The organism is Streptomyces sp. NPDC030296 (assembly GCF_055572815.1).
The window spans coordinates 1-55,378 of sequence record NZ_JBVICQ010000017.1; the positions used below are offsets into that span (position 1 = coordinate 1).

The window sequence follows — 55,378 nt, forward strand, 5'->3', positions numbered from 1 at the left end:
TGCACGCGCCGATCAGACGCGCACAGCCAAGCCGAGGCAAGCGGTGTCAAGCATCAGGTGAAGCCGCAGTGTCAACCATCAGCCGAGACAGGACAAGGGGCTGTGATGCGCCACAAGGGCGCGTCGTACTTCTCCGGACGGCTGTTGATCAGCAGTTGGCGCAGGTCCTCGCGTAGGGAGCCGTTGAAGTTCAGTGCCTCGGTGATGCGGCGGAACGTCGTGTGGGTGACTCCGCGGCTTCGGGCCTCGGCCTCGAACTGATCGAGTTGCGTCAGTGCAGCCTTGGGGTCGAGCTTCGCCGGGGGCTGGTCCTTGAGCCACGTGGCCTTGTTGCGCTCGTAGTCGATCTCTGAGTATCCGCAGATCTCGCGGCTGTGTGCCTCTACCTCGTCCAAGGTGGCTGTCGTCGTGATGGCGCGGGCCAGTTGGTTGCGGCTGAGTGCTTCGTCCAGGTCGACCTCATGGACGGTCGGCCCTTCGTCGGTGAGAGGCACGGGAAGGCCGGCGTCCCGCATCTCGCACGTGCCGCGTACTCCTCGGGCTGTCGCCGCGAGCATCCCCGTTGCCTCGGACGGGTGCCACTCCAGGACCGAGCTGATTGGCTCCACGTCTTTGGCCGTGAAGGTGTGAACGATCGGACCGAGCATGCCGCGCAGGTCATCAAGAGGTAGCTCGCCGTCCAGGCCGGGGCCTGTCACCAAGAGACGGATCGGCGCGTTCACTTGGCAGCATGCGGCGAGCGTGACGGCGTCTGCAAGCGGGCTCTTGAGCGTCGGCTCATCGCCTCGGGCGAGGATGTCTCCGCCGACGTCCAGGAGATCGATCGACTCTGGTGAGAAGTGGGTCACCAGTTCTGCGAGTTGGCGGGTGATGCCCTCGACTCCGTGGTGTGGGTCGATCAGGGCGAAGGTGTGCGGGAGCTCTGCCGCGAGGCGAGGGAGGGTGGAGCCTGCTGGAGCGATCGGGCGGGCGTTGGCCGGCACTGCCCGGACTGCTGGGGTGAGGTGCTGGAGGCCGGTGAAATTGTCCGGTCCTCGGGGTCCCGGTACCGGGTCGATCAACAGGCGGTCCCACGCGTACGTGAGGATCACCGCCGGGTCCTCGTCGCCGTAGAGGGCGGTGTGGAGCATTCCGGCGGCGACTGCGTCGCCCCCTCCTCCTGCTGCGACGATCAACCGCTTCATGCGGTTCAGCCTACGGGGTCGGGGGAGCTGACCGAGCGAGCCGTAGCCGCGTACATCGCCAAGTACGCCACCAAAGGCGCGGAGACGGCGACCGGCACCCTCGACCGGCCGATCCGCTTCCTCGCCGAGCTGGCAGGCGCCCGGATCACCGACCACGCCCGCCGCATGATCCGAACCGCCTGGAACCTCGGCGCCCGCCCCGAGCTGGCCGACCTCCGCCTACGGGCCTGGGCCCACATGCTCGGCTTTCGCGGCCACTTCTCCACCAAGTCCCGCCGCTACTCCACCACCCTCGGCGCCCTCCGCGACGCCCGCGCCGCGTGGCGCCGCGCACAAGCTGCCCCGCCTGCACCCCAGGACGGCGAAACCACGCTCGTGCTCGCTCACTGGGTCTTCGCCGGAACGGGTCTCAGCGCGGGCGAGACCTGGCTTGCAGCATCCCTCGAACCCGCCCCCGGAACGGAAGGAGAGCCGACCACATGAACGACCGCTACCTGTCCGTCGACCAGGTCGCCGAGCTGCTGGGCACGACCGCGCGCTTCCCCCGGCGGCTGATCGAGGAGCGGCGCATCCGGTACGTCAAGGTCGGTCGCCACGTCCGGAACCCCGAGAGTGCCCTTCACGAGTACTTGGCCGCTCGGACCGTGGAGCCGATCCGGCTCCGCCGCGCTGGACTGCGGAGGGCTGCCTGATGGCCAACAAGAAGGGCAGACGACGCCGTTTCGGGGCCGTGCGTCAGTACCGGTCCGGGAAGTGGACGGCGTCGTATCTCGCGCCTGACGGCCAGCGGGTCCGTGCACCGGAGACCTTCGAGACCAAGAAGGACGCGGAGATCTGGCTCTCGCAGGTTGAGGCCGACCTCAGCCGTGGCGACTGGCGCTCTCCCGACGCGGGCGCCGTTAACTTCCGTGAGTACGCCGAGAAGTGGGTCGAGGAGCGGGAGTTGGCCGTTCGTACCGTGGACCTCTACCAACACCTGCTTCGGCTCCACGTCCTCCCGGCCTTCGGCGCGCTCGACCTGGACGAGATCACCGCTCCTCGCGTCCGCGAGTGGCGCGCTGAGCGGCTGCGGTCCACGAGTGCCAAGACAACCGTTGCCAAGGCGTACAGGCTGCTCAAAGGCATCATGGAGACGGCCGTTGATGACGACCTGATCAGCCGCAATCCGTGCCGGATCAAGGGCGCGGGGAAGGAGTCGGCGGCTGAGCGTCGCATCGCCACCGTCGCCCAGGTCGACGCGCTTGCCGACGCGATCGGCATCCGTTGGCGCCTCATGGTCTACCTGGGCGCGTACGGACCGATGCGGCCCGAGGAACTGGCCGGCCTTCGGCGCCGAGACGTCGACCTCGACAACCTAGTGATCCGCGTCCGTGTCGCCGAGCCCGAGCGCACCAACGGCAAGCGCGCTCCCGGTGCCACCAAGTCCGATGCGGGTGCTCGTCTCGTCGTCCTTCCGGCCTTCCTGGAGAAGGACGTGAAGCGTCATCTCGCCTGGTACGCGGAGAAGGGGCCTGACGGCCTCGTCTTCGTCGGCGAGAAGGGGGCGGCCTTCCGTCGTACGTCCTTCGGGCGGAAATGGCGTCGTGCTCGAGCGTCAGCGGGTCTGCCGGACGGCTTCCGCTTCTACGACCTTCGTCACACCGGACACACGCTGTCGACGCGTTCCGGCGCGACGCTGAAAGACACCATGGTCCGGGCCGGGCAGTCCTCCGCGAAGTTGCGCTGATCTATCAGCACTCCGACGACGAGCGGCAGCGCGAGCTGGCGGCTGGGCTCGACGAGGTGGTGCGCGCCGAGCGTGCGAAGAGCCACAAGGACAACTCCGCGCACCACAAGGAGGAGGCCACCGGAAGCTAGCCGAGAGCTAATGGTGCGGTTGTGGTGCGCCACCCGCTCACCGGTCTAGACAACAAAGAACCCCCGGGTCTCTGACCTGGGGGTTTCGCATGGAGCGGGTGACGAGAATCGAACTCGCGCTCTCAGCTTGGGAAGCTGATGTTCTACCATTAAACTACACCCGCGTAAGACGCCGGTCGGTGCCGGTGTCGGAACGCTTCGTTACTTTACCTCATGTCGGGCCCCGCGTGTTGATGCCGTGGGGCCCGGGCCTGTTTCAGGGGTGGGGACGGGGGCTGCGGGGCGCGGGAGTTGGGGCGTACGGTGAGGGTGCGGAAGAGGGTCCGTGGGGGCCTCCGGTGGATCGGAGTGCCGCCTGGAGGGGCGTCCCAATGATCCCGTAATGTGGCTTTCGTCGTCAGGTCGGCGTGAGGCCGGCCATCAGACGCGGCTCTTGGGGAAGGGACTCTTGGACTTGATGGAGCGCACCGTCGTCCGTTGTGCCGATGGGCACGTGTTCAGCACCGCTTCGTTCCCGATGCAGCAGGCCGAGCGACTCGGCCCCGGCCGGCTCATCCGTTGCCCTCGCTGCGCCCGGCTGCGCAGCGTCGTGCCGGTCGCCTTGGAGAAGCGGTGAGCGAGAAGCAGTAAGCCGCAGCCGTAGTGCTGTGGTGGCGTCGTGCGGCGTAGGCGTGCGGGGCCGGTATCGGTAGGCGTGAGACGCGCGGTTCCCCGCCCGAATGCGGAGGGTCCGCGCGTCTTGCGTATCCTCGGGGCGTGCTTCTCTCAGACAAGGACATCCGGGCCGAGATCGACGCGGGACGGGTGCGGATCGATCCGTACGACGAATCCATGGTGCAGCCGTCGAGCATCGACGTGCGGCTCGATCGCTTCTTCCGGGTGTTCGAGAATCACCGGTACCCCCACATCGACCCCTCCATCGAGCAGGCGGATCTCACCCGGCTCGTGGAGCCCGAGGGGGACGAGCCGTTCATCCTGCACCCCGGGGAGTTCGTCCTCGCCAGCACCTACGAGGTCATCACGTTGCCCGATGATCTCGCCTCCCGTCTGGAAGGCAAGAGCTCGCTCGGGCGGCTCGGGCTCGTCACGCACTCCACCGCCGGGTTCATCGACCCCGGGTTCTCCGGTCACGTGACGCTGGAGCTGTCGAATCTGGCGACGCTCCCGATCAAGCTGTGGCCCGGTATGAAGATCGGGCAGCTGTGCATGTTCCGGCTCAGCTCGCCGGCCCAGTTCCCGTACGGCAGCGAGCGGTACGGGTCGCGGTACCAGGGGCAGCGGGGGCCGACCGCCTCCCGGTCCTTCCTCAACTTCCACCGGACGCAGGTGTGAGCATGTCCCAGGCCCGGGAGAACCTCACCTACGAGGCGTTCGGCGTCGCCGTGCGCGAACTCGCGCAGACCATCGCCGACGACGGGTACGAGCCCGACATCGTCCTCTCCATCGCCCGCGGCGGTGTCTTCGTCGCCGGAGGGCTGGCCTACGCCCTCGGCTGCAAGAACATCCACCTGGTCAACGTGGAGTTCTACACCGGCGTCGGCACCACCCTCGAGATGCCCGTCATGCTCGCGCCCGTGCCCAACGCGATCGACTTCTCCGACAAGAAGGTCCTGATCACGGACGACGTCGCCGACACGGGCAAGACGCTCAAGCTCGTCCACGACTTCTGCCTCGACGCCGTCGCCGAGGTCAGGTCCGCCGTGATCTATGAGAAGTCCCACTCCCTCGTGAAGTGCGAGTACGTGTGGAAGCGGACGGACGAGTGGATCAACTTTCCCTGGAGTGTTCTGCCCGTGGTGCGTAAGTCGGGGGAGCCTGTCACTCCGTCCACGGAAGCGATCTGACTCGGTTCGTCGCGACCGGGTCCTGGATGTCCAGCGATCTTGAGCACCGTCGTGGAGAAAGTCACCGTGGGTTCACTCCCACACCCACCGCCAGGCAAAACGGCCCCTGACCAGGCACTTGGTCAGTGGGTGCCGGGGTTGCTGTCTTCGTTGCTGTACAGCAGGATCCGACGATGTCCCGATCAGTAGGCGCACACACTGCCGACCCCTGCCCTCGGTGCCTCGTCGAAGCGGTCCGTCCGGGCCGGCCGATGACTGTGGGGGGATGCGATGTGGTCGGCTATCTCTGCGATCACTGTTCGCATGCGTGGGCTCGGCCTGTGGAGGATGACCTGGACGTCCACGACATCGTCAGGGTGGACCTCCCCGACGGCACGCTCTACGGCGACGTCCGGCAGGTGGAAGACGACCGCGTCCAGGTCCGTGGTCCGGGCGGTGAATGGCTGCTGTGGGTCGAGCGCTGGAGAGTCATCGTCTACTGAGGGGACTCGGGAGCACCGGCTTTGCCCGCGTCGGCCGCGCACCGAGGCATCGCCGCGGGGATGGGCGTGATGTCCAACTGTGAGAACGGCGTCAGCCGGCGGATGTGGCCCGCCATTCGGCGGTGATGCAGCCCTCTTCCATGTGCCACCACTCCTTGGCCACGCCGTGCTTGAGGAGCCGCTGCACTTTGGTGAGATCGGCGGTGGGTGGGACGTCCAGGGCGACCATGCCGAACCGCTCCATGCCCTCGCCGCAGACGCCGAGTTCGTGGAAGGCGTTGAGCACGCTCTGCCGTGCGGCTTCGGAGCCGTCGTCACGGAGCACGATGAGGCGGATGGTGCAGTTCTCGGAACGCCGTACCACCTCGCCGACCCATCGCACGCCCTCCTCGTCGGGCTCGGTGGCCACGACGTCCCCGCACGCTATGCCTCGAACGAACCACGGGATGTTGTCGAGCCGCGCGGTGCCGTCGCCCTGGTCGACGGCCCACAGGCTCTCCACCGATGCCGGGGGCCAGTCGTCCTCGATCTCGAGCAGAAAGTGCACCTTCACGTACGGGCCTTCGGGGTTCGTCATGAAGCCCAGGATGCACACTCCTGCCGCGGGCTGCCGCAGCCGGGGGAACGGGGCATGTCTTCGACCAGAGCAAGTTGGGACGACCGCCCCCGAGGCTTACCTGCTGAGCGGTACAGGTGCCTGGTGCCAGGCCATTTCATCTCCCGGTGGTCCCCGGTGGTCCCCGGTGGTCCCGGGCGTCGGGTCCGCCACGATCGCGGCGGACCCGACGCCTTTGCCGTCTCAGGCCTTACCGCCGGCTCGGACCCCACCAGCCCGCCGGCACCGCGGGCGTCACTTCACCACGATGTCGTCCCCGGACGACGTCGACGGCCCGGTGGTGGTGTTCCCGTAGTACACCCAGCGCCACGTTCCCGTCTTGGAGGCCTTCACGGTCGTGCTGAGACCACCTGAGCCGTTCGCGTACACCTTCTTCACCGTGGTGTAGGAGCCGGTTCCGGCAGGCTTGAACTGCAGGCTCACCAGGCGGCCTCCGTAGGAGGCGTACTTCCTGGTCTCCCAGTTGGCCCGCGTGAGCTTCCCGGTCACGGTGATGGTCCTGTCCTTGGCCACGGGTTCGGGCGAGGCGTTCACGGACAGGCGGGAGTCGCGCTTGACGCGGACCGTCAGATCCTTGTCGTCGGTGTCACCACCGCCGCCCTGGAAGGACACCTCGGCCCCGACCTTCCAGACGCCGGCCTCGCTGTTGCGCATGTCCCACACGCTCGGGTCGAAGTACATCGTCTCCTTGAAGTCGCAGACGCCCGAGCTCACCTTGATGCAGTCGCTCGTCTCGACTGCGTGCCACAGCCGATCACCCGAACGACCCCGGTACAGGAACACCGCCGGCCACTTCCACTTGCGAGTGGTCGCCATCCGGAAGGAGGCGGGCACCGCGACCTCCTTCGACACCCCGATCACGATCGGCTTGCCGCCGTTCACCTGGACACGGGTGAAGGAGACCCCACCCTCGGCCGCCCCGGCCGGCGCCGCAGCCACGGCCGTGAACACGGCCGCCGCACCACCGGCTACGACGACTCTCCAGGCCTGCTTCCCCACCTGATCCCCAATCTCCTTACGGAAAGGCACCGAAGGCTCATCCTTCCAGCGCCTTACAGACGGCCGGCATCCGCACGGGGTTGTACACCCGCGCATCACAATGGGGCATCCGACGATCCCCGCCTGGCGCGAGGCGAGAGGCCGGTACGGTGCCCCGGATCCTGGCGGTCGCCACCGGCGCAGCTCCTGCGCGTGAACCCTTCTGGCCGCTTCGGACAACAGGGGGTGGAATGCACTCCACTCCTACTGCACGAAGAAGCGAGGGCCTCGTGGGGGACCCACCCACCGACGACGCGCTGGTCATCCAGGAATCCCTGGAGCAGCCGGAGATGTTCGCCAGGCTTTACGACAGACACGCCGCCGAGATCCACCGGTATGTGATGCGCCGGCTGGGCGACAGTCACGCCGACGACATCACGGCACAGACCTTCCTCATCGCCTTCCGCAACCGCGCCCGCTACGACGTCGCGCGCGCCAGTGCCCGGCCGTGGCTCTACGGCATCGCCAGCAACCTCATCGGCAGCCACCGCCGCGCCGAAGTGCGGGCGCTGCGGGCGCTGGCCCGTACCGGCGTCGACCCGGTGGCCGAGTCCTGGTCGGAACGGGCCGACGAGCGGGTGACGGCCGAGGCCTCGCAGCAGGCGCTGGCCGGGGCGATCGCGGCCCTGCCCGGGAAGGACCGGCATGTGCTGCTGCTGGTCGCCTGGGCGGACTTCACCTACCAGGAGTGTGCCGACGCCCTCGGGGTGCCGGTCGGCACGGTCCGCTCCCGGCTGAACCGGGCGCGGCGCAAGATGCGTGCGGCGCTCGGCGCCGACCCCACCCTCGTAAGCGACCCCAACGGGGCGGTAACCCATGGATGACATGACCAAGACGCACGAGTTGCGCGCCGATGCGCCTACGCCGGACCGGGTGAGGCTGGCTCCCGGCCGCCAGAAGCTGCTGCGAGCAGCGCAGCAGGGCTCTGCCCGCAGGGTGCGGCTGGACTGGCGCGTGACGGCTGCGGGGGGCGCCGCGACGGTGGTCACCATCGCGGTGCTGGTGACCATGCTGGTCGGTGGCGGTGGACCCGAGCGCGGCGTGCAGCCTGCCGGCCCGAACCTGACGTCCGCGACGGCACTCCTGGATCAGGCGGCGGAAGTGGTGTCGCGGCAGCCGGATCCGCGTCCGCGCGACGGCCAGTGGGTCTACCTGAAGACCGCGCAGTGCCAGAACGGAGCGTCGGACGCGGCGCCCGACGCCAAGCCCGAGGTGAGCGAGGAGTGGGTCCAGTACGACAGCCCCGTGAGGGAGGACGACGAGGACGGCGACACCGAGCCCTCGCAGCGGCGGCTGTATCGCCTGCTCGCCTCGTTGCCGGACGACCCCGCCGAGATCCGGAAGCGGGCGGCGGACATGTTCCCCATGGGCGAGGACACCGGCTTGACGCGTGAGCAGGCCGAGACCTTCGCGCTCCTGGCGACCCTCGACGAGGCCTATCCCGTGCATCCGCAGGGGATGGCCAAGCTGTACCGGGCCCTGGCCGCGGACCCCGCGATCGAGGTGGTCCCGCACCTGGTGAAGGACCCCCTGGGGCATGACGCCATCGCCCTGTACCCGGACCTCGGCGGCGAGGCCGCTCAGCGCCGGGAGTACCTCCTCGACCCCGACACCTTCCAGTACCGGGGGAACCAGTCGGTCGCGGTGCGCGACTACGACGAGACGTATGAGGACGGCTCGTCGGCCGGGCGCTCGCACAAGAAGGGCGAGGTCACATTCTGCGAGATGAAGATGACCCAGTCCCTCGTCGACCGGGACGGCGAGAAGCCCTGAACCGACCGGGCGCGCCATGATCAAGCCCGGCCGGCGTCGACAACGCTCGTGATGTGGGTGAGGGGCTCCCGGTCGGTCGACCGGGAGCCCCTCACTCGTGTGCGCTCGAAGCGGGATGCCTCTGTCTAGAACGTGCCCAGCTTGATCAGGGACAGGATCGCGATCAGTTGGATCGCCGACGCTCCCAGGGCCTTCGGCCAGGGGAGGTCGTGGGACTTGGAGACCATCAGGGTCAGCAGGGCGCCCGCGGCGACCCAGGTGATCCAGCCCAGGATCTGGACGAACGGCGCGTCGCCGCCCGCGAACATCGCCACGACCAGGCGGGGCGCGTCCGTGAGCGCCATGATCAGCATGGAGAGGCCGACCGTCGGCTGCCACGCGCCGTCGCCGCCCAGCTGGCGGGCCAGGGTGTGGGTGACCACGCCCAGGATGAACGTGCTCAGCACCATCGTCACCGCGGTGACCAGGACGATCGGCACGGCGTTCGACAGCGTCGCGTTGATCGCGTCCTCGCGGGCCGTGTCGAAGCCGAAGACGGCGAGCAGGCCGTAGAGGAACATCACGATGAGGGCCGGGCCCCACACCGCGTAGTCGCGCATCACCAGGAACGTCTGGTTCGGGCTGGTGACGATGCCCTTCAGGAGGTCCTTCCACGCCAGGCGCGGGCCGACCGGGGCCGCGGGGGCGTTCCCGGCGCGGTAGGTGCCGCCCTGCTGGTACGGGTCCTCGCCGACGGCGAACATCTGGGTGTGGCCCGGGTTGTTGGCCGCGTACGGGTCCGCGCCGGCGCCGCCGTGGCCGCCGTCGCCGAAGTACTCCGGCTCGCCGTGGTTCCCCTGGCCCTGGTGGCCCTGGGGGCCGTAGTTGCCCGGGCGGCCGCCGTGCGTCTGCGGCCAGCCCTGGCTGCCGCCCCGGCCTCCGCCGTACGGCGGGCCCGGTGGCGTCTGGGGATAGCCGTACGACGGGCCGCCGGCCTGCGGGGCCTGCTGTCCGTGCGGGGGGTGTTGCGGTCGCGTCTGAGGAGCGCCGTTGTCCCGGCCGCGTCCGATCCTGAATCCAGCCACGTCATCGAACGTACCTGGTCCCGGCGAGCGGCGTGCCGGACCGGGGGGCACCGGCCCGGCTTTGCGGCCGAGCTGTGACATCCCCTAAGGGATCGTCAGGTACTCGGGTCGGAGATTTCGTTCCGGGATCCTCCGGGAGTACTCAGGGTGTCGTGAGGGGGGCGTCGGCTCCTGCCGGGCCGGCTCAGTGGCTGCTCATGTACCTGCCGTACCGCAGGGCCGTCGTCGGGGACGGGAGGCCCAGGTCGGACGGGGTGAGGGCGTACGAGCCCTTCGCGGAGGCCCTTGGGAGGAGCCAGACGCCGCCGGAGCCGCCGTTCTCCCCGGGGGCGCCGATCGCCGTGTCGGGGACGCCGTCCTTGTCGTAGTCGCCGGTCGCGACGGCCGCGCCGAACGCGTCGCCGGTCTCGGCCGCGCCGGGGACGCGGGGGCTGTCCTGGTGGTACGCGACGGACGTGGCCTCGCCGGACGGGTCGACGATGCCGCTGCTGTGGCTCAGCAGCAGGGTCGCCGCGCCGGCGCGGACGCGGCTGCCGATGGCCTCGCCGGGGGCACCGGCGACCAGGTCGTCGCGGCCGTCGCGGTTCCAGTCCAGCACGGCGAGGGACGCCCCGAAACGGTCGCCGGTCTCGGCGACGCCGTACACGCCGACCGTGTCCTGGTTGAGGGTCTGGGTGCGGAAGCCGAACGAGCCCGGGTGGCCGTAGAGGATGTGGATGCCGCCGCCCTTGGCGTACGACTCCGGGCCGCACGGGTCGTCGATGTTCTCGTCGGCGATCTCGCGGCACTCGCCGAGGGCCAGGTCGTCCAGGCCGTCGCCGTCGAAGTCGCCGGTGGCGAGGGCGGAGGCCGCGCCGTTGCTCGCGTTCCAGAAGTTGTCCATGCGGCGCTCTGCCGGGTCCCACGTCCACAGCCGTACGTGCGACTGGGTGTAGGGGGCGTTGATCGTGTGGAACGCGAGGGCCAGGTCGTCCGTGCCGTCGGCGTCGAAGTCGCCCGTGGCGAGGAGGGGGGCGCGGCCGCCCATGGGCGTGGCGAGGACGGTGGTGGTGACCAGGTCCTCGCCGCCGTCGACCACGGCCCGCAGGACGACCTTGTCACGGCCGCCGACCACGATGTCCCGGCCGCCGTCGCCGGTCACGTCGGCCGCGGCGACCGACCAGCCGTACGCCGCGTTCGCGGACGGGCCGACCAGGGCGTTCGAGCCGGGGCGCGAGCTGCCCTTGCCGCCGCCCACGACGACGACCACGCCCGCGTCCGTGGTGCCGTTCACGTCCTCGCCCGGGGCGCCGACGATCAGCTCGGCCGTGCCGTCGCCGCTGAGGTCCTCCAGCGCCACGGCGGCGCCGAAACGGTCGCCCTTCTCCGGGGTGCCGGGGACCTCGGCGGTGGCCTGACTGATGCGGATGCCGCCGTGACGGCCGACGCCCTTCGCGCCGCCCCACAGGACGTGGACGTAGCCGGCCTTGGCCTTGCCGTTCACGGTCGCGTCGGGGACGCCGACGGCGAGGTCCGCGTAGCCGTCGGCGTTGAAGTCGCTGGTGACGGGGGAGGGCTGGGGGGCGGCGAGCGCGTGGGGGGCCGCGCAGAGCGTGAGTGCCGTCGTGGCCGAGCAGGCCGCCGCGGCGGCGGCCAGGGCGTACGTCCGTCTGTGCACGAGGGGCTCCAGGTGGGTGGCCGGATATCGGCGGTGATGCGGGTTCACCTGTTTGACACCTGGAGGTGGGGTTGGGTTGTGCGGGTGCGCTCCGCTTGGGGGGCCGGGCGCCTGGTGGGTGGGGGGTCACTGTGCGTGGGCGGGCGCGGGGGGCGTCGTGGTTGCTCGCGCGGTTCCCCGCGCCCCTGAAGGGGGCCTGCGGCCCCCTTCACCCCCCAGAGCCTCCCGGCCGCCCTCTACCTCAGGACCAGAACTCCGCTTCCTTTTCCAGGTCCTCCTGGCACTCGTCGATGTCGGTGATCTTGTCTCCGACGATGCGGAAGACCAGGCAGCCGTTCTGTTCGATGCGCTTGTCGCCGCGCTCGGCGGTGTAGCGGTGCACGGAGACGGCGTGGCCCCGGCCGTCCACGCACACGTGGCTCAGGTCGACGCTGAACGTTCCACCGGTCTCCTCGTAGAGCCGCTGGTAGAGCTGGATCATCGAGTCCTGGCCCTTGTAGTCGCCCGAGAGCATGTGGCTGCCGGGGACGTGATGCGTACAGTCCGCCGCCATCAGCCCTCGGAGGGTGTCCATGTCACCCCGTGTGAAGGCGTCGTAGCCCTTGCGGACGAGCGCTGCGTTGGGGTGTTCAGCCATGAGGTATCGCCGGCTTTCCGTATGCGTGTTATGTCCTCATTGTCCCGATAAGGGAATTATCCGCGTCGGCGTGGGTCTCCGCGAGTGCGCCCGCGAGTGGTCCTCCGCCCCCGCCCCGCGACCGTGCGGCGCCGGGTCACTGCGGAATGCCGGGGATCGCGACGTCCCGGTAGCCGTCGCCGTTGAAGTCGTCCGCGTACCGCACGGGAGCGGCGGCGGCCGGCGCCGCCGGGAGCGCCGTCAGCAGGCCGGTGGTGAGGGCTGCCGCGAGGAGGGGGCGGGTACGGGTGCGCATGGGGCTCCCGGGGGAAGGGGAGAAGGCCCGCACCCTTACCGGATGCGGGCCCAACTCGTGTATGCGGTACGTCAGTTGGCCGCGTTGGCGCCGAACACCGGCTGCCCGGCGGTGGAGACTCCGACCGCGGACGGGGCGAGGGAGCGGGCACCGGACGTGGTGATCTTGCTGCCGTTGGACGGCAGGTAGAGCAGCGAGCCGTTGTAGTCGTTCTCGCCGTACGAGCCGACGGTGAGGTCCGCCTTGCCGTCACCGGTGACATCGGTGAGCTTGACCTCGCCGCCGAGCAGGTCGTCCGTCTCGTCCGTGCCGGGGACACCGGCCGTGGACTGAGCGAAGTACTGGTAGCCGGAGCTGGTGTTCACACCGGAGGGCGACCCGTACAGCACGGTCACCGCACCGGCGTTGACGACACCGCCGAGGTTCTCGCCGGGCGAGCTGACGACCAGGTCGGTCCTGCCGTCGCCGTTGATGTCGCCGAGGGAGAGCTCGCTGCCGAAGTAGTCGCCGCGCTCGGAGGAACCGGGGACGTTGCCGCTGTCCTGCGTCACCGCGACCGTGGTGGCCGGGCCGTCCGCGGAGCCGAACAGGATGTGGATCTTGCCGCCGGTGGACGAACCGGGCACGCTGGGCTCGCTGCCGTCCTTCGACGGGTCCCAGTCCTGGCCGGTGACGATGTCGCCGTAGCCGTCACCGTTGATGTCGCCGATGCCGGTGATGATGCCGCGCTTCAGCTCACGCACACCGCCCTCCGCGCCCAGGCCCTGGGAGGAACCGGGCACGTACCAGTTGGTGTTGTACTGCCAGGAGCTGTCGGTCTCGAAGCCGTCGACCACGAGGTCCGTGCGCTTGTCGCCGTTGGCGTCGCCGGCGGTGAGCATGATGGCGCCAGCGCCCTTGCCGGAGACGATGTCCAGCTTGACGGCGTACTGGTCGCCGAACGAACCGGACTTGGTGATGCCGTCACCGACGACGAACACCTCGTTGGAGGTGCTGCCGATCGCCAGGTCCTCGGTGCCGTCGCCGTCGAAGTCACCCGAGGCGAGCGACCGGCCCCACTGGTCGTGCGACGAGGGGGCGAGGTCCTTGATGGTGGTGGCTCCGGACAGACCCGAGGCGGAACCCCACACGATGAGGACGGTGCCGCCGTCGGTGTCGCCGTCGACGTCCTCCATGGGCGCGGACACGGCGAGGTCGTCGTAGCCGTCGCCGTTGTAGTCGCCGTACGCGCTGGACCAGCTGAACCAGTCGCCGGTCTCCGCCTGGCCGGGTACACCCGAGGTGTTCTGGCTGATCGTCGTGCGCTTCGTCGAGCTGATACCGCTCGCCGAGCCGTACAGGGCGACGACCTGCCCCGCGTCGGCCTTGCCGCCGACCGTGGCGCCGCCGGCCGAGTACGCCACATCGCCGTATCCGTCGTTGTTGAAGTCCGCCACCGGGTGGTGGACCGAGTCGGCCGCCGTGGCCGTCGCGGCCGAGAACGTGAGCAGACCGCCCGTCAGCGCGGCCGCGGAGGCCGTCGCGAGGGCGAGTCGCAGATGCTTGTGCATGCGGGAATCTCCTGCTGCATGCGGGACGCCTGGCAGACGTCCGCAGTCAATGGGGTGCCCTTCCTGTCCGTGTTCGCCCGTAGTTCGTCCGGGGTTCACGGGGAAGTCGGCGAACAGGAGACCGCCCAAGGTGCGGGAGGGTTGTACGGGAGTTCGAGAAATTTTTGTGGAGGGTGGAACCGGTGGGGCGCCAGGGGCCTCTTACCTCCTCGCGCCCCGCACGGCTCACCTGCCGAGCACCGCCCCGTACCCGGCCGCTCCCGTCAGTCCGAGCTTCGCCGGTGTCAGGGACACCGCGGGCAGACGGGAGGCGTCGCCCGCCGACGGGCGGTACCAGAGGGCGCCCGTGGGGGCGTTCTCGCCGGGCGCGCCGATCACATGGTCGTCGTGGTTCGCCGTGTCGAAGTCGGCCGCCGCCACCGCCGCCCCGAACAGGTCGCCCTCCTCGGCCGTGCCCGGCACCCCGGCGGAGCTCTGCGTGAAGGCCGGACCGGTGAACACCCGGTCGCCGCCCGCCTCCAGCTCCCAGTACGCGCCCGCGCGGGCCGCCGACCCCACCGCCTCGTGGCTCGCGCCCACCAGCAGGGAGTCGGGCCCGCTCCCGTCGAGGTCGACGACGGCCAGCGCGGCCCCGAAGTTGTCCTCGGACTCCGCCGTGCCGCCCACACCGGTCGAGGACTGGGTGGTGCAGGTGACCTGGCCGCCGAGCGTGGTGCCCGGCGCCCCGTACACCGTGGCGAGGGCGCCGCCGAGCCGGTCCGCGCAGTACGCGCCCCCCGCCTCGGGGTCGGGCTGCACCTCGCCGATCGCCAGGTCCGTCCGGCCGTCGCCGTCGAAGTCGCCGGCGGCGAGCGCGGAGCCGAAGTCGGCGGCCTGCCAGCGCGTCGTCCAGCCGTCGGGTGCCAGGGAACGGACGCGGGTGCCCGAGATCTCCAGGCCCTTGTAGGTGACGGCCAGGTCGTCCCTGCCGTCGCCGTCGAAGTCCGCGGTGGTCAGCGCGCGGGCGTCACCGAAGTCGTAGCCCTCGACGAGTGTCGTGGGCGCGGCGGCGGTGAGCGGCCCCGGTCGCAGGACCGTGGCGCCGCCCTCCTCGCCGCTCACGGCGAGAACGAGGTCCCGGTCGCCGTCCCCGTCGTAGTCCCCGGCGGTGACCAGCCGGCCGAGTCGCTGCCCGGGGCCTCCCTTGGCCACCGTCAGCCCCGTCCTGAGCCCTCTCGCCGAGCCCCACAGCACATACGCGGCGCCCTCGTGCCCGGAGGCGCCGACCTGCTCGCCGGGCGCGGTCACCACGAGGTCGGTGTAGCCGTCCGCGTCGAAGTCCGAGGCCCGCACGGCGTACCCGAACTGGTCACCGGCCTCCGCCGTGCCCGGGATGCCGCCGCTCGTCTGGTCGATCCTGGTGCTCCGGCCGCCGAGGCCGTCCGCGGAGCCCCACAGCACGTGCACGAAGCCGGCCTTGGCGTGCCCGCCGGCGGTGCCCGCGGGCACGCCCACCGCGAGGTCGGCGTAGCCGTCGCCGTCGAAGTCGCTGCGTACGGATCCCGCGGCGGTCGCCGGGGGCGCGACGAGCATCCCGAGGCCGAGGCCGGCGACGGTGACGAGGACGGCGGTGGGGAGGGCGGAGGGAAGGGCGGCGGTGAGGGCTCTTCGTCCGCCGAGCGGCCGGGGGCCGCGGCGCTGGGGGGTGGTGGACACGAGGGCTCCAACTGGTCGGGGGGCGGCGGGAGTAGCGGCGTCGGGTCGGAGGGAGGGGCAAGCCTCGTCATCAGGGTCGCACCCAGGTGGCGGGACCCACCGGCCCGACGGCACCGATCCTGCAACCGGCGCGAGCCGAACGACAGACCCCGGGGCCCTACTTGAGGCATCCCCGCGGCGTCACGGCGACACAGCACCCCCTGGGCCGGACACGACCTACCGGAGGAGGGTGCCGAAGGCGGGGTACGCCGTGCCGCCCAGGCCGAAGTCGAGGGCGTTGAAGGACGCGGCGTAGGACGTGGTGAGGCCGGAGGCCGTCCCGCGCAGGACCCAGACCGCGCCCGTGTCCCGTGCCGTGCCGATGTCCTCGCCGGTCGCGCCGATCGCCAGGTCGGCGCGGCCGTTGCCGTTGACGTCCTTGAGCCGGACGGCGGAGCCGAACGCGTCGTCGGTCTCGGCCGCGCCGGGCACGCCGGGGGTGGCCTGGTGCCAGGACGTGCCCCGGCCAAGGCCGCTCGCGGACCCCTTCAGCAGGACCACGTCACCCACCCCCTTCACCCCGTCGACGGTCTCGCCGGGCGCGCCGACGGCCACGTCCGCGTAGCCGTCGCCGGTGACGTCGCCCGCGGCGAGGGAGCCGCCGAAACCGTCACCCGGCTCGTCGGCACCCGGGACGCCGGTGCCGGCCTGGCTGTACGACCGCGAGGGCCACCCGTCGACGCCGAGCCCGCGGTCGTTGCCCGGCCACACGGTGATCCGTCCGCCGGTACCGGCCCCCGGCTCGCCGAGGACGAGGTCGCTGTAGCCGTTCCCGTCGACGTCACCGGCGGCGACCCGCGGCTCGGTGATCACGTCGGACACGGCGCCCTGGTGGAGGGGACGGTAGGAGGAGCCGATGTCGCCGGCGCCGCCCCGCAGGTAGCCCGCGAAGCCGTGGCCGGAGGCGTCGGTGCCGTGCAGGACGTAGTCGCTGCCCGAGCCGCCAGAGAAGTGCCCGCCGAGGACGCCGTCGAGGCGGACGCCGACGGGCAGGAAGTCGACCTCCGGGGCGATGGCGGGCTTGTCCGGCACGCCGTCGGCGTACCACCAGAAGCGGTTCTCGGAGACCACCACCAGGTTCCCGGAGTCGTCGCCGTCGAGGTCGACGAAGGAGGCGCCCTCACCGAAGCGGACGTCCTCGGCGGTGGGGGCATTGAGGACCATGCCGCCGGTGCGGAAGCCCCGGGCGCCGCCCCAGAGGACGGTGAGGGAGCCGTCCGGCCTGCCGTCGACCTTCTCGCCGGGCGCGCCGACGATGAGGTCCGCGTAGCCGTCGTGGTTCACGTCCCCGCCGGTCACGTTCTCGCCGAACTCGTCCTCGGGCTCCAGGGCGCCGGGCACGCCCGGCGAGTTCTGCGTGAGGGTCACCGACCTCGCGGAGCCGGTGCCGACACCGGAGGAGGACCCGAACGTGACGGTCACGGCGTTGGCCTTCGGGGTGCCGATGACGAGGTCCCGGTACCCGTCGCCGTTGAAGTCGTCCTTCGCCCCCGGCGCGGCGACCGCGCTCCCGGCCATCGGCAGGGCGAGCCCCGCCACCGCGAGCGCTCCCGCACAGGCGGCCACGACGAGCTTCCTTGCAACCACGGGTGACCTCCGGGAGGACGACGTAGGGCGGTTCGTGGGTGTGACTCGTCGGTGTGACACGCGGGGCGTACGAAGGGTTGTGCGCGGGTGGCCGGGAAGTGAACCGAACGTTCGACGCGCGCCGTGCGTCCAGGGAGCGAAGCGACTGTTCCTCAATGCTGAGCGGGAGGAGGCCTGTTGCCAGAACTCGTGCGCTGCCAGCCCAGCGGGAGGACGACACCCCCGTCAGCGCCCGCTTACGCGCGGCCCATCCCTCGGCGTCGTGGTCCACCCCCACCGCGCACGGCAGAACACGCTTGTGCGCAGTCAACCCTCAGCACTTCACAGCCCCTGACGAAGGAGACGTGACCATGCTCGTCGCCCGTGCGCGGACCGCCCTGGCCGCCGTCGTACTGACCCCCCTCGCCGTCGGCTGCGCCGCGTTGGGCGGTGGCGGGGAGTCCTCGGCGTCCTGTGCGTTCGTGGTGGACTACCGCGACAGCCAGTACGTCGACGTGGGCCGCGTCGAGTACGAACTCGGGTCGAAGGTGGGCACCGCCCGGCAGGCGATCTGCGAGGACCAGGGCGGCGGCGAGGAGGACGCCGCCGACGCCGTGGCCGCGGAGGACCGGACCGTCTACACGGCGTACGCCGTCAAGGGCGTCGACCCCGCCGACGCGATCGCCGTCCGGGAGTCACCGGGCGGCGAGTTGTACGTCATGGTGGACCCGAGGGAGGACGAGTCCCTCCCGGACGCGGAGGACCGGATCTTCGGCCGGGACGACGCGGCGGGCGAGGGGGACGGCGGCGCGACCGGTGAAGGGGAAGGGGGCGGCGAGGGCGGGGACGGCGGCCCGTCCGGGCCGAGCGCGGCGAAATGCGTGTTCGTCGTGGAGCACGCCGGGGAGGGCTATATCAATCGCGGCGAGGCGGACTTCGAGCTGGGGGAGAGGCTGGGCACGGCCCGTACCACGTACTGCGACGACACCCCCGGTGACGTCGACCCGACCCCCGAGCCCGAGGTCTACGAGGCGTACGCGGTCAAGGGGCTGGACCCGGCCGACGCCATCGCGGTCCGCCTCTCGGGGGACGACGAGCCGCTGTTCATGACGAGCCTGGACGACGACCTGCCGCAGGAGGTCCTGGACCGCCTGAAGGAGTAGTGAGCGCTGCTTCCGGAGCCGGTCGGCGGAAGGGCGTGACCCCCGGCGGCCGGGGGCCGGTTGTCGGTGCCCTCTGCGAGGGTGGGCGCATGGGCGAGCTGGTGGAGCGGGTCGGGGACGACGACGAGGTGATCGGGGTCGTCGACCGGGAGGAGGCGATCCGCCGGGGCTGGCCGCACCGGGTGGCGACGGTCGTGTGCCGTGACCCCGCCGGCCGGTATCTGGTCCACCGCCGCCCCGACGACATGTCTCGTTTCCCCGGCCGGCTCAACTGGCTGCTCGGCGGTGCCACCGAGGTCGGCGAGTCGTACGAGGAGGCCGCCGCGCGGGAGCTGTGGGAGGAGTTGGGGGTCGTGGGGCGTCCGCGGTTCCTGCTGAAGTTCCGGTGCGCGGGGGCGATCAGCCCGTACTGGCTGGGTCTGCACGAGCTGGTCGTCACGGGCCCGCTGCGGCCGGACCCCGCCGAGATCGCCTCGTACCGCTGGGTGGGTGAGGCGGAGCTGGCCGGGCTGGTACGGGATGCGGCGTTCGTGCCGGACGCCCGCGAGGCGTTCCAGCGGTACCGCGTGTCACGCGCTGAAGGGCGATGCCCCCGTGCTCGGGGGGAGCACGGGGGCATCGGGGGTGTCGCGGGGCCGGAGGGCCGGCCGGTCACTTGACCGGCTGGGGCTCCGGCTCGTTCTCCGTCTCGGCCGCGCCCGCGGGGGGCTCGTCCTCGTCGGTGACCGGGGTCTTGACGGACTCCAGCAGCAGCTGGGCCACGTCGACGACCTGGATGGACTCCTTGGCCTTGCCGTCGTTCTTCTTGCCGTTGACCGAGTCGGTCAGCATGACGAGGCAGAACGGGCAGGCGGTGGAGACGATGTCCGGGTTGAGGGAGAGGGCCTCGTCGACGCGCTCGTTGTTGATGCGCTTGCCGATCCGCTCCTCCATCCACATCCGGGCGCCACCGGCGCCACAGCAGAAGCCGCGCTCCTTGTGGCGGTGCATCTCCTCGTTCCGCAGACCCGGGACGCCCGCGATGATCTCGCGCGGCGGCGTGTAGATCTTGTTGTGGCGGCCCAGGTAGCACGGGTCGTGGTACGTGATGATGCCCTCGACCGGCGTGACCGGGATCAGCTTGCCCTCGTCCACCAGGTGCTGGAGCAGCTGGGTGTGGTGGATGACCTCGTAGTCGCCGCCGAGCTGCGGGTACTCGTTGCCGAGGGTGTTGAGGCAGTGCGGGCAGGTGGCGACGATCTTCTTCGCCGCCTTGGGCTTCTTCGACTCGGGCGTGATGTTGCCCTCGTCGTCCATCTCCTCGCCGAACGCCATGTTCAGCGCGGCGACGTTCTCCATGCCGAGCTCCTGGAAGAGGGGCTCGTTGCCGAGACGGCGGGCGGAGTCACCGGTGCACTTCTCGTCGCCGCCCATGATCGCGAACTTGACGCCCGCGATGTGCAGCAGCTCGGCGAAGGCCTTGGTGGTCTTCTTGGCGCGGTCCTCCAGGGCGCCGGCGCAGCCGACCCAGTACAGGTACTCGACCTCGCTGAGGTCCTCGATGTCCTTGCCGACGACCGGGACCTCGAACTCGACCTCCTTGAGCCACTCCAGCCGCTGCTTCTTGGCCAGGCCCCAGGGGTTGCCCTTCTTCTCCAGGTTCTTGAGCATCGTCCCGGCCTCGGACGGGAAGGCGCTCTCGATCATCACCTGGTAGCGGCGCATGTCGACGATGTGGTCGATGTGCTCGATGTCGACGGGGCACTGCTCGACGCAGGCGCCGCAGGTGGTGCAGGACCACAGCACATCGGGGTCGATGACGCCGTTCTCCTCGACGGTGCCGATCAGCGGCCGCTCGGCCTCCGCGAGCGCGGCGGCCGGAACGTCCTTCAGCTGCTCCTCGGACGCCTTCTCCTCGCCCTCCATGGTCTTGCCGCCACCGGCGAGCAGGTAGGGGGCCTTGGCGTGCGCGTGGTCGCGCAGCGACATGATCAGCAGCTTCGGGGAGAGCGGCTTGCCGGTGTTCCAGGCGGGGCACTGCGACTGGCAGCGGCCGCACTCGGTGCAGGTGGAGAAGTCCAGCAGGCCCTTCCAGGAGAACTGCTCGACCTGGGAGACACCGAAGACGTCGTCGTCACCGGGGTCGGTGAAGTCGATCGGCTTGCCGCCGCTCGTCATCGGCTGGAGCGCGCCGAGGGCGGTCTCACCGGTGGCGTTCCGCTTGAACCAGATGTTCGGGAAGCCGAGGAAGCGGTGCCAGGCGACACCCATGTTGGTGTTCAGCGAGACGACGATCATCCAGATGAACGAGGTGCTGATCTTCACCATCGCGGTGAAGTAGACCAGGTTCTGCAGGACCGGGAGGCTGAGCCCCTTGAAGGCCAGGACCAGCGGGTACGAGGCGAAGTAGGCGGCCTCGTAGTGGTCGACGTCGTGGATGGCGCCCTCGAGGCCGCGCAGCACGTAGATGGCGAGACCGATGGTGAGGATGACGTACTCGACGAAGTACGCCTGACCGGCCTTCGAGCCCGCGAAGCGGGACTTGCGGCCGGCACGCGAGGGCAGGCTCAGCAGCCGGATCACGATCAGCGTGGCGATGCCGAGGATCGTCATCACGCCGATGAACTCGATGTACAGCTCGAACGGCAGGAAACCGCCGATGACCGGCAGCACCCAGTCGGCCTCGAAGAGCTGCCCGAAGGCCTGGGCGAGGGTCGGCGGCAGCGTCAGGAAGCCGACGGCCACGAACCAGTGGGCGAAGCCCACGATGCCCCACCGGTTCATCCGGGTGTGCCCGAGGAACTCGCGCACCAGCGTCACACTGCGCTGGTAGGGATTGTCGGTACGGCTGCCTGCCGGGACCGGCTGGCCCAGCTTGAAGTACCGGATGAACTGACCGATGGCGCGTGCGAGCAGCGCGACGCCGACCACGGTCAGTACCAGCGACACGATGATCGCGGCGAGTTGCATTTGGGGGCTCCTCGGGCCTGCGAGGGTCATTACTAAGCGGTAACTTATGCAGTCCGTCTGAGACTACCCACTTCTCCTGCCGCACTGTAGCCAGCGACGCGGTGATCTGCGTCGCTGAGGGTTGCCTGAGTGGGGAGCGGCGATCTGAAGGAGGGCTCCTGGGGCGCGGTGCCCGGCTCTGGGGTCGGCGGGTGCCGTGCGTACCGCCGATGGGCGGGCGGACGATCGTGCTGTTCCAAAACGATCGTGTTATTCGTATGAAATCGTCACATTCACCCCTAACTTGGTTCCGTGCTGTACGGAATCCTCGCCGCCGCGTCCGCCCTCCTGGTCACCGCCGTGCTGACGGCGGCCGTACGTGTGCCCGCGCAGCGGCTCGGGATCGTGGAGCGGCGACGGATGCGGCCGGTGCCGCTGCTGGGGGGTGTCGCGCTCGTCTTCGGGGTGGGCGGTGTGGCCTGGCTGGGGGAGCGGAGCGGGGTCGCGCCGCTGGGCGACGAGGCCGGGCGGCTCCTCCTGGCGGGCGCGGCCGTGGGCGGGCTCGGGCTCATCGCCGATCTGTGGGGGCTGCCGTGGGTGCCGCGCGTCGTGGGCGTCGCCTGCGCCGCCGCGTTCGTGGTGCCGTACGAGGAGGTCGGCGTCCTCGGCGGGGTGGGCGCCGTCGCCTGGATCGTGTTCGTCGTGCACGGGTTCAAGGGGCTCGGCCGTCCCGACGGGGTGCTCGGGGTCGTCGGGGTCGTCACCGCGTTCGGGCTGAGCGTGTGCGCCGCCGCCGAGGTGCTCGACGGGCTGGCCGCGCTGTGCAGCGTGCTCGCCGCCGGTCTCACCGGGTTCCTGATGCAGAACTGGCCGCCCGCGCGGGTGGCGCTCGGGGAGTGCGGGGCGCTGTTCGTCGGGTTTCTGCTCGCGGGCGGCGTCGTACAGGTGTACGCGTACGCCGCCGGGCACGGCGTGGGGATCGGCGGGCCCTTCGCCCTCACCGCGCTCGCCACCGCCGACGTGGTACTGGTCCTGCTCTCCCGGCGGCTCGCCGGCCGCGAACCCTGGCGGAGCGGCCCCGACCACCTGCCCCACCGGCTGCGCAGGCTGGGGCTCACCCCGGTGGGCGTCGCCGTCGTGGTGGGGGTGTGCGCGGCCGCGTCGGTCGTCGTCGGCGTCGCCGTCCACATGCTGTGGATGAGGGCGGGCGGGGTGTGGTGGGTGGCGGGCACGGCGGTCGTCGTCGTGGCGGGGATGTCACGGGTGCGGGTGTACGGGCTCGGCGCGGCGGGCGCCCCCGGCGCGCGGGCGATGTCCCGTCCCAGACGGCCCGATCCGGCACCGGCGACGGGCCGGTTCCCCGCGGCCGACGGCCGGCCCCGGGCCGCCTCCGGTGCGGGGCCGACGGCCGGAGCGCCGCGCCGGCCGGACGGGGTGGCGGCCCTCAGACGCCGTTCGCAGGCCGGGTGGTGAGAGAAACCCTTGGTCCGGCCGGTGCCGGGCCGCACATGATGGCTTCATGACTGAACACGATCACGACCACCCGGCGGCCGTGGACACGGACGCGCTGCTCGCCCTCGCGAAGGAGCACCACCCCCGCCCCGTACGCCCGTGGGGCACCCGCGAACTCTCCGGCCACCTCGTCAAGGTCTACGGCCTCGCCGCGCCGGGCCGCACGCTCACCGAGGCGGACACGGCGGCCGCGCTCCGCGTCGCCGGGGATCACCTCGCGCTCGGCCGGACGCGCGGATCCCTGGGGCTGGCCGTTCTGATCCTGCACGCGGGCGGCGACGGCGACTACGTCCTGGTGCACACCTGGATCGAGGGTTTCATGTCCGACCTGGCGATCTTCACCGGCCCGGCCGGCCGGCCGGAGGAACTGCGGCCCGGCCGCACCGGTCTCGCCCCCTGCGTCTGGGAGGCGGCCGTCCTCACCCATGAGCGCGACGCCTACTCCCGCCACGTCCTGGCCTCCGCCGCCCCGATCGCCGAACGGCTGGCGGCCTGGCGGTCCGACACGGTGGAGGGCGACCTCCGGTGACCGACGCCGCGCCCACCATCCGCCGCGCCCGCCCCGAGGACATCCCGCGCGTCGTCGAACTGGCCGCCGAGCACGCCGCCTACGAGCACGCCGCCCCGCCCCCGCCCGACCTCGCACCCCGCCTGACCGCGCTCCTCTTCGACACCCCGGCCCCGCGACTGCGCTGCCTGGTGGCCGAACTCTCCGATGGCGAGATCGTCGGCTACGCCACCTGCTCGCCCGAGATCTCCACCTGGCAGGCCCGCGAGTACCTCCACATGGACTGCCTGTTCCTGCGCTCCGACAGCCGGGGCTCCGGTCTCGGCGCCCTCCTCATGGAGGCGGTGGCGGCCGAGGCCCGCGCCCTCGGCCTCGACGAGATCCAGTGGCAGACCCCCGCCTGGAACGAGGGCGCGGCCCGCTTCTACGACCGCCTCGGCGCCCGCCCGAAGGAGAAGCTCCGCTACAGCCTGTCCCTGCCCGGGGGCGGGTGACGCGTGGACGCCGTCCTACTGATCGCCGGCGTGGTCGTCGGAGTGGGGGCGGCCCGGTTCGCGGGGGACCGGTTCTGCTGTGGATGGAGGGCTGCGGCCGGCCGGGGTCCGCCTTTTCGCGTGGATCTGGAGGCAGGAACCGTTCGGATACGTCTTACGGGGCGTGACGAGCGATCGTATGAGCCCCCTTCGTGATCTCCGCCGTGCCGCTCCCGCGACGACCAGGCCCATGGTCAGGCCCGTAGTCGGGGTCAGGGTCAGGGTCTTCGCCAGGGGTGTCGCCGGTGTCGCCCTTGCCATGGCCATGGCCTGTGCCGGCCTCGCGGTGACCGGCTCCGCCGCCTCGGCCGCGCCGTCCGCCGCGCCTTTCGACGTGCCTTCGGCCCCCGGCACCGGCACCGGCCCCGTCCTCGAACTGCCACGCCCCACTGGTCCGTTCGCCGTGGGGCGGACCGTGCTGTCGTTGCGGGACGCCTCTCGGGCCGACCCCTGGGTCGCCGGGGAGCGGCGGGAGTTGATGGTGTCGCTGTGGTACCCGGCGGTGCCCGCCAGGGGTGCCCGGCCGGCGCCGTACATGACGGAGCGGGAGTCGGCGGCGCTGCTGGAGTTGCTGGGGGCCGACGACGTACCGCAGGACACGCTGGCGAAGGTGCGGACGTACTCCGTGGTCGACGCCAGACCACTCGCACGGCGTTCGCCCCTGGTGCTGCTCTCACCGGGCTTCAAGCTGCCGCGCGCCACGCTGTCGTCGCTCGCGGAGGACCTGGCGAGCCGCGGTCACGTCGTCGTGGGCGTCGGGCACAACCATGAGGCCGTCGCGACCACCTTCCCCGACGGGCGCACCACGCCGTGCTCCGCGTGCACCCCGCCGTACGACCAGGCCAAGCTCACCAGGATCGGTCGAGGGCGCGCCGCCGACATGCGTTTCGTGCTCGACCGGCTCACCGGGCCCCGTCCGGTCTGGGGTGGCGGTCGGACGATCGACGCGCATCGTGTCGCGATGGTGGGGCACTCGGCGGGCGGGTACAGCACCGTCCCCGCCATGCGGGGCGACCGCAGGATCGACGCGGGACTCACTCTGGACGGTCTGGCTGAGGTCTCCACACCGGGGGTGGACCGGCCGTTCCTGATGATGGGCACGCCCGAGAACGCGCCGGGCGGTGCGGGCGAGCCGTACTGGGGTCGTACGTGGTCCGCGCTGTCCGGGTGGAAGCGCTGGCTGACCGTCGACGGCGCTCAGCACGAGTCCTTCACCGACCTGCCGGCGTTCGCCGACCAGGCCGCACCGGGGGCGGTGGACGAGCCGGTCGCGGAAGCCGGGCTGTCGGGCGCGCGGGGGGTGGAGATCACCCGTGCCTACGTCGGCGCGTTCCTGGACCGGCACCTGCGGAACCGCCCCCGCCCCCTCCTGGACGGTCCCTCCGTTCACCATCCGGAGGTACGGTTCTGGGCTCCGCAGCCGGGATAAACCCCAGCTCAGCGGGCTCCTGTACATAAGTGGGGGATAAAAGTTGAGTCGGCTCGACTCAGGTCTGTTGACCCGGCGGGAAGGGTCGTGCACACTTGAGTCCGTTCCACTCAAGTCAGCTGGAGGAATTGACATGGCACGTGCGGTCGGCATCGACCTGGGCACGACTAACTCCGTCGTCAGCGTTCTGGAGGGCGGCGAGCCCACCGTCATCACCAACGCCGAGGGTGCCAGGACCACGCCGTCCGTCGTCGCCTTCGCGAAGAACGGTGAGGTGCTGGTCGGCGAGGTCGCCAAGCGCCAGGCGGTCACGAACGTGGACCGGACCATCCGGTCCGTGAAGCGGCACATGGGTACGGACTGGAAGGTCGAGTTGGACGGCAAGCCGTTCAACCCGCAGCAGATGTCCGCCTTCATCCTGCAGAAGCTGAAGCGGGACGCCGAGGCGTACCTGGGCGAGAAGGTCACGGACGCGGTCATCACCGTCCCGGCCTACTTCAACGACTCCGAGCGGCAGGCCACGAAGGAAGCCGGCGAGATCGCCGGTCTCAACGTGCTGCGCATCGTCAACGAGCCGACGGCCGCCGCCCTCGCCTACGGCCTCGACAAGGACGACCAGACCATCCTGGTCTTCGACCTCGGTGGCGGCACCTTCGACGTGTCGCTGCTGGAGATCGGTGACGGCGTCGTCGAGGTGAAGGCCACCAACGGTGACAACCACCTCGGTGGTGACGACTGGGACCAGCGCGTCGTCGACTACCTGGTGCAGCAGTTCAAGGCCGGCCACGGCGTGGACCTCGCCAAGGACAAGATGGCGCTCCAGCGTCTGCGCGAGGCCGCCGAGAAGGCGAAGATCGAGCTGTCCTCCTCCACGGAGACCTCGATCAACCTGCCCTACATCACCGCCTCCGCCGAGGGCCCCCTGCACCTCGACGAGAAGCTCACCCGCGCCCAGTTCCAGCAGCTGACCGCGGACCTGCTGGAGCGCTGCAAGACGCCGTTCCACAACGTCATCAAGGACGCCGGGATCGCCCTGTCCGAGATCGACCACGTCGTTCTCGTCGGTGGCTCCACCCGTATGCCCGCCGTCGCCGAGCTCGTCAAGGAGCTGACCGGCGGCAAGGAGGCCAACAAGGGTGTGAACCCGGACGAGGTCGTCGCCATCGGCGCCTCGCTCCAGGCCGGTGTCCTCAAGGGTGAGGTCAAGGACGTCCTGCTCCTCGACGTGACCCCGCTGTCCCTCGGCATCGAGACCAAGGGCGGCATCATGACCAAGCTCATCGAGCGCAACACCACGATCCCGACCAAGCGGTCCGAGATCTTCACCACGGCCGAGGACAACCAGCCGTCCGTGCAGATCCAGGTCTACCAGGGCGAGCGCGAGATCGCGGCGTACAACAAGAAGCTCGGGATGTTCGAGCTGACCGGTCTGCCGCCGGCGCCCCGCGGCGTCCCGCAGATCGAGGTGTCCTTCGACATCGACGCCAACGGCATCATGCACGTGACCGCCAAGGACCTGGGCACGGGCAAGGAGCAGAAGATGACCGTCACCGGCGGCTCCTCGCTGCCGAAGGACGAGGTCGACCGGATGCGCCAGGAGGCCGAGCAGTACGCGGAGGAGGACCAGAAGCGCCGCGAGGCCGCCGAGACCCGCAACCAGGGCGAGCAGCTCGTCTACCAGACCGAGAAGTTCCTCAAGGACAACGAGGACAAGGTCCCCGGCGAGATCAAGACCGAGGTCGAGGCCGCCGTCGCCGAGCTGAAGGACGTCCTCAAGGGCGAGGACACCGCCGAGATTCGCACGGCCACCGAGAAGGTCGCCGCCGTGTCGCAGAAGCTCGGCCAGGCGCTGTACGCCGACGCCCAGGCCGCGCAGGCCGCGGGCGGCCCCGAGGGTGCCGCCGCCGGCGCCAAGGCCGACGACGACGTCGTCGACGCCGAGATCGTCGACGAGGACCGGAAGGACGGTGCCGCGTGACGGAGGAGACCCCGGGCTTCGACGAGCAGCAGCCGCAAGGTCAGCCGAAGCAGCCCGACGTCCCCTCCTCCGGCTCCGAGGACGCCGAGCCGAAGGCCGCCCCCAAGGAGGGGGCGGCCCCGGCCGGGGACGCGGCAGCGGCGGCCCAGGTGGCCGGCCTGACGGCCCAGCTGGACCAGGTGCGCACGGCGCTCGGTGAGCGCACGGCGGACCTCCAGCGCCTCCAGGCCGAGTACCAGAACTACCGTCGGCGGGTCGAGCGCGACCGGATCACGGTCAAGGAGATCGCCGTCGCGAACCTCCTGACCGAGCTCCTGCCCGTGCTCGACGACATCGGCCGCGCACGGGAGCACGGCGAACTCGTCGGCGGCTTCAAGTCCGTCGCCGAGTCGCTGGAGACCGTCGCGGCGAAGATGGGTCTGCAGCAGTTCGGCAAGGAGGGCGAGCCCTTCGACCCGACGATCCACGAGGCCCTCATGCACAGCTACGCGCCGGACGTCACCGAGACGACGTGCGTGGCGATTCTGCAGCCGGGGTATCGCATCGGCGAACGGACCATCCGCCCCGCGCGGGTGGCCGTGGCCGAACCCCAGCCGGGGGCGCAGACAGTCAAGGCGGACGGCGAGTCCGCGGAGACGGCCGACGACAAGGAGAACGGTGGCCCGGACGAGGGCTGACGTCCACGACGCGGAACACCACGGGAAGGAGGGACGCCGGGGATGAGCACCAAGGACTTCATCGAGAAGGACTACTACAAGGTCCTCGGCGTCCCCAAGGACGCCACCGAGGCCGAGATCAAGAAGGCCTACCGGAAGCTCGCCCGCGAGTTCCACCCGGACGCCAACAAGGGCAACGCCAAGGCCGAGGAGCGGTTCAAGGAGATCTCCGAGGCGAACGACGTCCTCGGCGACCCCAAGAAGCGCAAGGAGTACGACGAGGCCCGCGCGCTGTTCGGCAACGGCGGCTTCCGCCCGGGCCCCGGCGCGGGCGGCGGCTCGTTCAACTTCGACCTGGGCGACCTCTTCGGAGGCGGCGCCCAGGGCGGACAGGGAGCGGGCGGCTTCGGCGGCGGGCTCGGTGACGTCTTCGGGGGCCTGTTCAACCGGGGCAGCTCCGGCACCACGCGGGTGCAGCCCCGGCGCGGCCAGGACATCGAGTCCGAGGTCACGCTGAGCTTCACCGAGGCCATCGAGGGCGCCACCGTGCCGCTGCGGATGTCCTCGCAGTCCCCCTGCAAGGCCTGTTCGGGCACCGGCGACGCCAACGGCACCCCCCGGGTGTGCCCGACGTGCGTCGGCACCGGCCAGGTCGCGCGGGGCTCCGGCGGCGGCTTCTCCCTGACGGACCCCTGCCCGGACTGCAAGGGCCGGGGCCTGATCGCCGAGAACCCCTGCGACATCTGCAAGGGCTCCGGCCGGGCCAAGTCGTCCCGCACCATGCAGGTCCGCATCCCCGCCGGCGTCGCCGACGGGCAGCGGATCCGGTTGCGCGGCAAGGGCGCGCCCGGCGAGCGCGGCGGCCCAGCGGGCGACCTGTACGTCGTCGTGCACGTCGACACGCACCCGGTGTTCGGCCGCAAGGACGACAACCTCACGGTGACGGTGCCGGTGACGTACCCGGAGGCGGCGCTCGGCGGGGAGGTCAGGGTCCCGACCCTGGGCGGCCCCCCGGTCACCCTGAAACTGCCCCCGGGCACCCCCAACGGGCGTACGATGCGGGCCCGCGGCAAGGGCGCGGTCCGCAAGGACGGCACCCGCGGGGACCTGCTGATCACCGTCGAGGTGAGTGTCCCGAAGGATCTGTCGGGGAAGGCTCGTGACGCACTCGAGGCGTATCGCGAGGCGACCGCGGGCGAGGACCCGCGGGCGGAGCTGTTCCAGGCCGCGAAGGGAGCATGACCACACCATGGACACACCCGGTCGCCGTCGTAACCCCTATGAGCTGACGGAAGAGACACCGGTGTACGTCATCTCGGTGGCCGCTCAGCTGTCCGGTCTGCACCCGCAGACACTGCGCCAGTACGACCGCCTCGGCCTGGTCTCGCCCGACCGCACCGCCGGGCGCGGCCGGCGCTACTCGGCCCGCGACATCGAACTGCTGCGCACCGTCCAGCAGTTGTCGCAGGACGAAGGCATCAACCTGGCCGGCATCAAGCGCATCATCGAGCTGGAGAACCAGGTCGCCGCCCTCCAGGCGAGGGTGGTCGAGCTGGAGACCGCGCTCGACGGCGCCGCCGCGGCGATGCAGCAGCGCGAGGCCGCGGTGCACGCGTCGTACCGGCGTGACCTGGTGCCCTACCAGGAGGTGCAGCAGACGAGCGCGCTGGTGGTGTGGCGGCCGAAGCGGCAGCAGGCCTCGGACTGAGAGCCGCCCCCGCGAGCCGCCCCGGCAAGCCGCCGCCTGGCAGCGAAGTGCCTGGCAGCAAGTGTCCCGCCCGGTGCAGCATCCTGACATCGCGGAGCCTTCAGGCGGCATGTTCCCGCTGGCAGAGTCGTGGTCATGAAGAACACGGGGAACGCACGCATCATCAGGACACTGTCGGCGCTCGCGCTGATCATGGCCCTGCCACTGGGAGCGACGGCGGCCGTCAAGTCCGGTCCGTCGGTCGCGCTGTCCGTCAACGGCTGGCAGTGAGCCGGCGGGACGGACGGGATGACGACCGTGGAGTTCCAGGACGGTGAGCACCGGGGGGAATGCCGGGAGGAGCAGGGCCGGGACGGTGGGTTCCGGGAACTGGTCCTCGTCCGCAGGGCTCCCGGTGACGCGCCCGCCGCGACGGCCGTGATCAGGGTCCTCGGCCAACTGCCCGGGGGCTGGGGACACGCCTGGCGACTCGACGAGGACGGGGGCCGGATCCACCTTCGGATCCGGCCCCCGTCCGGTTCGCCCGCCCACGCCGTACGGGACTGGCTGGCGGAGGTGCTCACCGACCCGGCGCTGGGCGGCTGGCGCGACGCCGGCGGGCCCTGATCGGCGGCATGGTGAACTGCGGTCAGATCCAGCCCCGCTCCCGCGCCAGCAGGGCCGCGTGCGGACGGTTGCTGGCGTTCAGGGTGCGCAGCACGTCGGCGACGTGCCGGCGGTAGGTGCGCAGGGAGACACCGAGTTCACGGGCACCGATCTCGTCCTTGGTGACCCGACACATCGACTTCAGGACCTCCAGCTCCATCGGCGTCAGGGACTCCGACTCGGGTGCCGGGGCGCCCAGCAGATCGGTGAGGTCCGTCGCCTGGTCCCAGATCTTCTCGAAGAGGGCCAGGATGCTGGCCACCAGGCCGGGTTCCTGCGCGACCAGCGCGCCGCGCGAGGTGTCCGACGGGTCCGCCGGGACCAGCGCGGTGTGCCGGTCGTAGACGAGGACGCGCTCGGCGATGTCGGCGGCGACCCTGATCCGCGCGCCCTGCGCGTTCAGTTCGCGCAGGTAGGCGGCGGTCGCGGGATCGTCCAGGGCGTCCTTGAGGACGACGCTGCGGATGTGGACGCCCCGGCGCAGACAGCGGCTGTCCAGCGGCCGCGCGTGCGCGATGTTCTCCCGGGTGAGCGCCCGGTAGGGCTCGACGGAGAGGATCTCCTCGCGGGCGAAGAACGCCAGGTCGTCGATCCGGTCGCGGATCTGCGCCAGGTTCGTCATCCGCTCCACGCCGCCGCCGGCCTGGGTGTGGACGCCCTGCTCGGCGCGGAGTTCCGCGACGAGGTGACGGGGCCGGGTCACCTGCTGCAGTTCGTGGTGCAGTTCGCTCAGCCGCCGGTCGGTGAGCAGACCGACGGCCACCTCGGGGTCCGCCGCCGTCAGGGTGCCGCAGGCTTCGCTCCCGGCGACGGCCGGATCCTCCGCCGTCTGCGCCCCGGTCTGCGCCCCGCCCTCCGCCGTCGCCTCCGCGCGGCGGAGCAGGCCCAGTTCCGTCAGCCGCCGCAGCGCGGCGCCGACGACGTCCTGCGACGCGTGGAGCAGGAGGTGGATGTCCTCCGCCGTCGTCCCCGGATTCCTCAGGAAGTGCCGGTAGACGCGCTCCTCCATCGTGGTGAGCCCCAACAGCCCCATGCTGCCCGCATCGTTCATCTGTCCCCCGTGTTCCTCCCGTGCGGCCCGGGCCGGTGGCCGGTATCGCGGGTGTGGCTGGTCGGGCCACGGCGATCCGGAATCCACCGAAATGATCGGGACTCACAGTAATGCGTTGGTCAAGGCTTCGTCCGTTCACGGCGGCACGCCGTGGAAGGTGTGGCGAATGTGTGACGGACGAGCGCGGGCCACGACACGAACGAACGGCGTGGGTCGAAAGTTTCGCTCGCAGCATGGTGTCGCGCCGGTGCAGCAAGCTGCGCCCCGCGGGGCGGGATCCGGCCGAAAGCGCTTGGCAGGCTGGAATCCGTCGGACGGGAACCGATGGACGTCGGACCCGAACCTAGGGACGTCGGACACGAACCGATGGATTCGCACGGATTCTCCGGCCACGAGCCGACGGAAGCCGACACGACCGAACACAACCAGGGGGACTCACATGGCTGTTGTCGTACGGGAGGACGCACTCGACTTCTCCGCGCTGACCGATCGCGAGCGGGAGGTGCTGCTGCTGCTCGCGACGGGCGAGCAGAACCGCTGGCTCGCCCGCCGCCTGGGCATCGCGGAGCGCACGGTACGGGCCCACACCGCCAGCATCGTGCGCAAGCTCGACCTCAAGTCCCGGTTCGAGGCGGCGATCGTCTCGCACCTGTACGAGGACGACATCAGGGGAACCTGCGGCTGACCTCCGCGGGGGACACCATGAGGCCCTGCCGGTACCGGGGAGTACCGACAGGGCCTTTCCATGGTGTGCCGGCGGGTCAGCCGGGCAGGAGGTCGCCGACCATCTCGATCGCCGTCATCCACAGGGGCTGGGCGCCCGTGCCGAACGCGGCGGCGAGGGCGTAGCCGAGGGCCGCGTCCAGTGCCTCCGGCTCGGCGTCCTCGCGCCACTCCACCATGACCTTCCCGTCGCCGTCGGAGGAGAAGTCCCCGAGGTACGCCCCGGCCCGCACCAGCCGGCTGCCCGGGATGGAGTCGGGCACCAGCCGCCAGGAGCGCTCCGCGTACCGCACGTCGACGCGGTACGAGCGCCGGGTCAGCCGCCCCTTGGCGGGGTCGATCACCGCCTCCTCGCCGTCGACGGTCAGGGTGAGCCGCGCACCGTCACGGGTGCCGACCGGTATGTGGTCCTCGCCCTCGGTCCCCTCGGCCCGCCACAGCTCGACCCGCGGCACCCGCTCGCCGGTCACCGTGACCTCGCCCGACTCGGAGTCCAGCCGGACGGTCACCGCGCCGAACAGGTCGTCCTCCACGGTGCGCTCGACCACGGGCCCGGGCCCGCTCTCCTCGTACTCGTCCGCGTCGTCGTAGTCGCCGTGGTCGTCGCGGTCGTCGTAGCCGTCGTGGTCGTCGCGGTCGTCGTACGGGTGGTCCTCGTGGGCGTCGTACGCGTCCTCGGCGGTCTGCTTGGCGAGCGAGGTGGTGGGGGCCGGGTCCTTCGGCATTGCGGTGTTCCTTCGCTGTGTGGGGGTCTGACGGTGGTCAGTACGTCAGGTAGGAGGGAGGGGGGTGCGCTCACGCTCCCGCGGCGGTCAGCTGGGTGGCGGCGAGGTCCCGGTACAGCTCGTCCCTGCCCAGGAGTTCCCCGTGCCGGCCATGGTCGCGCACCCGCCCGCCGGCGAGCAGCACCATGTGGTCGGCGGAGGTCACCGTGGACAGCCGGTGGGCGATGAGCAGCACCGTGCAGTGCTCGGCGGCCCGCTCCACGGTGTGCCGCAGCGCCGTCTCGCTGAGACCGTCGAGGTGGGCGGTCGCCTCGTCGAGCAGCAGCACCTGCGGGCGGCGCAGCAGCGCGCGGGCGATGGCGAGGCGCTGGCGTTCCCCGCCGGACAGGGCGAGACCGCGGGCGCCGACCTGTGTGTCGAGGCCCTCCGGGAGCCGGGCGACCAGCGCGTCGAGCAGGGTGTCCCGCAGGACGCGGGCGACCTCGTCCTCGGCCGCGTCGGGCGCGGCGTACAGCAGGTTCTCGCGGAGGGTGCCGGCGAGCATCGGGGTGTCCTGCTCCACGTACGCGATCCGGCGGCGTACCTCGGCTCGGCTGAGGGTCGCGATGTCGGTGCCGTCGAGGAGGACGCGTCCGGAGTCCGGCTCGTAGAACCGCTGGAGGAGCGAGAAGACGGTCGTCTTGCCGCTGCCGGAGGGGCCGACGAGGGCGGTGACACCGCCGGCCGGGGCGACCAGGCCCACCCCGTCGAGGGTGGTGGCGCGGCCCGGGTAGGCGAACGTGACGTTCTCCAGGGTCACTCGCGGCGGAGGGCCGGCGGGGCGGGCCGGGGTCTCGTCGACGTCCGTCTCGATCTCCATCCGCTCGACCTCCTCGATGCGGGTGAGCGCGCCGAGGCCCTGTTGCAGCGAGGTCGTGCCGCCGACCAGGGACAGCACGGGGCCGCCCAGGTTGAACAGGTAGAGCAGGAAGGCGATCAGTGCGGCCAGGTCGAGGGCGCCGGTGGCGACCAAAGCGCCGCCGAAGCCGATGACCGCGAGGAACGACGCCTGGACGACCAGGGCGGAGAGCACGGCGATCGTGGCGTGGTAGCGGGCGCCGGTCAGGCCGGCCCGGTAGGCGTCCTCGGCGGCGGCCACGGCCCGCGCGGTCTCCGTCGCCTCGCCGCCGTTGGCCTTCACGGTGCGGGCGGCGCCGAGCGCGCGGTCGAGGGCGGCGCCGATCTCGCCGACCGAGGTCTGCGCGCGCGTGGTCACCCGGCGGATCCTCGGCATCACCACGCCCATCGCGACACCGACCACCAGCAGCACACCGGAGGTGATGCCGAGCAGCGGCAGGCTGGTCATGCCCATCAGGACGATGGTGGCGATCAGATGGATACCGCCGTCGAGCAACTGGATCACACCACTGGTCGCCGCGTGCTGCACGAGCGTGCTGTCGGACGTCACACGGGTGGTGAGGCCGCCCGGCTCCGTCCTGTCCAACTCGGCCGTCCGCAGACGGATCAGACGGTGGATCAGTCCCCGGCGCACATGCAGCACGACCTTCTCCGCCGTGCGCTCGCTCACCAGGGCCTGTGTCCAGGTCAGCGCGATGGACACCGCCAACAGGCCCAGCATCAGCAGGAGTTCGCGGGTCAGGTCGCCGCCGGTCATCAGCGCCGTCAGTGACGACTCCACGACCATCGGCTGCGCGAGCCCGGCCGCGCTGCCGGCCAGGGTCAGGACGAGGACCAGGAGCAGCACTCTGCGGTGTGGGCGGGCGTGGGCGAGCAGCGCACGGAGCGGGGGGCGCGGGGCGTCGGCGCCCCGGGGGGAATCGGGCGCCTGGACGAGGTCGGGTGCATGAGCGGGATTGGGTGCCCGCGCGGAATCGGGCGCCTGCGTCGGCTGGGGCGGCGGAGGCTCGGGCCTCGCGGAGTCATGTGTGTTCACCCTGGACTTTCTACGCGTACGGGCGGGTGCGGCGGTATTGGCGCTTGCGGCAATGCCGGGCCCGGCGACGCCGGTTCGGGTCATGCCGGGTCCGGTCATGCCGGGTGCGGTAATGCCGCAACTGCCAATAGCGGGCGGCTTTTCCGGCGGGCCATAGTTGTCTCGTCGCCAAGGGGCACCGGCCGAAAAGCCGGAAAGCCCGTAAGGCGGCCGGGAATTCGGAGAACCGTAATCCCGCACCATGAATCAAGGAGAGACTCATGCAGTCGACGCAGAACGAGAAGGACCTGTTCGAGGGCTACACCGCCTACACCTCCGCCGAGGAGCTGGGCCTGTACGACGGCAAGGACGCCGCGCCCGCGTTCAGCCCGACCATCCCGTGGGCGATCCGCGCCACCATCATCACCGCCCGCTCCTCGCAGCAGTGCGCCGCGGCCCTCGGTTCGCTGACCGCCCGCACGATCGAGAAGAAGTGCTGACGACCGGGCGACCGGAGCAGTGACCCGCGGGGAGGGGCCGGTGCCGGCCACCGGCCCCTCCCCGGGCAACGCGACACACACCGAAAAAGAAAGCACAAGGAGGCGGGAATGGACCCCACAGGAGTCGCGGATCCCGGATTCCGCCGGGTGCTCCTCGTGGGCACCGGCGCGCTCAGCGTGGCATTCCTGCCGTTCTGGATCAACTGGCTGGGCAATACCTTCCCGGAAATGGAGAAACGGGTCGTGCTGACCCGTTCGGCGCGACGATTCGTCTCCGCGGACGCGATATCCGCGCTCTGCGGACGGGAGGTCGTCACCGACGACTGGTCCGAGGCCGCGCCCGGTGCCGTCCCGCACGTCGAACTGGCCCGCTGGCCCGACCTCGTGCTCGTCCACCCGGCCACGATGCACTTCCTCGGCCGTTACGCGCTCGGCCTCACCGACACACCCCTGCTGTGCGCCCTGCAGTCGACGTCCGCCCTCGTGGGCGTGGCCCCGTCGCTGCCGCCCGGCGCGCAGCTCAGCCCCGTGGTCCAGGGGCACCTGGACACCCTGCGCGACCGCCCCGGCGTGGTCGTCGCGCCGACCGTGCCCGCCGTCAGCGCCAGCACGGGCGAGATGGAGGACGGCGGGGCACTGCCGCTGTCCGAGCTGATGGGCCTGTGCGTCGGCGCCTACGCGCGGGCCCGGCGCGCCGAAGGGGAGGACGAGTGACCGTACGGACGGCGCCTGCCGCAGAGGCCGACGGTCCGGAGGCCGAGTTCGGCACCGGGCTCCAGCTCACCCGAGTACGGCTCACGGCCGACGGACGCCACGAGTGGTGGCACGGGGCGGGATCCCGGCGGGCGGCCCCGCCGACGGCGCCCCTCGCCGCACACGTCCCCCGGTACACCGCCGGCGCCCGGCTGGTCACCCCGGTGGCCTCGGGCGCGGGGCTCGCCTACCTCGCCGACGGCCCGTACTCGGCCGCGGCGTGGCTCCGCGACCCCCGGCCGGCTGCCCGGCGGCTGGCCGCGCACGCGCTCGCGGCGGCGGGCACGGCGCTACGGGCCCTGCACGCCACGCCCGCGCCGACCGGGGCACCGCCGCCCGCGCTCACCCGACTGCGGGGGTTCGCCGACGGGGGCGACGGGACCGACGGGGGCGACGGCGACCTCGCCGCCGTACGGCGTCTGCGGGAGCACGCCGTACGGGTGTGGGGTCCCGCCCGCCTCTCGACGCTCCGTTCCTGGTGCGCCGAGGTCACGGCACCCGCCCCCGCCCCACACCGGGACGGCCACGGACTCGTCCTCGTACACGGTTTCGCCTCGCTCGGCGCGCTGGTCCCACCCCTGAGCCGGGGTCCGGTGGCGCTGCTGACGGGCGAGGACCTGGGTGCCGCCCGGCCCGAACTGGACCTGGGCTGGCTGCTCGGCGATCTGGCCGAACTCGCCTGGGCCGTACCGGTGTGGGGCGAGGGGCCGGCCGTGGACCTGCCGGCCGCCCTGCTCGACGCGTACGGGCCGGGCGCGGACCGGGAGCTCGCGGCCCGCGCTGCGGTGCTGCGGATCGCCGCGCACACACGGGACTTCGCCGCGTACTGCGGCTGGAGCGACGAACTGGCCGACTACACCGCCTTCGTCGCTGACCTGATCGACGAGGAGGGCCGCCGCGCGGTCCCCGGGGGAGCCACGACACGATGACGATCACCACCGACACACCCACCAGGACGGACCCGGCGGAGCCGGTTCGCACCCGGCAGCGCTACCGGCCCACCGAACTGGGCACCGTGCCCGCCGTGAACGCCCTGCTGGAGCGGCTCGGGCTCGGCCGCCTCGACGCGGCGGCGGTCACCGCGTTCGGGGGCCGCAACGACAACTGGGCGGGACCGACCACCACCGGCGAGCAGGTCTTCGTCAAGACGGTGACGCCGCTGCCGGACGGGGACTGCCCCGAGATCGAACGCGCCCTGAGCTTCGAGGAGTCGGCGGCCCGATGGCTGCCCGGCGGCTCGCCGCTGCGCTCGCCGGAGCTGCTCGGCGCGGACCCGGCGGCCGGGGTGACCGTGCACCGGCTGGTCCCCGGCGCCCGGTCGGGGGCGGAGCTGGCGCTGGACGGGGACTTCGACGACGCGCTGTGCCGGGCGGCCGGGCGGGCGGTGGGGACGCTGCACACGCTGCCGGCCGGGGACGGGCTCGACACCGGGGAGGCGCCGCTGCCGCCGCTGGCCTGGCTGCGCGCGCTGCCCTGGAGCGCCGTCCAGGAGCGCAGCATGGCGCAGATCGCCGCCTGGCAGCTCGTCCAGGACGACGGCGAGGTGGTCGACGCGCTGGCCCGGCTGCGGGAGGGCGAGGCGGGCGTCCCGCACGCGCCCACGCACTGCGACCTCCGCTTCGACCAGTTCATCGGCGCCGACGAGGGCCGCGGGCCGCTGTACCTGTGCGACTGGGAGGAGTTCCGGCTGGCCGACCCGGCGCGGGACGTGGGGGCGTTCGCGGGGGAGTGGCTGTTCCACGCGACGTACTCCGTGTTCGCGCCGACCGGCGACGTCGGGGACGCCGGGGACGACCGCCGGGGCGCGGGGGGCGGGTTCGGCCTCGCGCACGAGGAGATCGTCGGGCGGGGCTCGGCGAGCCTGCGCCGCCATCTGCCGCGCGTCCACGCCTTCTGGCAGGGCTACCTGGAGTGCCGTACGCCCGACCCCGGCCTGCCCGAGCGGGCCGCCGCCTACGCCGGCTGGCACATGTACGACCGCCTCATCGCCACCGCCGAGTCCCACGCCACGCTCAACCCGGTCGCCCGCGCCGCCGCCGGCATCGGCCGCACGGTCCTCCTGAACCCGGGCGGCGCGGCGCGGACGCTCGGCCTGACCCTCCCGGACGGGAGCGGCGACCGATGACGACCGCCACCCGCGCCGTGGCCGGGATCACGGCCCGGCGCGTTCCGGTTCCGGCCGCCGCCACAGTGCGGCAGAGCCCGGCCGTGGCCGCCCGCAGGGTTCCGTGCGCCCCGGCCGCAGCCGCCCGTAAGCCCGGCCCGAACCCCGACCACCCGAACGGGAGCCACCACCGATGACCGCTCTCTCCCTTCTGGACACCCCGGTGCCGGGCGCCTCCCCCGACGTCCGGCACCCGGGGCTCGCGCCCCGGCTCCGTGCCGCGCTGGACGGTGTCGGTGTGGCGCCCGGCGCGCGCGAGGCCGCCGTCGCCGGGCGTACCGTCACCGCCGACAGCCCCCGTGACCTGCGGGGCCGCCTCACCAACGCCCTGTACGAGGAACTGCACGCCGGCCGCGACCGGGGCGGCCCGGCCGCCGAGGGCCCGCCGCCCCGCCGTACGCTCCGCGACCCCGCCCTGGAGGCCCGGCTCGCGGCGGCCGTACCGCACACCACCACCCCCACCCGGGGCCGGCTCGTCGAGGTGCTCCACCGCCCCGACGGCGACCAGCTCGTCGTACGCCTCCCCGAGGTCACCGCCCGCGTCCCGGCCGGCCGGCTGCTGGCCCCGGCCGCCCCGCCCGCACCCGGCGACCTCGTCGACCTCGCCCTGGAGGCCGCGCGCCCCGCGCTCTCCCCCGGCTTCTTCTACGTCATGGGCTCACGCCCCCTGCCCCGCCGCGCCGGCCCCGTACGCCGCCTCTTCCTGCACGCGCGGGACGCGGACGCCGCGGTCGCCCTGTGGGGCACGGTGCTCGGCGCGTTGGAGGAGGCGGGCGCGCTGTACCACGCGAAGGTCCTCTCCGACCCGCAGGACTACCCGCGCCGGGACTCCGTCGTCGTCTACCTGCACGGCGACCACCGTCCCGGCGAACGCGCGGTCGCCACCGCCGTCGCCCCCCACGCGGGCACCCTCACCGGCGACGGCACGTCCGTCTTCACCGAGGAACTGGCCCCCGGCGTCGCCGCCGCCTGGGACCCCGAGGACCCGCGCCCCGGCCAGGACGGCATGAGCTTCGGCCAGCACCGCGCCTTCGCCCTGGCCGGCGGACTCATCGCCCACGCGCTGTCCGACGGTGACGACAGCCGCGAGACGCACGTCGTACGGGCCTTCCACGAGGCGGGCATCGACCCGCTGCACCCTCAGAACAACCTCGACACCCGCTCCGGAGGCGGACGATGACGACCAGCGTGGCAACCGAAGAGTCCCTGGCAACCGAAGAGCCCCTGGCGATCGAAGAGACCCTGGCGACCGGCCCGGCCGACACCGACACCGCGGCCGTCGAGACCGGTGCCGGGCTCGGCACCGCCCTGACCACCGCGTACAGCGACGCGCTCGCCGAGGTCTACGACGAGATCTACCCGGCCACCCCCGATCTGGAGGACATCGCCGACTTCCTCCTCACCCTCACCGGGCCCGGCGCGAGCGTCCTCGAACTCGGCGTCGGCACCGGCCGGGTCGCCCTGCCGCTCGCCGACAAGGGCTTCCGGGTGCACGGCGTCGACTCCTCCGGGGGCATGCTGGCCCGGCTGGCGCACAAGGACCACGAGGGCCGGATCACCCCCGTCCACGCCGACTTCGCCACCCTCGACCTGGGCCGCACCTTCGACGTCGTCCTCGCGCCCTTCAACTCCCTGTGCTGCGCGGTGGCCCCGGACGAGCAGATCGCCCTGATGCACGCGGTCGCCCGGCACACGGCGCCCGACGGGCACGTGGTCATCGAGACGTTCGACCCCAGTGACTACCACGTGCAGAAGAAGAACGAGATCAGCACGTACCCGATCGACGGGCGCGGCGCGATGATCGAGTCCATCGGCGTGCTGCCCGCCTCGCAGAACATGATGATCCACAACACGCTGTTCCTCGACGGCGAGGCCCCCAAGTCGGCGACGACGGTGATGCGTTACCTGTGGCCGAGCGAGCTCGACCTGCTCGCCGGCATCGCCCGTCTGGAACTCTCCGCCCGCTACTCCGGCTGGCGCGAGCAGCCCTTCGACGGCGGCGACAGCCGGAAGATGTGCGTCTCCGTGTACCGGCCGCTGCGGTGAGCCTCCGGCTGGTCACCGAGGAGACCCCCGGCCGAGGTCTCGTGGCGGTCGCCCTCACCGTGGCGGCGGGCGGCGACGACGACCCGCCGGGACGCCACGGGATGGCCCACCTGGTGGAGCACCTGATGTTCCCCCGTGGCGACGGACACGGCGACGGAGCCACCACTGAGGGGGACACCGGTTTCCTCGCTCTCGTGCAGGAGGCCGGCGGGATGTGCAACGCCGAGACCCATCGCGACCACACCGTCCTCCACACCGTCGTCCCGGCCGACGCCCTGCCCGACGTACTGGCCCTGGAGGCCCGGCGGCTCCTCCGCTTCCGGCCCGCGCCCGCCACCGTGCGCTCCGAGAGGGCCGTCATCGCCGAGGAGATCCGCGCGGCCGGGGCCGGTGCCCGCCTCTGGGACACGGTCCTGGCCGCCCTCCACCCGGGCGCCCGGCACGCCTACGGCACGACGGCCGAACTGACCCGTGTGACGGCGGAGGAGACCGAGTCCTTCTTCCGGGCCCACTACCGGCCCGAGCGGGCGGTGCTGTCGGTCGTGGGTGATGTGGACGCGGAGCGGGTGGCGGCGCTGGTGGAGCGGGAGTTCGGGGCGTGGGCCCCGGGGCTGCCGACCGCCCCCCACCTCCCCTCCGGACACGTCCCCTCCCCGCACCGGCCCACCCTCGGCGCGCCCATCCCGTACGCCCGTGACGGTGTGGCCGTCGGGCACGCGCTGGCCGATCCACGGGGCGACTTCCGGCTGTACGTCGCCCAGGTCGTCCTCTGCGAACTGCTTCGCCGGAGCCGCCTGCCGCACCTCGTGGCCAGGGCACCGGAGGTGGCCGCGGCGACCGTGCAGTGCGGCTACCAGGGCCAGTGGCTGGCCTCCGCCGCTCCCGACCTCGCGCTCGTGCTGCTCGGCCGGGTGCCGGGGGCCGGTACGGAGGAGGCCGTCGGGCGGTGGCTGGAGGCGCTCGGCGAGCTGGCCGCCACCCCGCCGGGGGAGACGGAACTGCGGCGGGCGGCACGCGTGCTGCGCGCCGGATGCCACCGGCAGTCCGACTCCCTCCCGGCCCGCGCCGTCACCCACGCCCGCGCCGCCCTGCTCCTCCCGCACGCCACCCCGGACGCGCTCCCGGCGCACCTCGCCGCCGTCACCCCGGCCGACGTGTCGACCGCCGCGCGGGCCCTGCTGTCCGCGCCCAGAACGGTTCACACGCTGGAAGGAGCCGCCGCATGAGGACGGCCGAGACCTTCCGCACGGTCCTCCCCAACGGCCTGGACACCGTCCTCGTGACCGTGCCGGGCGCCCCGCTCGCCGAGATCCGGCTCGTGCTGCCGTACGCCCGGACCGAACCCGGACTCGCCGCCGCCCAGGAGCTGCTCGCCGCGCACCTCGGGACGGCGACGACGACCCGTGACCGGCGGGCCGTGGCGGACCGGGCCGCCGACCTCGGCGGGGAGTTCAGCACGGTGGTGACCGCCGAGCAACTGGTGCTGTCGGCGAGTGTGCTGGCGGAGGGGCTGCGGGACGCGCTCGAACTCCTCGCGGACCTGGTGCTGCGCCCCGCCCTCCCGTCGACGTCGACGATCGCGCGGGACGGTCACCGGGGGCCCACGCCCGCGCCCCGCCCGGCGGGCCCCCGTACGACACTGCGCCGAGCCCAGCTGCGCCACGCCTTCGGCGGGCCGCACCCCCTGGTCGACGACACCCCGGACGGGGCTGCCGCCCTGGACGTCCGCGCGCTCCACCGCCGGGCCGTGGTCCCGCGGGGTGCCGTGCTGCTGGTGATGAGCGGGGAGGCACCCGAGCGTGTACAGGCCGCGGTGGACGCCGAGTTGGGGGAGTGGACCGGCGCGGGACCGTCGGGCCTCGTCCTGCCGCCCTTCCCGCGCACCGAACCCACCCCCGGACGCCTCGCCCTGCACGCCCCGGAGGCCGACCAGGCGCTGCTCCTGACCGCCGGCCCCGCGATCCCGGCGCCCGAGCCGGGACACACCGCGCTCCACCTCGCCCAGGTCGTCCTCGGCGGCCAAGCCACCTCCCGGCTGACCCGGCGGCTGCGGGAACGCCACGGTCTGGCGTACGCGGTCGACGCGAGCATCCGGCAGAACGGGGCGGGCTGCTGGCTGGAGATCGACTGCGTCGGCGCCCCCGGCACGGGTGACCGGCTCGCCGACGAGGTCACCGCCTGCCTCGCGGAGTTGGCCCAGGACGGCCCGACCCCCGAGGAGGTGCGGCGGGCCCGCCGTTACGCGGCCGGGTTCACCCGGTTCGCGCTGGCCACCCGCGCGGAGGAGGCGAGCGCCCTGGCCGGCTTCGTGGCGGGCGGGCTGCCCGTGGACTGGCTGACCACCTACCCGGACGCCCTCGCCGAGGTGACCGACGACCGTGTCACCGAGGCCGCCGCCCACTACCTCGACCCGTCCCGCACCCTCGTGGCCACCCTCGACCACCGCCCTTCGTGAGGACCCCGATGACCACCACGGAACCCCGGCCGACCGGCACGGAACCCCGGCCGACCGGCACGGAAGGCCGGCCGACGAGTACGGCGCCCGCGCCGACTGCGGCTGACCCCGAGTCGGCGAGTGCGGACCCCCGGCCGACCGGCGCGAACGACGACGGGGCGGCGCGCGACCTGCCCGCCGTCCTCTACCCCCTCCAGCCCGACCACCCCGAACTCGTCGCCCCGTTCGCCGCGTCCGTGGCCCGCACCGGGGCACGGCGCCTGTGGCTCTGCCAGTCCTTCCGTGCCGAACCCCACCAGATGCTGGCCCATCTGGCCGGGATGGGCCACACCGTGCCGGTGGGCACCGCGGTGACGTTGCTGCCGCTGCGGCACCCGTACGAGGCGGCGCTCCAGGCCCGTTCGCTGGCGCTGCTCACCGGGCGGCCGGTGGTGGCCGGGTACGGCATCGGCACACCCGACTTCGCGAAGGGCCTCGCACCGGAGCCGTACCGCAGCCCCCGTACCGCGGTCGGCGACTACGTCCGCTCCGTACGGGCCCTGCTGGACGGCGAGAGCGTGGCGTACGACGGCCCGTACCACCGGCTGCACGCCGAACTGCCGCCGGTCGGGCCGCACGCGCCGGTGGAGGTGGGGGCCGGGGTGCTCCGGCCCGGCATGGCGCGCACGGCGGGCGCGACGGCGGACGTGGCGATCACCTGGATGACCCCGCCGGCGTACGTACGGGACGTGCTCGTCCCCCAACTGACCGCGGGCGCGGCCGAGTCGGGGCGTGCCGGGCGGCCCCGGATCGCGACGGCCGTGCACGTCGCCGTCACCCGGCCGGGCCGCGACCCGCGCCATCTGGCCCGGGTCGCCGCGGGCGCGCACCTGGGCGCCCCGCACTACGCGGACATGCTCCGCCGCGCCGGCGTGGACACCGACGGCCCGGATCCCGCCGCCGAGTTGCTCCGCGCCGACGTCGTCGTCACCGGCACACCGGAGGAGATCGCCGCGACCCTGGCCCGCTACCGGGCCGCCGGTGTCGACGAGATCCTCCTCAACCCCACCGCCGTCCTCCTCACGGAGGGCGTGCACGCGGCGGTGGACGACATGGAGGAGATCATCGCGGCGACGGCGGGGTGACGGTCCCCGCACGGGACAGCGGTACCGCCGTGAACGCGACCTCGGCGGCGCCGCTCCGGTTGACGTAGTCGACCCGCAGGGTGTGCCGTCCGGACGGGATGGTGAGGTCGACGCTCTGCGAGACGGGCACCGGGCCGTACGACGAGACCGGCGTCGGGCCGTACGTCGAGACCGGCGTCGGGCCGTACGTCGAGATGGGTGTCGGGACTGCCGTCGCGCCCGGCGTCGGGACGTCGCCGGGGACATCACCTCGGAGGTCGATCCGCAACCGGCCGTCCACGTACACGCGGACGCCGCCGTCCCGCCCCGACGCGACGAGGGTGAACCGACCGCCGGAGCCGAAGTCCCGTGTCACGCTCCACCGCACGCCGAAGCGGTCGTCCGGCAGCCCCGGCGCGGGCGCGTCCGTGCCCCAGTCCTGGTCGATCGCGCTGTCGCAGTCCGTCGTCAGCGGCGTACCCGAGAACGACGTATTCGCGAACATCTGCCGTTTGAACACGGACGGCGCACAGGTCACGGCCGCCTCGGCGGTCAGCGCGTACACCCCGCCCATCGCCGCGGCGATGACCGCCGCCACGGCGGTGGCCCCCACCCGCCGCTGACGACGTCCCCGGCGCCACCGACGCCCCGTCCTCCCGGACGCGGAACGAGAACCCTCGGACATCACTCGCAGCCCTTTCGGCCCACAGACACGGAACGAATGACCTTCGGCGTGGGGGTGTGGGGCGCTACAGCGCAGGTGGGGCTGCTGGGACGCTGAGCGCGTGGGCGCGAGGGTAGGGGATGCCCTTCGGGGTGGGAACGGGCGGCCGCATGCCGAGACCGGCCGAGGTCGGCCGAAGTCGGAAGCCAGCCGAAGTCGGCCGAAGGCGGCCCAGGCGGCCGGAGGTGGGGGCGGGGGTCAGGTCGTGCGGGGGCATCGGACCGTCCAGGCCCGACCAGGTGTCCCGGGGCGTGAGGGACCCCGCCCCCGCGTTCCCGGACCACGGACACGATCCGTGCGCGCCGGACGCGGAGCGAAAGCGGGCGACCAGGACACCCAACACCGTTCGGGGCGTCCGGCTGAGCATGGGTCCTGGCAACAGGACCCACTCCCGCTCAGTCTTTAGGAACGGTAGCCACCCACCGCCAAGTGCGTACTTGATGGATTTCGGAGCTGTGACCACATCCACCGTGGGCCCTACGGCTCGGAGGTCGTCATTCCCGAGGGCCCGGCCAAGGGGTTCGCCGTCACGGAGGCCGTCACCGGTCGGCTCCGGACCGACGCTCGACCCGGCAAGTTGCCCACCGGCCGCCTCCGGCTGAACCATCCGGCCCCAGATGGTGTCTCACCAGGCGATACGTCTGCGGCACTTGCGCTTCTGGGGAGGCAACTCATGGCCATGGTCGGGCTGTTCTGGATCGCCGAGGACGGCGGGGTGTATGTCGGGGCGGAGCCCGAGGGGGCCGGGCGGGGGCTGCGGCTGACCCGGGACGGCGTCGTGGGGCTCGGCGTGGACCAGGGTGGCGAGTGGCGGTGGGCGGACCTGCGGTCGGTCGCCCTGCGGTACGTGCGGATCCGGTCCGCCGGGCGGCTGGTGGTCACCGCCGCCGTCGACCTCGCGCTCAGCGCCGTGGCCGGTGGCGGTGGCAGCCCGGGGGCCTTCGAGGTGCACCTGGAGACGGCCGACGGGACCACCGTCGAACTGGAGGCGTACATGGCGTCCGCCGTCGGCGGCTACGTCGAGTCCGAGTACGACCTCTCCGTCGCCCTCCTGAACCGCCTCGTCGACGGCACGGCGGACCTCACCCCCCTGGAGGACTGGGGACGCGCGTACGCCGCCGAGGGCACCCCCCGCCGCGAGGAGCGCGAAGCGCTGCTCCGGAAGTGGACCGACGGCTGAGCCCCCCGCCCCCGACCCCGGGGGGCTCGGCCCGAGCCCAGGTCCCCGGCCTTGGCCCCGGCCTCGGCCCTCGGCCCAGCACCTGGCCCGGCCTTGGCTCAGGCCCCGGGCCCCAGCCCCGGTCTTGTCCCCGGGCCCCGGCACCTGGCCACGGGCCCGGTCTTGTCCCCGGGCCCTGGCCCTGGCCTCTGGCCTTGGCCCGGGCTTCGGCGCTGGCCCAGCCCCGGCTTCGGCGCTGGCCCAGCCCCGGCTTCGGCGCTGGCCCAGCCCCGGCCCCGGTCTTGGCCCCGGCCCCAGCCTGGGCCCCCGCCCAGGCCCCCGCCCCCGGTGACCCCCACCGTGACGCTCCGTGACCGTGGGGTCGGGGCGTCGTGAGGGGGCCGGTGGGTCGGCGATCTTCGGGTCCCGGCCCGGCGTGGCGGTCCCGGCGAGTGACGTCCGCCACCCGTCGGTCCCCGCGCCGGTGTCCGAGGGGCGGTGTGGCGGGTGGCCGTACGTGGTGATCGTCCCGTTCTTCTCCCACATGTCCGTGTCCGCCCGGCCGCCCGCGTCCGCGCCGCCTTCGTGAGTCCTGTCACCCTCTCTGACCTGCTCACTCCTCGGACCTCTGCCCCGGCGGTCGCCCTCGCGGACCCCCGTGATGCGTCAACGGGCACCGGGCCGGGCGCCGTTCGGCGCGTGTCGTTTCCCGCGCCGCCTCACGCCCCGCAGGCCGTGAAGGGCGCGCGGCGACAGCGCGAGCCCTTGCTTTACCCTCTTCACACCGAGACCACACAACGCTGTTGTCATCTCGTTAAGTGATTACTCCTTGACGCTGCGGTGATCAGCGCGTTGGCTTTCAGCCACCTGGGTCTCAGTGCCGACCCACGCCCGGAAGGCCCTTGATGTGAACGCCCGTAACACCAGCACCACCGGCACCAGCCGTGTACGTCGTACCGCCTCGCACCGCGCCGCCACCGCCCTCGCGGCGTCCGCCGCGGCCGTCTCCCTCGCCGCCTGCGGGGTCGTGGACGTCGGCAGCAGCGCGGAGGCGAGCCCCACGAAGGGCGACGACATCACGGTGGGCGTTCTCTTCCCTGACAAGGAGACCAAGCGCTACGAGCAGTTCGACCTCCCGATCATGAAGAAGAAGATCGGCGAACTGACCGACAACAAGGCGACGGTGCAGTACGCCAACGCGGACAAAGACCCGGAGACCCAGATCGAGCAGCTCGAGCGGATGGTGACCGACAAGGTCGACATCATCGTGGTCGACGCCGTGGACTCCAAGAGCATCGCGGGCGCCATCGAGACCGCCGACAAGGCCGGCATCCCGGTCATCGCCTACGACCGCCTCGCCCAGGGCCCGATCGACGGCTACGTCTCCTTCGACAACGAGCTGGTCGGCCAGGTGCAGGGCCGCTCCCTGGTGGAGAAGCTGGGCGACAGCGCCGCCAACAAGATCGTCATGATGAACGGGTCGACCACCGACCCCAACGCCGCCATGTTCAAGGAGGGCGCCCTCTCCGAACTCGGCGACAAGGTGACGATCTCCGAGACGTACGACACCAAGGACTGGGACCCGGTCGCCGCGAAGGCGAACATGGAGGAGGCCGTCGCCAAGCTCGGCGCCGGCAACATCGACGCCGTCTACGCCGCCAACGACGGCATCGCGGGTGCGGTCATCGACGTCCTGAAGACCGCCGGCGTCTCCAAGGTGCCGCCGGTCACCGGGCAGGACGCCGACCTGGACGCGGTGCAGCGGATCGTCGCGGGCGACCAGTACATGACCGTGTACAAGTCGTTCCCGCTGGAGGCGAACGCCGCCGCCGAGATGGCCGTCGCCAAGGTCCAGGGCCGCTCCATCGAGTTCGACGCCCTCGCCAAGGACAGCGTCGACTCCCCGACCACCAAGAAGATCCCCGCCCAGCTGGTTCCGCCGGTCGCGCTGACCAGGAAGAACATCGCGGACACGGTCATCGCCGACGGCATCTACACCGTCAAGCAGATCTGCACGGCCGAGTACAAGGCCGACTGCGACGCGCTCAAGCTGAACTAGCACCGAGCGGCCACGACAACGACGTCAGCGACGCGAACGCGGCGTCAACGAGGACAACGACGTCAGCGGCGGCGAGAGGCCGGGAACGGCCCTCGCTGCCGCCACCCGCCCTCGCCGTCGCCCTGCGTAGATCCTGTGCAGTCCCCGCGCCAAGATCACGCCATGGTCCAGGGTTTCGGCCTGTCATGTCGTGATCACGGGGGACGACTGTCGGGATGCTTCACCACAACGGGGACCCGGCGGAGCGCTGCGCGCGCACCGCCGCCGGGGGAACAACACACGCAGCGGTGCCACACCACGACGCTCCCGCGGTCGCGCGGCGGCGCACAGCGGCAGCCCGGTCGGTGCCCCTCTCCCCCGCGTCCCTCGCCCCACCCCTCACACCGGCGCTCTCCCTCGCCCTCCTGACCGCCTGCACGGCGGTCGACGGCGGTGAACCGGACGGCGGCGGCAAGAAGCCCGCGCCCACCGACCGCCCCACCGCGACCGCCACCGCCCCCGCCCACGACGGCCCCCGTCTCCCCGGCTTCGCCGCGAAGCCCGCGTGGAGCCTGGCCGCCGGGCCCGTGGCGCCCGGTGTGCTGGACCTGGGCGGCACCCTGCTGTTCGCCAAGGACGCGAGCGGCGCCTACCTCAAGGACTTCGACGACGCCGAGGCCTTCCTGGAGCCCGACACCTGGGGCGACGACCGCCGCTCACCGGCCCCGCAGGGGCCCAACCGCGTGCTGCACCTCTCCGAGGCGCCCCAGCCGCTGACGCTGGAGTTCCGGGACACGAGGACCGGGAAGCCGCGCGCCTCCCTGAAGGCGGCCACCGACTCGGTGACGCTCACCGGTTGGCGCGACGGCGCCCCCGCGGTCGCCGTCGGCACGTCGCGGACCGCCGGGTCGGACGGGCTGTCGGCGAAGAAGACCACCTCGACGGTCACCGTCTACGACGGCCAGGGACGGAAGCTGGGGCGCGACCCCGGCGACGCGGCGCCCCGAGACGGGCCTGGAGATCCCCGACACGTACACCCGCGTCGAGGCGGAGGCGGGCTGTGTGCTGACGAACTACGAGCGCGAGTGACCGTCCCGCTCACGCCACCCGTGTGAACTCGATCGTCACCTCCGGCGGGCCCCCGGGCACCCCCCGGTAGATGCCCTTGTGCGGGGTGACGTCGTCGTAGTCCCGGCCGCGCCCGACGACGACATGGGACTCGTCGGCGCGCACCCGGTTCGTGGGGTCGTAGCCGGCCCACTCGCCCGCCCAGTACTCGATCCAGGCGTGGCTCTGCCCCGCGACGGGCCGGTACAGCTCCGCCTCGCGCTCGGGGTGGAGATAGCCGGAGACATAGCGGGCGGGCAGGCCGAGACCGCGCAGCATCCCCAGGGTGAGATGGGCGATGTCCTGGCAGACACCGGCCCGCTGGTCCCACGCCTCCGCCGCGCTGGTGTGCACACCGGTGGCGCCCGGCACGTACGCCACATGGTCGGCCACCATCGCCGACACGGCGACCGCCGTCTCGTGCACGTCCAGCCCGGCGGCCGTCTCCCGCGCCCGCTCGACCAGCTCCGCCGGGAGCGTGGTGCGGCGGGTCGCGGTCAGGTACTCCAGCAGCCGGGAGTCGGCGGTCACCCGGTGGACCTCCGCCCAGTCCGGCGCGTCGGTGAGCGGCTCCGGCGGCGCCGTCTCCACCAGGCTGGACGCGGTGATGGTCAGGTCGCCGTGCGGGTCCATCAGGTCGAAGCCGGTGACCTGGGTGCCCCAGTAGTCCCAGTACGACCAGGTCGGCGTCGACGGGTTGACCAGCACCCGCGCGTCCAGGGTGGTCTGGCCCGGCAGGGTCAGCGGCGTCATCCGCACCTCGTTGTGCGACGACGACGCGGGCTGGGCGTACGGGACACGGGTGGTGTGCCGGATGCGCAGGCGCCGGGTGGCGTGCGTCGCGGAGGGTGGGGTCATCGTGCTCACGCGCCTTCCTGGGCCCACTCGACGGGCCCCTGGTACGGGAAGAACTTCTCGGCCACCGCCTCCGCCGAGGCCATGCAGGCCCGTTGCAGGTCCCGCAGCAGCGTCGGCAGCCCGGCCTCCAGGGACGCGGAGTCCAGGTATTCCAGGTGGGTGCGCAGCGCGCCGATCGGGCGGCGGGCCGGGTCCTGGCGGGGGCGGCCGAGCGCGGCGAGGCATTCCTCGGCCGTGGTCAGCGCGTGCAGCGCCGAGCGCGGGAAGTCCCGGTCGAGGAGCAGGAACTCGGCGACCTTGGGGCTGTCGCCGAAGCCGCCGTGCAGGCGCGCGTACGCCTCGTCGGCGCCGCTCGCGCTCAGCAGGGTCGGCCAGTCGGGGGCGTGCGCGGCGTCCAGCACCCGTACCGACAGCAGCCGCACGGTCATGTCGACCCGTTCCAGGCTGCGGCCGAGGACCACGAACCGCCAGCTGTCGTCGCGGCTCATCGTGGAGTCGGCGAGACCGAAGAACAGGGCCGCGCGCCTGCGGACCAGCTCCAGATAGGCGTACGGGCCGCCGGTGCGGCGGGCGGCCGTGCGCTGGTCGGCGAGGGCGTGCCAGGTGGAGTTGAGGCACTCCCACATCTCGGAGGAGACCGCCTCGCGGGCACTGCGGGCGTTCAGCCGGGCGGCGCCGAGCGCCCCCTCGATGCTGCCGGTGGAGTGCGCGTCGAAGGCCAGCCGGTCCAGGACCTGCCGCATGTCGCAGTGCTGGTCGGGCGCGTCGACGCCGAGGATCGCGTACAGCGAGCGGCAGGCGGCGTCCTCGTCGCGCCAGGGGTCCTCCAGGAGGCGGTGGAGGTAGGCGTCGAGGATGCGGCCGGTGGCGTCGGCGCGCTCCACGTAGCGGCCGGTCCAGGTCAGGGCCTCGGCTATCCGGGAGAGGATCACGTCGTTCACTGCTGCTGCGCCCCTTCCTGCACGACTGTGCGGGTGCCGTCGGGTCCGAGCTGGCGTGGTGCCTTCTCCAGCGGGCCGCTCTCCTCCTCGTGCGGCCGTTCGGCGGGGCCCTCGGCGAGCACCCAGGTGTCCTTGGAGCCGCCGCCCTGGCTGGAGTTGACGATGAGGTTGCCCTCCTGGAGGGCGACCCGGGTCAGCCCGCCGGGCAGCACCCAGACCTCGCTGCCGTCGTTCACGGCGAAGGGGCGCAGGTCGATGTGGCGGGGTGCCATGCGTTCCCCGGCGAGGGTGGGGGAGGTGGACAGGGCGACGGGCCGCTGTGCGATCCAGCCGCGCGGATCGGCGAGGACGGCCGCGCGGGTGCGTTCCAGCGTCTCCCGGTCGGCCTTGGGCCCGATGACGATGCCCTGTCCGCCGGCCCCGTCGACCGGTTTGACGACGAGCTGGTCGATCTGGTCGAGCACGGCCTCCAACTGCCCCGGCTCGTCGGGCCGGTACGACTCCACGTTGGGCAGGACCGGTTCCTCACCGAGGTAGTACCGGATGAGGTCGGGTACGTATGTGTAGAGCAGCTTGTCGTCCGCGATGCCGTTGCCGACGGCGTTGGCGAGCGTCACGTTGCCCGCCATCGCGGCGCCCATGACGCCGGGGCAGCCGATCACCGAGTCGGGCCGGAAGTGGAGTGGATCGAGGAAGTCGTCGTCGAGCCGCCGGTATACGACATGGACGGGCATCTCCCCACGTGTGGTCCGCATCCACACCCGGTTCCCCCGGCACACCAGGTCGTGCCCCTCGACCAGCTGGACGCCCATCAGCCGGGCGAGCAGCGCGTGTTCGAAGTAGGCGGCATTGCTGGGGCCGGGCGTGAGCACCACGACCCGCGGGTCCCCGATGCCGCCGGGCGCGGCCGCCCGGAGCGCGGCGAGCAGTTTCTGCGCGTAGCCGTCGACGGGCAGCACGTGCTGTTCGGCGAAGAGGGACGGGAAGACGCGGGTCATCGCCCGCCGGTTCTCGATGACGTACGACACGCCGGACGGCACCCGGACGTTGTCCTCCAGCACCCGGAAGGCGCCCGCCTCGTCGCGGACGAGGTCGATGCCGGCGACATGGATGCGGACCCCGCCGGGCGGCTCCACGCCGTGCGCGGACCGGTGGAAGTGGGGGGAGTTGAGGAGCAGCCGCCAGGGCACGACCCCGTCCTCGAAGGCCCGGCACGGCCCGTAGGCGTCGGCGAGGTACGCCTCCAACGCCCGGACGCGCTGGGCGACTCCGCGCTGGATGAGGTCCCACTCCAGGGCGTCCAGGATCCTGGGCACGAGATCGAGGGGCCAGGGTCTCTCCTCGCCCGCGAAGGCGTAGGTGACGCCCCGGTCCGTGAACGCCCGGGCCATCTGGTCCGCCCTGAACCTCAGTTCGGCCGGTTCGATGGGCTGGAGCGCCGCCAGCACCGGCTCGTAGGCGGCCCTGACCTCACCCGGCCGCTCGAACATCTCGTCCCACGCGTCGGCCAACGCGTACGCGTCAAATATGTCCGCCATGGCCTGACGGTAAGTGCGCTCAGTAGCAAGCTGATCACGCTCCTGTTTCCGCCATCTTGCGGGAACGATCGCGACCAGCGGAAACGGAGGGTTTGAAGTACGTCCGCGCGGGGGAGTCGCTCCGCGCGAACCACCCGCGAAACACCGGCGGACCACGCGCGACCGACCCGCGCGCCCGGCCGTGCGGCGCGGGCACGGGCGACCGCCGGACGGACCGCCCCCCCCCGGCCCCGCCGCGTCCCGGTCTTCACGGACCCTCCAGGCGACCTCCAGGCATCGTTTCTTCAGCTTGTTGCAAGGCGTAATACCTGAGGGGTGGACAAGGTGGGGCAGACAAGGGTGCTTTGGGGCAGGGGGACGGTGTCGTCGTGTTGCGGAGGCGGTGCGGGCCGCGCATAGTTGCGCTGCGAACAGGCTGGAGCCGGGGGTGAGTTGTCATGGCCGGGCATGCGACGGACGGGCATCCCCACGGTGCCGACCGGCTCTGCGAGGCCGGGGACCGGGTGTACGCGCGAGCGGTACGGCGGGGCCGTCTCCCGCGCGAGGACGCGGAGACCGTGCCCTGTCTGGTCGAACTGGCCCTGCTGCACCCCGACCCCGACGACATGGGCTGGCTGGTGCCCACCTCCCCGCAGGAGGTCATGACCCGGCTGCTGCGCGGCGTGCACGCCGAGGTCAGCGCCAGCCAGGCCCGGGTGGGCGCGGCCGTCGAGGCCGTCGAGTGGTACGCGGGTCTCAGCGCCGTACGGCCGGGCCAGCCGGCGGAGGGCACGGCGATCCGCGTCCTCGACGGGCTGTCCCGGATCCGGGCGGCGATCGACGAGGCCACCGACCGCTGCACCACCGAGGTGATGACCGTGCAGCCGGGCGGCATCCGGCGGGAGGACGAGCTGCGCGAGGGGCTGCACCGGGCGCTCGCCATGTGCCGGCGGGGCGTACGTATGCGGGACCTGTACACGCATGTGGCCCGGCACGGGCAGGGCCTGCACAACTACATGGAGATGATGGGCGAGGCGGCGGAGGCCCGCACCCTCGACGAGGTCGTGGAACGCCTCATCGTCTTCGACCGCACCGTGGCCTTCATCCCCGCCAACGCCGACCGCACCATGGCCCTGGAGATCCGCCACCCCGCGCTGGTGGAGTACCTGGTCACCGTCTTCGAACGGCTCTGGCGCCTCGGCATCCCGCTGACCGCCCCGCTGCCGTCCTCCGGCATCGCGGGCATCACCCACCGGGAGCGGTCCATCGCCGCGCTCCTCGCGGAGGGCCACCAGGACGCGGTCGTCGCCGAACGCCTCGGCATAAGCGTCCGCACCTGCCGCGCCCACATCGCCCGCCTCTCCGAGACCCTGGGCGCCGCCAGCCGCACCCAACTCGGCGTCCGCATCGCCCAGGTGGGACTGGACGGCCCACAACGGCCGGCCACGGAGACCGGGGACGACCGGCTCTCCCTGCCCGCCCCGTCCGCCGCTCCTTCTCCGGCGGAGATCCGTCAGAAGGGCCCTAGGGCAGCGGCTGTTCCTGCTCCAGGATCCCCGACTGCGCGATGAGGTAGCCGAGCTGTGCCCGGCTGCCGCTGCCGAGCGCCGTGGCCAGCTTGGCGATGTGCGCGCGGCAGGTCCGCACGTTCATCCCGAGCCGCCGCGCGATGGCCTCGTCGACGTGGCCCTCGACGAGGAGTTTGGCGATGGAGTGCTGGATCTCGCTGATCCCGTCGGGAGCGGTCTCGTAGGGGGCGCCCGCGGTGAGGGGGACGGCCCGGCCCCACATGAACTCGAAGACCTTGACGAGGTAGCGCACGAGTCCCGGATGCCTGAGCTCCAGGGCGACCTGCTGGTCGTCGCGGGTGGGGATGAAGGCGACCGTCTCGTCGCAGATGATGAGCCGCTCCACCAGCTCGTCGATGGTGCGGTACTCCACCTTGCCGTTGGACAGCTGGGCCACGTAGGCCAGCTTCTCGGGGTTGTAGCGGGCCGTGTGCTGGTACAGCGTGCGGATGCGCACACCACGTTCGATCAACGGCCTGTCCCGCTCCAGGCCCTGGAGGAGGTTGCGCTCGGAAATGCGGTTGCTCGGCTGGACCGTGAGCACCTCGGTCCGGCACTCGGCCGTCGCCAGATTCAGCGCCGCCTGGATGCGTTCGCCGCCCTCCAGCACGGTGATGGCGTGCGTGGGCGTCGTCGCCTGGGCGGTGAGCGTCATGAACGGTTCGAAGACATCGGCGAGTTCGATCGACCGCCGCCGCTGCTCGGCGATCTCCCGTTCGATCGGGTTGAGCCGCTGGGCCAGAGCGACCGAAGGGGGAACCGGGCGGAGCCAGTTCGCGTCATCGGGATCGGGGTGGAGGAGGGCGAACTCCATGAGGCAGGGGGCGGGTTCGACGTCCTCACGTGCCAGGCGTCCGGTCCGCAGCGCGTGCGCATAGAGACGAGCTCCGTCGTCGCACAGATCAGCCACCGTATGGGGATGTACCGCCTTGGCCCGATTTTTACTCAAATCTCCACCCCCCAGGGTCCTGAACATGCAGGAACATGATGCATCGATTATGTGGCCATGACGTGCCCGAATGAGCCATCGTCGTATGCGACGGGGGAAGAGGGGACCTTCAAGTGAGGACGAAGCCGACTATGCGTAAGAGAATGCTTCGCTCGGTGCTTGTCGCCGCCTTCTCCACCGTTATCGCCTTCGGAGCGCTGGGTGGCCTCTCCGAGACGAAGCGTGACACTCGTGCGGACACCAGTTGGCCGGCGGTGGCGGAGTCGACGACGCTGGCGCGAGCCTTGGACACCAGTTGGCCGGTGCCTCCGGCCGGTGGCGGTGCGAGGGCCTGACATGACGACTCCACCCGACGACCGATCCTTCCGCCGAGAAATGGCCACCGCCTACCGATCCGGTTGGCACTTCATCGACCTGGCCACCGCCATCCCCCACAGCGGTGACTCGTTGATGGTGACCGTGTTCGGTGAGCCGGTGGTGGTGACACGGGACGAGGACGAGGACATCCGGGCGTACCGATGTCTGCGGCGACCGCGCGGCGCGCCGCAGCCCGTACGGTGCGCCGTCCGATACGGGATGATCTTCGTCAATCTCGACCAGCGCGACCACCAGCTCACCGAACCGGAGACCCCGGCCTCCTCGGCCGTATCAGCCACCCCCCGCAGTGCCTGAAGCGATTCCCCCGTCGTTTCAAATCGCTCAGGCGCTTCCCCCCAGCAGCGGCGTCA

52 protein-coding genes, 1 tRNA gene and 3 pseudogenes are annotated in these 55,378 nt (G+C 72.1%); 36 read left to right on the plus strand and 20 right to left on the minus strand.

Annotated features, from left to right (window positions below):
* Positions 1 to 71: 71 nt before the first annotated feature.
* Positions 72 to 1,130: a DUF1152 domain-containing protein gene (locus ACZ4Z3_RS35865; RefSeq protein WP_468504976.1), complete on the minus strand. Its 1,059-nt coding sequence runs from the start codon at positions 1,128 to 1,130 to the stop codon at positions 72 to 74.
* Positions 1,131 to 1,205: 75 nt separating this feature from the next.
* Here ACZ4Z3_RS35865 and ACZ4Z3_RS35870 point away from each other — a divergent pair.
* From ACZ4Z3_RS35870 to ACZ4Z3_RS35880, 3 genes and pseudogenes are all read left to right on the plus strand, one after another.
* Positions 1,206 to 1,667, plus strand: a pseudogene (locus tag ACZ4Z3_RS35870) (replication initiator); the annotation flags it as partial.
* A complete protein-coding gene (locus ACZ4Z3_RS35875) occupies positions 1,664 to 1,876 on the plus strand; it encodes an excisionase family DNA-binding protein (RefSeq protein WP_468504977.1) in 213 nt (70 codons plus the stop codon). The pseudogene ACZ4Z3_RS35870 and the gene ACZ4Z3_RS35875, both read left to right, overlap by 4 nt.
* A pseudogene (locus ACZ4Z3_RS35880) lies at positions 1,876 to 3,041 on the plus strand (tyrosine-type recombinase/integrase). The gene ACZ4Z3_RS35875 and the pseudogene ACZ4Z3_RS35880 overlap by 1 nt, the downstream one beginning before the upstream one ends.
* A 90-nt stretch (positions 3,042 to 3,131) precedes the next feature.
* Here ACZ4Z3_RS35880 and ACZ4Z3_RS35885 read toward each other — a convergent pair.
* A tRNA-Gly gene (locus tag ACZ4Z3_RS35885) sits at positions 3,132 to 3,205 on the minus strand.
* A gap of 592 nt (positions 3,206 to 3,797) precedes the next feature.
* Between ACZ4Z3_RS35885 and dcd the strand changes: the two genes are divergently transcribed.
* The 3 genes from dcd to ACZ4Z3_RS35900 all read left to right on the plus strand — a co-directional run bounded on the left by dcd (position 3,798) and on the right by ACZ4Z3_RS35900 (position 5,367).
* Complete coding sequence (gene dcd / locus ACZ4Z3_RS35890; protein WP_055541232.1) at positions 3,798 to 4,373, plus strand: dCTP deaminase; 576 nt, start codon at positions 3,798 to 3,800, stop codon at positions 4,371 to 4,373.
* A gap of 2 nt (positions 4,374 to 4,375) precedes the next feature.
* Entirely contained in the window at positions 4,376 to 4,885 is a 510-nt protein-coding gene (locus tag ACZ4Z3_RS35895; RefSeq protein WP_468504978.1) for a phosphoribosyltransferase, read from the plus strand.
* Between the two features lie 320 nt (positions 4,886 to 5,205).
* A complete protein-coding gene (locus ACZ4Z3_RS35900; protein WP_468504979.1) occupies positions 5,206 to 5,367 on the plus strand; it encodes a hypothetical protein in 162 nt (53 codons plus the stop codon).
* 91 nt (positions 5,368 to 5,458) lie between these two features.
* On the opposite strand, the gene ACZ4Z3_RS35905 is transcribed toward ACZ4Z3_RS35900, so the two are convergent.
* Together ACZ4Z3_RS35905 and ACZ4Z3_RS35910 are read right to left on the minus strand one after the other, a co-directional pair.
* Entirely contained in the window at positions 5,459 to 5,944 is a 486-nt protein-coding gene (locus ACZ4Z3_RS35905; RefSeq protein ID WP_468504980.1) for a DUF4265 domain-containing protein, read from the minus strand.
* Between the two features lie 273 nt (positions 5,945 to 6,217).
* Complete coding sequence (locus tag ACZ4Z3_RS35910) at positions 6,218 to 6,982, minus strand: hypothetical protein (RefSeq protein ID WP_468504981.1); 765 nt, start codon at positions 6,980 to 6,982, stop codon at positions 6,218 to 6,220.
* Between the two features lie 230 nt (positions 6,983 to 7,212).
* Between ACZ4Z3_RS35910 and ACZ4Z3_RS35915 the strand changes: the two genes are divergently transcribed.
* Positions 7,213 to 7,845, plus strand: coding sequence for an RNA polymerase sigma factor (locus ACZ4Z3_RS35915; RefSeq protein ID WP_468504982.1), 633 nt, complete (start codon positions 7,213 to 7,215; stop codon positions 7,843 to 7,845).
* A 1-nt stretch (position 7,846) separates the two neighbouring features.
* Positions 7,847 to 8,794: a CU044_5270 family protein gene (locus tag ACZ4Z3_RS35920; RefSeq protein ID WP_468504983.1), complete on the plus strand. Its 948-nt coding sequence runs from the start codon at positions 7,847 to 7,849 to the stop codon at positions 8,792 to 8,794.
* A 125-nt stretch (positions 8,795 to 8,919) separates the two neighbouring features.
* Here the strand turns inward: ACZ4Z3_RS35920 and ACZ4Z3_RS35925 are convergent, their stop codons facing one another.
* From ACZ4Z3_RS35925 to ACZ4Z3_RS35955, 7 genes are all read right to left on the minus strand, one after another.
* Positions 8,920 to 9,939, minus strand: coding sequence for a Yip1 family protein (locus ACZ4Z3_RS35925; protein WP_468504984.1), 1,020 nt, complete (start codon positions 9,937 to 9,939; stop codon positions 8,920 to 8,922).
* A gap of 103 nt (positions 9,940 to 10,042) precedes the next feature.
* Complete coding sequence (locus tag ACZ4Z3_RS35930) at positions 10,043 to 11,515, minus strand: integrin-like protein (RefSeq protein WP_468504985.1); 1,473 nt, start codon at positions 11,513 to 11,515, stop codon at positions 10,043 to 10,045.
* 241 nt (positions 11,516 to 11,756) lie between these two features.
* The gene (locus tag ACZ4Z3_RS35935; RefSeq protein WP_468504986.1) at positions 11,757 to 12,152 is read right to left on the minus strand and encodes a nuclear transport factor 2 family protein; all 396 of its coding nucleotides are present in this window, start codon (positions 12,150 to 12,152) and stop codon (positions 11,757 to 11,759) included.
* A 136-nt stretch (positions 12,153 to 12,288) separates the two neighbouring features.
* Positions 12,289 to 12,447: a hypothetical protein gene (locus ACZ4Z3_RS35940; RefSeq protein WP_468504987.1), complete on the minus strand. Its 159-nt coding sequence runs from the start codon at positions 12,445 to 12,447 to the stop codon at positions 12,289 to 12,291.
* 71 nt (positions 12,448 to 12,518) lie between these two features.
* A complete protein-coding gene (locus tag ACZ4Z3_RS35945) occupies positions 12,519 to 13,997 on the minus strand; it encodes a hypothetical protein (RefSeq protein WP_468504988.1) in 1,479 nt (492 codons plus the stop codon).
* Positions 13,998 to 14,222: 225 nt separating this feature from the next.
* Positions 14,223 to 15,692, minus strand: a complete 1,470-nt coding sequence (locus tag ACZ4Z3_RS35950; RefSeq protein WP_468504989.1) for an FG-GAP-like repeat-containing protein — start codon at positions 15,690 to 15,692, stop codon at positions 14,223 to 14,225.
* 216 nt (positions 15,693 to 15,908) lie between these two features.
* Entirely contained in the window at positions 15,909 to 17,318 is a 1,410-nt protein-coding gene (locus tag ACZ4Z3_RS35955; RefSeq protein WP_468504990.1) for an FG-GAP-like repeat-containing protein, read from the minus strand.
* Between the two features lie 350 nt (positions 17,319 to 17,668).
* Here ACZ4Z3_RS35955 and ACZ4Z3_RS35960 point away from each other — a divergent pair, with 350 nt between their 5' ends.
* Both ACZ4Z3_RS35960 and ACZ4Z3_RS35965 read left to right on the plus strand, forming a co-directional pair.
* Positions 17,669 to 18,460, plus strand: a complete 792-nt coding sequence (locus tag ACZ4Z3_RS35960; protein ID WP_468504991.1) for a DUF6281 family protein — start codon at positions 17,669 to 17,671, stop codon at positions 18,458 to 18,460.
* An 89-nt stretch (positions 18,461 to 18,549) separates the two neighbouring features.
* Positions 18,550 to 19,119, plus strand: a complete 570-nt coding sequence (locus ACZ4Z3_RS35965) for an NUDIX hydrolase (protein WP_468504992.1) — start codon at positions 18,550 to 18,552, stop codon at positions 19,117 to 19,119.
* On the opposite strand, the gene ACZ4Z3_RS35970 is transcribed toward ACZ4Z3_RS35965, so the two are convergent.
* Positions 19,112 to 21,409, minus strand: coding sequence for a (Fe-S)-binding protein (locus tag ACZ4Z3_RS35970; protein ID WP_468504993.1), 2,298 nt, complete (start codon positions 21,407 to 21,409; stop codon positions 19,112 to 19,114). The two genes, ACZ4Z3_RS35965 and ACZ4Z3_RS35970, sit on opposite strands and share 8 nt — an antisense overlap.
* Before the next feature lie 291 nt (positions 21,410 to 21,700).
* Between ACZ4Z3_RS35970 and ACZ4Z3_RS35975 the strand changes: the two genes are divergently transcribed.
* The 10 genes from ACZ4Z3_RS35975 to ACZ4Z3_RS36020 all read left to right on the plus strand — a co-directional run bounded on the left by ACZ4Z3_RS35975 (position 21,701) and on the right by ACZ4Z3_RS36020 (position 30,318).
* A complete protein-coding gene (locus ACZ4Z3_RS35975) occupies positions 21,701 to 22,861 on the plus strand; it encodes an MraY family glycosyltransferase (protein ID WP_468504994.1) in 1,161 nt (386 codons plus the stop codon).
* 46 nt (positions 22,862 to 22,907) lie between these two features.
* Positions 22,908 to 23,429: a hypothetical protein gene (locus ACZ4Z3_RS35980; RefSeq protein ID WP_468504995.1), complete on the plus strand. Its 522-nt coding sequence runs from the start codon at positions 22,908 to 22,910 to the stop codon at positions 23,427 to 23,429.
* Positions 23,426 to 23,902, plus strand: a complete 477-nt coding sequence (locus ACZ4Z3_RS35985) for a GNAT family N-acetyltransferase (RefSeq protein ID WP_468504996.1) — start codon at positions 23,426 to 23,428, stop codon at positions 23,900 to 23,902. The genes ACZ4Z3_RS35980 and ACZ4Z3_RS35985 overlap by 4 nt, the downstream gene beginning before the upstream one ends.
* Before the next feature lie 229 nt (positions 23,903 to 24,131).
* Positions 24,132 to 25,370 carry an alpha/beta hydrolase family protein gene (locus ACZ4Z3_RS35990; RefSeq protein WP_468504997.1) on the plus strand — a complete coding sequence of 413 codons (1,239 nt, stop codon included), beginning with the start codon at positions 24,132 to 24,134 and terminating at the stop codon, positions 25,368 to 25,370.
* Positions 25,371 to 25,503: 133 nt separating this feature from the next.
* Positions 25,504 to 27,348 carry a molecular chaperone DnaK gene (dnaK, locus tag ACZ4Z3_RS35995; protein ID WP_055715941.1) on the plus strand — a complete coding sequence of 615 codons (1,845 nt, stop codon included), beginning with the start codon at positions 25,504 to 25,506 and terminating at the stop codon, positions 27,346 to 27,348.
* Positions 27,345 to 28,025 carry a nucleotide exchange factor GrpE gene (gene grpE / locus ACZ4Z3_RS36000; RefSeq protein WP_468504998.1) on the plus strand — a complete coding sequence of 227 codons (681 nt, stop codon included), beginning with the start codon at positions 27,345 to 27,347 and terminating at the stop codon, positions 28,023 to 28,025. The genes dnaK and grpE overlap by 4 nt, the downstream gene beginning before the upstream one ends.
* Before the next feature lie 42 nt (positions 28,026 to 28,067).
* Positions 28,068 to 29,246 (plus strand): molecular chaperone DnaJ, encoded by a 1,179-nt coding sequence (dnaJ, locus tag ACZ4Z3_RS36005; protein WP_099966865.1) that lies wholly within the window; start codon positions 28,068 to 28,070, stop codon positions 29,244 to 29,246.
* 7 nt (positions 29,247 to 29,253) lie between these two features.
* Positions 29,254 to 29,712, plus strand: a complete 459-nt coding sequence (locus ACZ4Z3_RS36010; protein WP_055542957.1) for a heat shock protein transcriptional repressor HspR — start codon at positions 29,254 to 29,256, stop codon at positions 29,710 to 29,712.
* A 135-nt stretch (positions 29,713 to 29,847) separates the two neighbouring features.
* The gene (locus tag ACZ4Z3_RS36015) at positions 29,848 to 29,982 is read left to right on the plus strand and encodes a hypothetical protein (RefSeq protein ID WP_468504999.1); all 135 of its coding nucleotides are present in this window, start codon (positions 29,848 to 29,850) and stop codon (positions 29,980 to 29,982) included.
* Positions 29,983 to 30,000: 18 nt separating this feature from the next.
* Positions 30,001 to 30,318, plus strand: a complete 318-nt coding sequence (locus ACZ4Z3_RS36020) for a hypothetical protein (protein ID WP_468505000.1) — start codon at positions 30,001 to 30,003, stop codon at positions 30,316 to 30,318.
* Between the two features lie 22 nt (positions 30,319 to 30,340).
* On the opposite strand, the gene ACZ4Z3_RS36025 is transcribed toward ACZ4Z3_RS36020, so the two are convergent.
* Complete coding sequence (locus tag ACZ4Z3_RS36025) at positions 30,341 to 31,408, minus strand: helix-turn-helix transcriptional regulator (RefSeq protein WP_468505001.1); 1,068 nt, start codon at positions 31,406 to 31,408, stop codon at positions 30,341 to 30,343.
* 439 nt (positions 31,409 to 31,847) lie between these two features.
* On the opposite strand from ACZ4Z3_RS36025, the gene ACZ4Z3_RS36030 reads away from it, so the two are divergent.
* Positions 31,848 to 32,093, plus strand: coding sequence for a helix-turn-helix domain-containing protein (locus ACZ4Z3_RS36030; RefSeq protein ID WP_055542408.1), 246 nt, complete (start codon positions 31,848 to 31,850; stop codon positions 32,091 to 32,093).
* Between the two features lie 76 nt (positions 32,094 to 32,169).
* Here the strand turns inward: ACZ4Z3_RS36030 and ACZ4Z3_RS36035 are convergent, their stop codons facing one another.
* Entirely contained in the window at positions 32,170 to 32,856 is a 687-nt protein-coding gene (locus ACZ4Z3_RS36035; protein WP_468505002.1) for a hypothetical protein, read from the minus strand.
* Positions 32,857 to 32,926: 70 nt separating this feature from the next.
* Positions 32,927 to 34,600: an ABC transporter ATP-binding protein gene (locus tag ACZ4Z3_RS36040; RefSeq protein ID WP_468505003.1), complete on the minus strand. Its 1,674-nt coding sequence runs from the start codon at positions 34,598 to 34,600 to the stop codon at positions 32,927 to 32,929.
* 449 nt (positions 34,601 to 35,049) lie between these two features.
* On the opposite strand from ACZ4Z3_RS36040, the gene lxmA reads away from it, so the two are divergent.
* From lxmA to lxmJ, 9 genes are all read left to right on the plus strand, one after another.
* A complete protein-coding gene (gene lxmA, locus ACZ4Z3_RS36045) occupies positions 35,050 to 35,268 on the plus strand; it encodes a lexapeptide family class V lantibiotic (RefSeq protein WP_055513948.1) in 219 nt (72 codons plus the stop codon).
* 108 nt (positions 35,269 to 35,376) lie between these two features.
* Positions 35,377 to 35,982 (plus strand): peptide terminal cysteine decarboxylase LxmD, encoded by a 606-nt coding sequence (gene lxmD, locus ACZ4Z3_RS36050; RefSeq protein WP_468505004.1) that lies wholly within the window; start codon positions 35,377 to 35,379, stop codon positions 35,980 to 35,982.
* Positions 35,979 to 36,950 carry a hypothetical protein gene (locus tag ACZ4Z3_RS36055; protein WP_468505005.1) on the plus strand — a complete coding sequence of 324 codons (972 nt, stop codon included), beginning with the start codon at positions 35,979 to 35,981 and terminating at the stop codon, positions 36,948 to 36,950. Before lxmD ends, ACZ4Z3_RS36055 begins: the two co-directional genes overlap by 4 nt.
* Positions 36,947 to 38,146, plus strand: a complete 1,200-nt coding sequence (gene lxmK / locus ACZ4Z3_RS36060) for a class V lanthionine synthetase subunit LxmK (RefSeq protein ID WP_468505006.1) — start codon at positions 36,947 to 36,949, stop codon at positions 38,144 to 38,146. The genes ACZ4Z3_RS36055 and lxmK overlap by 4 nt, the downstream gene beginning before the upstream one ends.
* Positions 38,147 to 38,318: 172 nt before the next feature.
* Positions 38,319 to 39,365, plus strand: coding sequence for a T3SS effector HopA1 family protein (locus ACZ4Z3_RS36065; RefSeq protein WP_468505007.1), 1,047 nt, complete (start codon positions 38,319 to 38,321; stop codon positions 39,363 to 39,365).
* Between the two features lie 8 nt (positions 39,366 to 39,373).
* Complete coding sequence (locus ACZ4Z3_RS36070) at positions 39,374 to 40,231, plus strand: class I SAM-dependent methyltransferase (RefSeq protein WP_468505008.1); 858 nt, start codon at positions 39,374 to 39,376, stop codon at positions 40,229 to 40,231.
* Positions 40,228 to 41,457: a M16 family metallopeptidase gene (locus ACZ4Z3_RS36075; RefSeq protein ID WP_468505009.1), complete on the plus strand. Its 1,230-nt coding sequence runs from the start codon at positions 40,228 to 40,230 to the stop codon at positions 41,455 to 41,457. The genes ACZ4Z3_RS36070 and ACZ4Z3_RS36075 overlap by 4 nt, the downstream gene beginning before the upstream one ends.
* Positions 41,454 to 42,686, plus strand: a complete 1,233-nt coding sequence (locus tag ACZ4Z3_RS36080) for a M16 family metallopeptidase (protein WP_468505010.1) — start codon at positions 41,454 to 41,456, stop codon at positions 42,684 to 42,686. Before ACZ4Z3_RS36075 ends, ACZ4Z3_RS36080 begins: the two co-directional genes overlap by 4 nt.
* A gap of 8 nt (positions 42,687 to 42,694) precedes the next feature.
* Complete coding sequence (lxmJ, locus tag ACZ4Z3_RS36085) at positions 42,695 to 43,810, plus strand: F420-dependent peptide dehydroalanine reductase LxmJ (RefSeq protein ID WP_468505011.1); 1,116 nt, start codon at positions 42,695 to 42,697, stop codon at positions 43,808 to 43,810.
* Here the strand turns inward: lxmJ and ACZ4Z3_RS36090 are convergent.
* On the minus strand, positions 43,788 to 44,402 hold the full coding sequence (locus ACZ4Z3_RS36090) for a PA14 domain-containing protein (protein ID WP_468505012.1): 615 nt from the start codon (positions 44,400 to 44,402) through the stop codon (positions 43,788 to 43,790). The two genes, lxmJ and ACZ4Z3_RS36090, sit on opposite strands and share 23 nt — an antisense overlap.
* Positions 44,403 to 44,724: 322 nt before the next feature.
* Between ACZ4Z3_RS36090 and ACZ4Z3_RS36095 the strand changes: the two are divergent.
* The 4 genes and pseudogenes from ACZ4Z3_RS36095 to ACZ4Z3_RS36110 all read left to right on the plus strand — a co-directional run.
* A pseudogene (locus ACZ4Z3_RS36095) lies at positions 44,725 to 44,919 on the plus strand (IS200/IS605 family accessory protein TnpB-related protein); the annotation flags it as partial.
* A 267-nt stretch (positions 44,920 to 45,186) separates the two neighbouring features.
* A complete protein-coding gene (locus ACZ4Z3_RS36100) occupies positions 45,187 to 45,693 on the plus strand; it encodes a hypothetical protein (RefSeq protein ID WP_468505013.1) in 507 nt (168 codons plus the stop codon).
* A gap of 886 nt (positions 45,694 to 46,579) precedes the next feature.
* The gene (locus ACZ4Z3_RS36105; RefSeq protein ID WP_468505014.1) at positions 46,580 to 47,731 is read left to right on the plus strand and encodes a sugar ABC transporter substrate-binding protein; all 1,152 of its coding nucleotides are present in this window, start codon (positions 46,580 to 46,582) and stop codon (positions 47,729 to 47,731) included.
* A 287-nt stretch (positions 47,732 to 48,018) separates the two neighbouring features.
* Entirely contained in the window at positions 48,019 to 48,825 is an 807-nt protein-coding gene (locus ACZ4Z3_RS36110) for a hypothetical protein (protein WP_468505015.1), read from the plus strand.
* Here the strand turns inward: ACZ4Z3_RS36110 and ACZ4Z3_RS36115 are convergent.
* Genes ACZ4Z3_RS36115 through ACZ4Z3_RS36125 form a run of 3 tightly spaced genes read right to left on the minus strand, consistent with a single transcriptional unit; the run spans position 48,809 to position 52,154 of the window.
* Entirely contained in the window at positions 48,809 to 49,675 is an 867-nt protein-coding gene (locus tag ACZ4Z3_RS36115; RefSeq protein ID WP_468505091.1) for a transglutaminase family protein, read from the minus strand. The two genes, ACZ4Z3_RS36110 and ACZ4Z3_RS36115, sit on opposite strands and share 17 nt — an antisense overlap.
* 5 nt (positions 49,676 to 49,680) lie before the next feature.
* On the minus strand, positions 49,681 to 50,616 hold the full coding sequence (locus tag ACZ4Z3_RS36120; RefSeq protein WP_055538970.1) for an alpha-E domain-containing protein: 936 nt from the start codon (positions 50,614 to 50,616) through the stop codon (positions 49,681 to 49,683).
* The gene (locus ACZ4Z3_RS36125; RefSeq protein ID WP_468505016.1) at positions 50,613 to 52,154 is read right to left on the minus strand and encodes a circularly permuted type 2 ATP-grasp protein; all 1,542 of its coding nucleotides are present in this window, start codon (positions 52,152 to 52,154) and stop codon (positions 50,613 to 50,615) included. The genes ACZ4Z3_RS36120 and ACZ4Z3_RS36125 overlap by 4 nt, the downstream gene beginning before the upstream one ends.
* A 437-nt stretch (positions 52,155 to 52,591) precedes the next feature.
* On the opposite strand from ACZ4Z3_RS36125, the gene ACZ4Z3_RS36130 reads away from it, so the two are divergent.
* Entirely contained in the window at positions 52,592 to 53,704 is a 1,113-nt protein-coding gene (locus ACZ4Z3_RS36130) for a helix-turn-helix transcriptional regulator (protein ID WP_468505017.1), read from the plus strand.
* On the opposite strand, the gene ACZ4Z3_RS36135 is transcribed toward ACZ4Z3_RS36130, so the two are convergent.
* Positions 53,658 to 54,677: a helix-turn-helix transcriptional regulator gene (locus ACZ4Z3_RS36135; protein WP_468505018.1), complete on the minus strand. Its 1,020-nt coding sequence runs from the start codon at positions 54,675 to 54,677 to the stop codon at positions 53,658 to 53,660. The genes ACZ4Z3_RS36130 and ACZ4Z3_RS36135 overlap by 47 nt on opposite strands.
* 309 nt (positions 54,678 to 54,986) lie before the next feature.
* Here ACZ4Z3_RS36135 and ACZ4Z3_RS36140 point away from each other — a divergent pair, with 309 nt between their 5' ends.
* On the plus strand, positions 54,987 to 55,322 hold the full coding sequence (locus tag ACZ4Z3_RS36140) for a Rieske (2Fe-2S) protein (protein WP_055541192.1): 336 nt from the start codon (positions 54,987 to 54,989) through the stop codon (positions 55,320 to 55,322).
* Positions 55,323 to 55,378: the final 56 nt, after the last annotated feature.

Bases quoted from the DNA above. Each gene is read 5' to 3' on its own strand.
- ACZ4Z3_RS35865 (WP_468504976.1), bottom strand. From the start codon at position 1,130: ATGCTCCACACCGCCCTCTACGGCGACGAGGACCCGGCGGTGATCCTC.
- ACZ4Z3_RS35875 (WP_468504977.1), top strand. From the start codon at position 1,664: ATGAACGACCGCTACCTGTCCGTCGACCAGGTCGCCGAGCTGCTGGGC.
- ACZ4Z3_RS35895 (WP_468504978.1), top strand. From the start codon at position 4,376: ATGTCCCAGGCCCGGGAGAACCTCACCTACGAGGCGTTCGGCGTCGCC.
- ACZ4Z3_RS35905 (WP_468504980.1), bottom strand. From the start codon at position 5,944: ATGACGAACCCCGAAGGCCCGTACGTGAAGGTGCACTTTCTGCTCGAG.
- ACZ4Z3_RS35915 (WP_468504982.1), top strand. From the start codon at position 7,213: ATGCACTCCACTCCTACTGCACGAAGAAGCGAGGGCCTCGTGGGGGAC.
- ACZ4Z3_RS35920 (WP_468504983.1), top strand. From the start codon at position 7,847: ATGACCAAGACGCACGAGTTGCGCGCCGATGCGCCTACGCCGGACCGG.
- ACZ4Z3_RS35925 (WP_468504984.1), bottom strand. From the start codon at position 9,939: ATGTCACAGCTCGGCCGCAAAGCCGGGCCGGTGCCCCCCGGTCCGGCA.
- ACZ4Z3_RS35935 (WP_468504986.1), bottom strand. From the start codon at position 12,152: ATGGCTGAACACCCCAACGCAGCGCTCGTCCGCAAGGGCTACGACGCC.
- ACZ4Z3_RS35940 (WP_468504987.1), bottom strand. From the start codon at position 12,447: ATGCGCACCCGTACCCGCCCCCTCCTCGCGGCAGCCCTCACCACCGGC.
- ACZ4Z3_RS35945 (WP_468504988.1), bottom strand. From the start codon at position 13,997: ATGCACAAGCATCTGCGACTCGCCCTCGCGACGGCCTCCGCGGCCGCG.
- ACZ4Z3_RS35960 (WP_468504991.1), top strand. From the start codon at position 17,669: ATGCTCGTCGCCCGTGCGCGGACCGCCCTGGCCGCCGTCGTACTGACC.
- ACZ4Z3_RS35965 (WP_468504992.1), top strand. From the start codon at position 18,550: ATGGGCGAGCTGGTGGAGCGGGTCGGGGACGACGACGAGGTGATCGGG.
- ACZ4Z3_RS35970 (WP_468504993.1), bottom strand. From the start codon at position 21,409: ATGCAACTCGCCGCGATCATCGTGTCGCTGGTACTGACCGTGGTCGGC.
- ACZ4Z3_RS35980 (WP_468504995.1), top strand. From the start codon at position 22,908: ATGACTGAACACGATCACGACCACCCGGCGGCCGTGGACACGGACGCG.
- ACZ4Z3_RS35990 (WP_468504997.1), top strand. From the start codon at position 24,132: ATGGTCAGGCCCGTAGTCGGGGTCAGGGTCAGGGTCTTCGCCAGGGGT.
- dnaK (WP_055715941.1), top strand. From the start codon at position 25,504: ATGGCACGTGCGGTCGGCATCGACCTGGGCACGACTAACTCCGTCGTC.
- dnaJ (WP_099966865.1), top strand. From the start codon at position 28,068: ATGAGCACCAAGGACTTCATCGAGAAGGACTACTACAAGGTCCTCGGC.
- ACZ4Z3_RS36010 (WP_055542957.1), top strand. From the start codon at position 29,254: ATGGACACACCCGGTCGCCGTCGTAACCCCTATGAGCTGACGGAAGAG.
- ACZ4Z3_RS36015 (WP_468504999.1), top strand. From the start codon at position 29,848: ATGAAGAACACGGGGAACGCACGCATCATCAGGACACTGTCGGCGCTC.
- ACZ4Z3_RS36020 (WP_468505000.1), top strand. From the start codon at position 30,001: ATGACGACCGTGGAGTTCCAGGACGGTGAGCACCGGGGGGAATGCCGG.
- ACZ4Z3_RS36025 (WP_468505001.1), bottom strand. From the start codon at position 31,408: ATGAACGATGCGGGCAGCATGGGGCTGTTGGGGCTCACCACGATGGAG.
- ACZ4Z3_RS36030 (WP_055542408.1), top strand. From the start codon at position 31,848: ATGGCTGTTGTCGTACGGGAGGACGCACTCGACTTCTCCGCGCTGACC.
- ACZ4Z3_RS36035 (WP_468505002.1), bottom strand. From the start codon at position 32,856: ATGCCGAAGGACCCGGCCCCCACCACCTCGCTCGCCAAGCAGACCGCC.
- lxmA (WP_055513948.1), top strand. From the start codon at position 35,050: ATGCAGTCGACGCAGAACGAGAAGGACCTGTTCGAGGGCTACACCGCC.
- lxmD (WP_468505004.1), top strand. From the start codon at position 35,377: ATGGACCCCACAGGAGTCGCGGATCCCGGATTCCGCCGGGTGCTCCTC.
- lxmK (WP_468505006.1), top strand. From the start codon at position 36,947: ATGACGATCACCACCGACACACCCACCAGGACGGACCCGGCGGAGCCG.
- ACZ4Z3_RS36065 (WP_468505007.1), top strand. From the start codon at position 38,319: ATGACCGCTCTCTCCCTTCTGGACACCCCGGTGCCGGGCGCCTCCCCC.
- ACZ4Z3_RS36080 (WP_468505010.1), top strand. From the start codon at position 41,454: ATGAGGACGGCCGAGACCTTCCGCACGGTCCTCCCCAACGGCCTGGAC.
- lxmJ (WP_468505011.1), top strand. From the start codon at position 42,695: ATGACCACCACGGAACCCCGGCCGACCGGCACGGAACCCCGGCCGACC.
- ACZ4Z3_RS36100 (WP_468505013.1), top strand. From the start codon at position 45,187: ATGGCCATGGTCGGGCTGTTCTGGATCGCCGAGGACGGCGGGGTGTAT.
- ACZ4Z3_RS36115 (WP_468505091.1), bottom strand. From the start codon at position 49,675: ATGACCCCACCCTCCGCGACGCACGCCACCCGGCGCCTGCGCATCCGG.
- ACZ4Z3_RS36125 (WP_468505016.1), bottom strand. From the start codon at position 52,154: ATGGCGGACATATTTGACGCGTACGCGTTGGCCGACGCGTGGGACGAG.
- ACZ4Z3_RS36130 (WP_468505017.1), top strand. From the start codon at position 52,592: ATGGCCGGGCATGCGACGGACGGGCATCCCCACGGTGCCGACCGGCTC.
- ACZ4Z3_RS36135 (WP_468505018.1), bottom strand. From the start codon at position 54,677: ATGTTCAGGACCCTGGGGGGTGGAGATTTGAGTAAAAATCGGGCCAAG.
- ACZ4Z3_RS36140 (WP_055541192.1), top strand. From the start codon at position 54,987: ATGACGACTCCACCCGACGACCGATCCTTCCGCCGAGAAATGGCCACC.